The following is a 57,671-nucleotide window of genomic DNA, read 5'->3' as shown; positions in this document are numbered from 1 at the left end:
AAGAACCGCCGCCCGCCCCGCGGTCCATGCGGGTCGGGCGGACACCGAGATCGCTCAGTTGGGTGCGGACTCGACGTGGTCGCGAACGAAGCGGTCGAGCAGACGCACACCGTAGGCGGATGCCCCCAGCGGCACGGTCGGCAGCGCAGGGTCATCGCGCCAGGCCATGCTGGCGATGTCGAGATGCGCCCAGGGCAGTTCCGGCGCCACCCAGGCGCCGATGAAGAAGGCGCCCACGCCGGCACCGGCGCGGCTGCTGCTGCCGCCGTTGCGCAGGTCGGCGATCGGCGATTCGAGATCCTTGGCGTAGCTCGGATGCAGGGGCAGGCGCCAGACCTCTTCGCCGCTGGCTGCACCCGCGGCCTGCAGCTGGGCGGCGAGTTCGTCATGGCGACTGAACAGTCCGGCGTACTCGTCGCCCAGCGCCGTCACCTGCGAACCGGTGAGCGTGGCGATGTCGATCAGCAGGCGGGGTTTCAGCTCGCGCTGCGCCCAGGTGATCGCATCGACCAGCACCATGCGGCCTTCGGCATCCGTGCTCATGATCTCGAAGGTCTGCCCGCTCATCGTGCGGATCACATCCCCCGGACGCGTCGCCGTGCCCGAGGGCATGTTTTCGGCGAGCGCCGCGATCGCCACCGCATTGACCGCGGCACCACGCTTGGCCAGGGCCAGCACGGCGCCGCTGACGCTTGCCGCACCGGTCATGTCGTACTTCATGCGCCACATGTCCTGGGCCGGCTTGATCGAGATGCCGCCGGTGTCGAAGGTGATGCCCTTGCCGACGAAAGCCAGCGGTGCTTCGCCGCGAGGACCGCCGTCATAGCGGATCACCAGGAGCCGCGGCGGCCGCGCGCTGCCCTGCCCCACCGCCAGCATCGCGCCCATGCCGAGCTCGGCCATGGCCTGCTCGTCCAGCACCTCGATGCGCACCTTGTCGATGCCGGCGAAGGCAGTGCGAGCACGCTCGACGAAGCTCTCGGGATAGATCACGTTGGCCGGCTCGCTGACCAGCTGGCGCGCGAAGCGCACGCCCTCGGCGACCGGCTGCCACTGGTCCTCCCAGCCGCGCCGCGCGGCTTCGGCATCGACCGTGCGCAAGACCGCACTGCCCTGCCCCAGCACGGGCTGACCGGGCTTGGGGCTGCGGTACTGGCGGAAGGTGAACTGGCCAAGCTCCAGGCCCAGCGCGAGGTGCGCGCCTGCCATCGGCAGCGAGGCCTCCGGCCACAGCACATCGATGCGCGGCGCCGCGCTCAGCACGCCGGCCTGGCCGACCAGGCCGCCGATGTCTTCGAGCAGACGCGGGCTGGGCGCATCGGTGCCGGTGCCGATCACGATGACCTGGGTGTAAGGCCCGACGCCGTGGAGATTCAGCATGCTGCCTCGATCCCCCAGAAAACCAGCGTTGGCGACGGCGCGGGACAGCGCGCCACCGGCGACGCCATCCACCTCGGCGAAGGCCGCCGGAGGCGCCGAATCGCGCGGCAGGGTCACCGCCACCGCACCTTCGCGGGGCACGGCATACGGCTCGAACGCAAGCGTGCGCTGGGCCTGGGCCGCGACGGCGGCAAGGCTGGCGAAGCCGAAGAAAACGAGGCGGGAGAGGAAAAGTCGATGAGACTGCATCGGGAGATCCGTGATCGGTGGGGTGGAGGCGCAGACGCGCGGCGCCACCCTGCGCAAGGCCAAGCGATGCGACATGTCCCAGAAGGCCCGCACTTCACGCACGCTCGACAACTCGGCTCCACCACGGCGTTCCGGGGCTCTTCGCCTGCGCTGAACTTCCGTGACGGCATTCTGCAGGTCTTCGAAACCGCGCTTTCCGGACGCTGACCATGCCCCTACCCAAGGCCCAGGTTCCTGCCCAACACGCTGCAACGCCGGCGACTCGCCCGCTCGCGCCGAAGCGGCCGCGCCGGCTGGGCGCCCTGTTCGCGCTGCTGTGCGCGGCCGGCGCTGGCGCGCAGTCGCCGGCCGTGGTCGAACTCGCCCGGGTCGAACGCGGGGCCTTGAGCGAAACCCTCAGCCTCAGTGGCAGCCTGCGGGCGGTGAACGATGCCCAGCTGTCGCCGCGCATCGAGGGCCTGATCGCCACGCTCGAAGTCGATGCCGGTGCGCGAGTCGAGGCCGGTGCGCCCCTGCTGCGCCTCGATGACCGCCTCGCGCGGCTCGAGGTCGAAGCGCTGGAGGCCGAGTCCGCGGCGACGGCGGCCGCCCGCGATGAGGCCCGCCGCCGTGTCGACGAAGCGGTTCCCCTGGTCGCCCAGCGCAGCCTGCCGCAAACCGAGCTGGCCGCGCGCCGCGCCGCGCTGGCCGAAGCCGAGGCGACGATGAACGCGGTGCGCGCACGGCTGGCCGCGCAGCGCGAGCGGCTCGACCGGCATCTGCTGCGCGCGCCGTTCACCGGCGTCGTGGCCGCACGGCTGATCGACGTCGGCGAATGGGTCACGCCATCCAGCCCGGTACTGCAGCTGGTCGATACCGGGGCGCTGCGCCTCGAAGTCCAGGTGCCGCAGGAGCGTTTCGCCGACATCGACGCCGATACCCGCGTCGAGATCGAACCCGACACCCAGGCCGGCACGCGCTTCGCCGCCCGCATCGACGCCCGCGTGCCGGTGTCCGGCGGCAGCGGCGCACGCACCTTCCTGCTGCAGATCGTGCCCACCGCTGTCGATCCCGCCCTGCTGCCCGGCACCTCGGCGCGCGCGCACTTCCGGCTGAGCCGGGGGGCTGCGCTGAGCATTCCGCGGGATGCCCTGCTGCGGCATCCCGACGGCGGCTACAGCGTGTTTGTCGCGAAGGAAGTTGAGGTTGGGCTGCGCGCGCAGCGCCGACCGCTGCGACTGGGCCGCGAGTCCGGCCTGCGCGTCGAAATCGCAGAGGGCCTCGACGAAGGCGAACGGGTCGTGGTGCGCGGCAACGAGAACCTGCAGGACGGCCAAGCGATCCAAGTGCGCGCGGCCGGGGGCTGAAGGCCATGCTTGAAGCTCTGGTCAAACGCGGCACCCTGGTCACCGTGGCGGTGCTGATCCTCTGCGTGCTCGGCATCGCCGCCGCCCTGCGCATTCCGGTGCAGATGATTCCTGACCTCGAGGTGCGTACGGTCAGCGTGGTCACGCGCTGGCCCGGCGCCACGCCGCAGGACGTGGAGAAGGAAATCCTGATCGAGCAGGAGCGCTTCCTGCGCGGCGTCCCGAACCTGCGGCGGATGGTGTCCTACGCACGCACCGGAGAGGCCAGCATCGAGCTGGAATTCCCTTTCGGCGTCGACATCAACGAAGCCCTGATCCGCACCAGCAATGCGCTGTCGCAGGTTTCGGGCTATCCCGAGAACGTCGATCCGCCGCAGCTGTTGAGCAGCAGCTTCAGCAACAACGCCTTCATGTACTACGCGCTGGCGCCGCTGCCGGGCAATCCGCTGGGCCTCGACGTCAACATGCTGCGCGACTTCGTCGAGGACGAGGTGCGGCCGCGCATGGAGCGGGTACCCGGCGTCTCCCAGATCAATGTCGGCGGCGGCGCCGAGCGCCAGGTGCAGATCCGCGTCGACCCGGCGCGCCTGGCCCAGCGGGGGCTGAGCCTGGACGATGTGCGTGGGGCCGTGCGCGGACGCAATCGCGACAGCTCCGGCGGTGACATCGACAGCGGCAAGCGCCGTTACCTGATCCGCACGGTCGGCCGGGTCGCCGATGCGGAAGGCCTGCAGGAGGTGATCCTGCGCCGCGAGGGCGATGCCATCGTCCGCCTGCGCGACGTCGCCGAAATCGAACTCAGTCATTTCGAACTGCGCGGCCTGGCCTTCGCCGACGGCCAGCCGCGGCTCAATCTCTCCGTCCAGCGCGAGCCCGGCTCCAACGTCATCGACATCAAGGACGCGATGCTGCTGGAAGTCGAGCGCATCAACCGCGACCTGCTGGCACCGAATGGCCTCAGCCTGCGCCTGTTCAGCGACGACGTCCGCTACGTGCAGGACTCGATCCGCAACGTGTGGAGCAATCTGGCGCTCGGTGCCCTGCTCGCCTCGGCGGTGATGCTCTACTTCCTGCGCAGCTGGCGCACCACCCTGGTGGCGATGATCGGTCTGCCGATCTGCACGCTGGCCGCCTTCCTCGGCCTGTTGGCCGCCGGCCGCACCATCAACGTGATCTCGCTGGCGGGTGTGGCCTTTGCGATCGGCATGACCGTGGACAACAGTATCGTCGTGCTGGAGGCCATCGAGAGCGCGCGACGGCGCGGGCTGGCGCGGCTGCAGGCGGCAGTGGAAGGCGCGCGCGAGGTCTGGCCGGCGGTGCTGGCCTCGACGCTGACCACCGCGCTGGTGTTCGCGCCGGTGCTGTTCGTCGAGCAGGAAGCCGGCCAGCTCTACTCCGATATCGGCATCGCGATCTCGACTGCGATCCTCGCCTCGATGCTGGTGGCGATCGGCATCATTCCGGCCGCCAGCGCGCGCTTCTCGCGGGCGGCGCACATCCAGGGACCGCTGCCGGGCGATGCCCCGATCCTGTCCGCGCCCAGCGCCTGGCTGATCGCCAAGCCTCGGCGGGCCCTGGCCTGCGTGCTGGCGACGCTGGCGATCACGCTCGGCGTGGTGTTCGGGCTGGCGCCGCCGGCCGAGTACCTGCCCGAGGGCGAGGAGCCCAAGGCATTCACCCGCATGATCGCGCCGCCGGGGCAGAACCTCGCCGAGATGGAACGTATCGCCGCCGAAATCCGCGCCAGCATCGACCCGGCGGTGAATGGCGATGCCGCCGCCTTCGAGCGCGGCGAGCTGCCGATCCCGCCAATCAAGTACTACTCGATGAGCGTCAGCGCCGGCAGCCTGATGGTGCTGAGCGAGCCGGTCGATGGCGATCAGCTGGCGGCCATGATGGACAGCTTGAGCGCGCTGTTCCGCGGCTATCCGGGCATGCGTGCGTTCTCGGCGCGCGGTTCGATCATCTCCAGCAACGACGGCGGCACCCGCGCGGTGGCGATCGAGCTCTCGGGCACCGACATGGCCGGGCTGTACAGCACCGGCGAAGCCCTGCTGCGGCGCGCCGGCGAGCTCTTTGACAACCCGCAGCTCAGCAGCGAGCCCTCGGCGCTGTCGCTGGACCAGCCGCTGGTCGAGGTGCGTCCGCGCTGGGCACGCCTCGCTGAAGTGGGTTTCGACGCCGACAGCTTCGGCTTCGCGGTGGCCGCGCTGTCGGACGGCGCCTTCGTCGACCAGATGCTGATCGAAGATCGTCCGGTCGATGTGTTCCTGTTCAGCGGCGCCGGCAACCGCCAGACCCTGCAGGGGCTTCCACAACAGACGGTGCTGACGCCGGGCGGCGAGGTGCTGCCGCTGTCGGCGCTGGCCGACCTGGTCGAGACCGTGGACAGCGATTCGCTGCGCCGTGTCGACGGCCGCAGAACGGTCACCCTGTTCGTGATCCCGCCGCGTTCGGTGGCCCTGGAAACCGCAGTCGCGCGCGTGCAGGACGAACTGCTGCCCGCCGCGCGCAGCGCCGGCGAGATCGCGCCCGGCGTCAGCGTGGACCTCAGCGGCGCGGCCGATCAGCTCGATGCCACCCGCGAAGCCCTGGTCGGCAACTTCGCGGTCGCCATCCTGCTGTCCTACCTGCTGCTGGTGGCGATCTTCACCCACTGGGGCTACCCGCTGCTGATCCTCGTCACCGTGCCCACCGGCGTCGCCGGCGGCATCCTCGGCCTGCTGGCCCTGAACCTCGCCGGCAGCGCGTCGGCGGCGTTGGGCCTCGGCGGCTTCAGCCAGCCCTTCGACATGATCACCATGCTCGGCTTCCTGATCCTGCTCGGCACGGTGGTGAACAATCCGATCCTGGTGGTGGACCGCACCCGCGCCAACCTCGGCCGCGGCATGGCGCTGGACGAGGCCATCCTCGACGCGGTGCGCGCGCGCCTGCGGCCGATCCTGATGTCGACGCTCACCACCCTGTTCGGCCTCGCCCCGCTGGTGCTGGTGCCCGGCGCGGGCACCGAGCTCTATCGCGGCGTGGGCGTGGTAGTGCTGGCGGGCCTGCTGTGTTCGACCGTGGTGACGCTGAGCTTCCTGCCCTGCCTGCTGCGGCTGGTGCTGGGGCGCTCGGCGCCGGTTCCAGGCAGCGAACTCGCGGCGGGACGGGGAGACAAGGCAACAGCCGCCTGAAGAGAGGCGATCCAACCCCCACTTCGCGCCCTGGTGAACCGATGCGGTGCCGCGTGGAACTGCATGAGGCGGGACTTGAAGCGGAGGGGCGATACGACAGCGGCGACGCCAAAGCGCCGCCGCTGTGCTTTCCGCCGGTTGCCGGGGATTGATTGGGGCGGGCTCAGCCGCGACCCAGCTCCATCACCTTGGTCCAGGCCTTGACGAAGTCCTGCACGAACTTCTCGCTGCCGTCGTTGGCGGCGTAGACCTCGGCCACCGCACGCAGCTCGGAGTGCGAGCCGAAGATCAGGTCGACCGGCGTCGCCGTCCACTTCAGCTCACCGCTGGCGCGGTCACGGCCCTCGTACAGGCCAGGCTGGTCAGCCGACTTCGACCACTGCGTCGACAGGTCGGTCAGGTTGACGAAGAAGTCGTTGCTGAGCGCACCGGGACGGGCGGTGAACACACCATGCTTGGCACCGTCGGTGTTGGCGTCCAGCGCACGCAGGCCGCCGACCAGCACGGCCATTTCCGGCACCGTCAGGGTCAACAGATTGGCGCGATCCACCAGGGCCTCGGCCGGCGACAGCGCGCTGCCTTCGCTGAAGTAGTTGCGGAAGCCGTCCGCCGCCGGCTCCATCGCCGCGAACGAAGCCACATCGGTCTGCGCCTGGCTGGCATCGGCGCGACCCGGCGTGAACGGTACCTGCACCGAATGACCGGCGGCACGGGCCGCCTGCTCGATCGCCGCTGCGCCGCCGAGCACGACCAGGTCGGCGATCGACACCTGCTTGCCGCCCGTGGCCTTGCGATTGAACTCGGCCTGGATGCCGGCGAGGGCCTGCATCACTTTGGCCAGTTCGGCCGGCGAGTTCGCCGCCCAGTCCTTCTGCGGCGCCAGCCGCACGCGGCCACCGTTGGCACCACCGCGCAGATCGCTGCCGCGGTAGCTGGCCGCCGCCGACCAGGCCGCGCGCACCAGCGCCTGCACGCTCAGCCCGGAGTCGAGGATCTCAGCCTTCAGCGCAGCAATGTCCTGCGCGTCGATCAGCGCATGCTCCACCGCGGGGATGGGGTCCTGCCAGAGCAGCTCTTCCTGCGGCACCAGCGAGCCCAGGTAGCGCGAGCGCGGGCCGAGATCGCGATGGGTCAGCTTGAACCAGGCGCGGGCGAACGCATCGGCGAACTGCTCGGGATTGTTCTTGAAGCGCAGCGAGATCTCGCGATAGGCCGGGTCCTCGCGCAGGGCGAGGTCGGTGGTGAACATGATCGGCGCGTGGCGCTTGCTCTTGTCGTGAGCGTCCGGCACCAGGTTGGCGCCCTGACCATCGGCGGGAATCCACTGGATCGCGCCGGCCGGGCTGCGGGTCTGCACCCACTCGAAGGCGAACAGGTTGTCGAGGTAGTTGGTGGTCCAGGCGATCGGATTGACCGTCCACGCACCCTCGAGGCCGCTGGTGATGGTGTCCGCGCCCTTGCCGCTGCCGCACTTGTTGTTCCAGCCGAGGCCCTGGTTCTCGATCGGCGCGCCGGCCGGCTCGACCTCAAGACAGCCCTCGGGCTTGCGCGCGCCGTGGGCCTTGCCGAAGGTGTGGCCGCCGGCGATCAGGGCCACGGTCTCCTCGTCGTTCATCGCCATCCGGCCAAAGGTCTCGCGGATGTCGCGCGCCGCTGCCAGCGGGTCGGGCTTGCCGTTCGGGCCTTCCGGGTTGACGTAGATCAGGCCCATCTGGGTAGCCGCCAGCGGGCGCTGCAGCTTGCGGTCGCCGGCGTGGCGGGCGTCCTCCAGGAACTTGTTCTCCGGTCCCCAATAGGTGACGTCACCTTCCCAATCATCGACGCGGCCGCCGGCGAAGCCGAAGGTCTTGAAGCCCATCGATTCCAGCGCGACGTTGCCCGCCAGCACCATCAGGTCGGCCCAGGAGATCGCGCTGCCGTACTTCTGCTTGACCGGCCACAGCAGGCGGCGGGCACGGTCCAGATTGACGTTGTCCGGCCAACTGTTCAGCGGCTCGAAGCGCATCTGCCCGCCGTCGGCGCCGCCGCGGCCGTCGAAGGTGCGGTAGGTGCCGGCGCTGTGCCAGGCCATGCGGATGAAGAAAGGCCCATAGTGGCCGTAGTCGGCCGGCCACCAGTCCTGCGAGGTGGTCATCAGGGTTTTCAGGTCGGCCTTGACCGCTTCCAGATCGAGGCGGTTGAAGGCGGCCGCGTAATCGAAGTCGGCGCCCATCGGGTTGGATGCCTGCGCATGCTGGCGCAGCGGCCGGAGGTCGAGGCGCTGCGGCCACCAGTCCTGGGCTCCCATGGGTGCCTGGGCAACAGCGGCACCGGACCATCCGGCAGTGGTGAGTGCCGCGGCCAGCGCGAGCGTCAGAAGTTTCTTGGTGTGCATGTGAATCTCCATATTTCCGTGGGGATGCAGCCAACAGCACCGCCGAGCTTAGGAACACGCCACTCGGTTGTTAAATAGATTCTCCGAACCTGAACGATATGCAGCGCCTATCGGACCTCTCTGACTCCTGACGCACTCCGCCAGCCTCAGCAGAAGTCGCTTCTGAAACTGACAGGCATGCGGCGTAGCATGCGCCTAATGGGCGTGCTCGACATCAACTCCGCTTTCAGCGCCGGCCTGCTGCAGATGCAGCGGATGCAGGCGGCATGCAGCGTGCTGCTCGCTCCCCTGCTTGAGCCGGCTGCGCTCGCCGAGCTCCAGACACAACGACTGCGACGCCTGTTGCGACAGGCGCGCGCCAACTCGCCCCTGCACGCCCAACGCCTGCGCGACATCACGCCCGAGGATCGCTTCGAACTGGCGGATCTTGCCGGGCTGCCGGTGCTCGACCGCCGCAGCCTGATGCGTGACTTCGAGGCGGGCCTGTGTGCGCCCGCGCCGGACGCAGGGCGCGTCCGCGATTGGCTGCGCTCGCCCGAACAGGTCGGCGAACTGCTGCAGGGGCGCTGGCAGGTATGGGAAAGCTCGGGCACCCACGGCGAGCCCGGCTGGTTTGTGCAGGATGCCGGTGCGCTCGCCGTCTACGACGCGCTCGAAAGCCTGCGCGGCGCCGGGTCCAGCGCCTGGAGCACGCTGGCGGCCGGCGGTCGCATGGCGCTGCTGGTCGCCACCGGCGGACACTTCGCCAGCATCGCGGCCTTCGAGCGGCTGCGCCGAGAGCAGCCCTGGCTGGGAACCCAACTTCGCGCCTTTTCCATCCTCGACCCGCTGGACGCCCTGGTCGAGGCGCTGAACGACTGGCGGCCGAGGGTACTGGCCACCTATCCCACTGCCGCCGCCCTGCTGGCCGAGGAAGCGCGCGCGGGCCGTCTGCAGATCCAGCCCATCGAAATCTGGTGCGGTGGCGAAACCCTGCGCGACGGCGTGCGCAGCCGGATCGAGTCGAGCTTCGGCTGCAGGGTGCGCAACAGCTATGGCGCTTCGGAGTTCTTCTGCCTGGCCAGCGAATGCCTGCACGGCGGCCTGCACCTCAATGCGGACTGGGCCCTGCTGGAGCCGGTCGATGACCGCTTCCAGCCGGTCGCGGTCGGCAAGTGGCCGCATACGACCCTGCTGACCCATTTGGGCAATCTCGTGCAGCCGCTGATTCGCTACGACCTCGGCGACCGCGTGCGCTTCACCGGCGAGCGCTGTCGCTGCGGCAGCCGGCTGCCGCTGATCGAGGTTCGCGGTCGTGAGGATGATCTGCTTCGGCTGCGCGACGCGTCGGGCGCTTTCAGGGGCGTGCTGCCGCTCGCCCTGTCGACGGTGATCGAGGATGAAGCAGGCCTGTTCGACTACCAGCTGCTGAAGCTGTCGCCGGATCGTCTGCGACTGCAGTCCAGCCACGCGGATCTGCCGACGCTGACACGCGCAGCGGAAATACTCGGCCACTGGCTGCGCGAGCGCGGCCTCGGCGGCGTGGCGATCGAACTCAAGCCTTGCTGCCCGCTTGAACGCGGCCACAGCGGCAAGCTGAAGCGCATTCTCTCCACGCCAGCCCGCTGAGAACCTTCCAGCGGGCGCGGTCGGTGCGGGGAGGCGGCTCGCGCTCGAACGCCACCGCCGATGCAGAGGGCATCGCATCCGCCGATGCGATGCCCCGAGGCACAGGGTCCGCTTTGCGCTTACTCGAACTGGATCACCAGCTCGTCTTCGCAGAAGTTGAACTCGACCACATCGGAGTCGCTGCCGTCCTCGAAAGCAGCCATGAAGTACCAGACGCAGCCGCTTTCATCGGTGCTGGAATCCCAGACCATGTCGGCAGTCACGCCGGCCGGGATGCCCGACCCGATATCGAAGGCGCCCCAATCCTCACCGTCCTCGGAGACGACCACGGCAACGATGTCCTGATCGGTGTTGTTCTCGATCTGGAACTGGTACTCGGCAAAGGCCACCGGCGAAGCCAGCAGGAGGGCGAAGGCATACAGCCATGCACGCATGGGAATCCTCATTGGAAAGCGGCCACGCGGAGCCCCATGCCCCGGCGTGCGCAGCTCGCTACGGGCAAGAAGCATGCCGCCTGCCGCCAGCACAATTCCGCCGCGTCCCACAGATTCGCGCCTGGCGCGACCAAAGCCATGTGACGCCGGCGCGCAGGGCTGGCTATGCTCGCGCCCTGCTCTCCGACCGGATCCACCATGCGCGCCTGCACACCAGCCCTCCTGCTCTGCCTGTTCAGCGCCAGCGCCCTCCACGCGCAGCCTTTGCCGGGCATCGGCATAAAACCGGATGCGCTGGCCGAGCACATCCGCGTGCTGGCATCCGATGCGTTCGAGGGCCGCGCGCCAGCCACGCCTGGCGAAGACAGAACGGTGGCCTACCTGGCCGAGCAGTTCGAGCGTGCGGGCCTGGAGCCGGGCGGAGAGGACGGCGGCTGGACCCAGCGCGTCACCTTGGTGCGCAGCGAGATCAAAGGCCCCGTACACGCGCAGTTCGAGCTTGGCGAGACCACCCAGCCACTGGTGAACAGCGAGGACATCGCGGTCGAGAGCCTGCACCCGGCCGAGCGCGTCGACCTGCAGCGCGTACCGCTGGTCTTCGCGGGCTACGGCGTGCATGCCCCCGAACTCGACTGGGACGATTTCGGCGATCTGGATGTGCGCGGCAAGCTGCTGGTGGTGCTGGTCAACGACCCGGATTTCGAGAGCGGCGAAGGCCGCTTCGGCGGACGCGCGATGACCTACTACGGCCGCTGGACCTACAAGTACGAAGAAGCCGCGCGGCGCGGCGCCGCCGGCGTGCTGATCGTCCACGAGGACGCCCCCGCGGCCTATCCCTGGGCCACCGTGCGCAACGGCCGCAACGGGCCGCAGCTCGACATCGTCCGCGACGACGCCGACACCCATCACCTGAAGATGCGCGGCTGGATGCAGCGCGCCGCGGCCGAGCGTCTGTTTACCGCCGCGGGCCTTGATTTCGAGGCCGCAAAGCGCGCTGCCCAGCAGCCGGGCTTCAAGGCCCACGCGCTGGAAGGCGCCTCGCTCAGCATCGCCTTCGATGTGCAGCACAGCCGCATCGTCAGCCGCAACGTGCTCGGCCTGCTGCCGGGCGAGGGGCGCGCCGATGAGACCGTGGTCGTCTCCGGCCACTGGGACCACTTCGGGATCACGCCGAATGCCGACGCCAGCGGCGACAACATCATCAACGGCGCCGTCGACAACGCCACCGCGCTGGCCTCGATGATCGAACTCGCACGCGTGTTCGCCGCCGGCGAGCGGCCGCAGCGCAGCCTGCTGTTCTTCGCGCCCACGGCCGAGGAGAACGGCCTGCTTGGCGCCAAGTACTACGTTGCCAACCCGCTGCGACCGCTGGCCACCACGGCCGCGGTCATCAACATCGAGATGTGGAGCCCGGACGGGCCGACCCGCGACATCTCCTCCTGGGGGCTGGGCAAGGTCTCGCTGGAGCGGAGTCTTGAGGCCGCCGCCGCCATCGACGGGCGCACCCGCTCGCTGGACGAGAACTTGGAGGCCGGACTGTTCTACCGCGCCGACCACTTCGCCTTCGCCCAGGCCGGCGTGCCCGCGCTCACCCTGGGCCCCGGCACGGATCTGCTGGACGGCGGCATCGAAGCGGGCAAGGCCGCGCGCGCCAAGTACTTCGCCGAGCGCTACCACCAGCCCGCCGACGAGTATGACGACAGCTGGGACATGCGCGGCCCGACGCGCGACACCCAGACGGTGTACCGGCTGGTCGAATCGATCGCCCGCAGCGCCGACTGGCCGCAGTGGGATGCCGACAGCGAGTTCGCCGCCGAGCGCACCAAGACCGACGCGCTGCGCGCCTCGCGCTGAGGCGGCCCGTCATTCCGGAAACCGCCGCATGCGTACCTTTGTGTTGAGAGCCCGCGCCGCACCCACCGACAGCCAGGCCCTGCTGGCCAACGTCGGCCGTGAGGCGCACACCGAGATCCTTGCGCATGCACTGATGAACGCGATCTTCGTCGCGCAGTCGCACCGCGAGGATGTCGTGGTCTACCTTGTGCTGGAAAGCACGCGCGACTACTCGCGCACGCTGCGCTTCGAATCAAACGCACTGCAGGACCTCGGCGGCTTCGACGAGCGCCGCCTGCTGGCGCGGATTGCCAAGGCCCTCGATGCGTCCATCGGCATGGGCAAGGACGAGACCCGCAGCGTCGAGCCCGGCCTCGAAGTGGCCACCACCAGCTTCGAGCGACTGGTGCAGCGACTGGCCGAAGACCACACCCTGTACATGATGGATCGCAAGGGCAGGCCAATCCGCGAGCAGGCCTTCAGCGGCAAGCCCTGCTTCCTGCTGACCGACCACATCCCGATGCCCAAGAACGCGATCCGCGGTCTGGAGCGCCTGGGCGCAGAGAAGCTCTCACTGGGCCCGAGGATGCTGTTCGCCTCACAGTGCGTGGTGCTGATCCACTACGAGCTCGACCGCGCTGCTTGATGCTCCGGACGTACGGCGCAAGGAACGCATCCGAGGCGATGCTACCGGGCCGACAGCAGAAGGCCACTGGGCGTTCCATCCGGACCGGACCCGCTATCGGAATCGCGGGCACCCGCCAGGTCGAAGGGACCGCACCCTGCCCTCCATGTCTCTGTTCGGGTGGAGACAGGTGAGCGCGGTCCGCGGCAATTTCGCGCTGCGTCCAAGCCCTTGCGCGCGCGACTGCGCACACCGGCCATTGAAGCTCGATGCGGCGGAGGTGGCAGCAGGGCTGCAGCGCTACCGCGCGAGGCGCCGCAGCCAACGCTGGGCGAAGTTCTCCGGCGCGACGGGCTGACCGATCAGGTAACCCTGCAGCACATGGCACCCGAGTTCCGGCAGCAGGTTCCGCTGGACTTCAGTCTCGACGCCCTCGGCCACCACCTCCAACTGCATCACTCGGGCGATATCGAGGATGGAGCGCACGATCTCGCGCTGGCGCAGATCTGCGCACAGGGCGAGCGTGAAAACGCGATCCAGCTTCAGGACATCGGCCGGCACCTCGGTCAGGTGCACCAGCGAGGAGAAGCCGGTGCCGAAATCATCGAGCGCAATGCGCACCCCCAAGGCTCTGAGTCCACTGAGGTTGTCACGCACCTCGCGCGACTGGTTGACCGCCATGGATTCGAGAATCTCGATCTCGATCCGCTCTGGCGACAAGCCGTGGCGCTCAAGGGCCTCACGCACGCGAACCACCACCGGCGTACGTTCGAACTGGATCGGCGAGAAGTTGATCGAAACGCGGAAGGGCGGAAAGCCCTGCGCATCCCACTGCTTCATCTGGGCACAGGCCTGCCCCAGCACCCATTCTCCGAGCCAGGTGGCAAGGCCCATCTCGTCGAGCAGATGCACGAATCTCCCCGGCAGCACCATCCCGCGCTGCGGTGACTGCCAGCGCAACAGGGCCTCGGCGCCAACCAGAGCGCCTGTTCGTGCATCCACCTTGGGCTGGAAATGGAGCAGGAACTCGTTGCGCTGAATGGCCTCGCGCAGTTCCTGGGTCAGTTCGAAGCGGTCGCGCGTGGCCGCCGTGATGTTGCTCGTATAGAAGCCGTAGCCGCCGCGAACGCGGCGCTTCGAGTCGTACATCGCTTCATCGGCCATCCTCAGCAGATCCGCAGGCGTGGCCGCATTGTCCGGATAGAGGGCGATGCCAAGGCTGGCCGAGACAACCACGGACTGCAGCCCCAGCTGGAACGGCGAGTCCAGCTCAGATTGCAGATCGCGCGCGATCCGATCGACCGCCGCGAAGGCGGTATCGGCGGCGAGGTCGGCGATGACGATCACGAACTCGTCTCCGCCGAGTCGGGCGACCGTTGCCTCAGCGCGGACCTGACGGCTCAACCGCGCCCCGAACTCCATCAGCAGCAGGTCACCCTCCGCGTGCCCCAGGGTGTCGTTGATCTGCTTGAAGCGGTCGATGTCCAGGAACAGCACGGCGAGCGCGCGGCCGTTGCGGGCTGCATGGCCGATGGCCTGCTGCAGACGCTCCAGCAGCAGCATGCGATTCGGCAAACCCGTCAGAGCGTCGTGGTGGGCCTGCTGGTAGAGACGACGCTCGCGCTCGATGTTCGCCGCCGAGAGCGCCATGCGGTCGGCGAGCGAACGCCCGAGCTGCATGATCTCGTCGAAATTCCCGGGCCGAGAGGCGAACCCCATCAGAAGCGCGCTGTCCAGCTTGCGGTTCAGAAGCACCGGAAACAGGAGCAGACAGGCAGGCGAACTCCCGCACAGGGCTTGCAGCGCCTCCGCGGGCAGCGCCGAGGCAGGAATCTCGTGGCAAGCACTGCCGCTCGGAAGATCCGAAATGCAATGACGATCCACGCGGATGCGCGACCCGGAGGCCTCACGCGATTCGCCCCTCTGCTGGCACAACAGCTCCGCGGATCCATCCGGTTGCAGCATGAGCCCCCCTGCGTGGGCGTCCGGCAACACCTGCGACAGACCGGACAGCACCGTGTGGGCGACCGTCTCCCTGCTCGCCGAATCGAGTACGGCGCGATCCAGCGCCGACAACAGCCCGAGCACCTCGAACTTCTGCTCAAGCCGCATCGCCATCAGGTCGAAGGCCCGCCCCAGTTCGCCGAACTCATCGTCGCCGCGCACCTCCGAGCGTGCGCCAAGCTGCCCGGCGGACAAGCGCTTGGTGCTCGCCTGCAGCTTGAGGAGCGGAGCGATCTGCTGGCGGATCTGGCTGTTGGAAAGGCCGACCGCCAGCGCGATCGCCAGCAGCACCACGGCTGCAAAAACCAGCCTGTAGGTGGCCAGCGAGGCGAGTTCTGTCGACTTGGGCGTGGCCACCATCACCACGAAGCCCGGGCTGTCGAGTGCCGGCAGAAAACGCGCTCGCCAGAATCCCAGCAGGAAGGCTTCGCCGCCGATCTGGATCTCGCCAACGCTGGCGTTGTGGTCGCTGGCGGCAACCGGAATCGCGGGCACCCCGGCCTCGGCGAGCCGGCGCGTGCAGTAGAGCGCTTCACCCTGAAGTGAGAACACGCAGGCGTGCTCGGGCCGCGAGTCCTTGGACCAGAACCCATCAGCGTCGAGTCGGCCGATCCAGAGCGTCGACTGCACGCCTGACCAGAATCTCAGTTCGGGGGCCGTGCCTGGGCGCAGCGCGAGGGAAACGCCCGTCTGCCCGAGCTCAGGTCCAGCGGACTTCTCGGCCCATTCGATCGACGCGAAGCCCGCGAGCTCCGGGACAGGGTCGAGCCCGCCCTCCTGCACGGCCTGCTGGAACTCCGAGGCATGCCGGTTCAGGCTCTCCACGAGGCTCATGCCATAGGCCTTGCTGTCCAGCATCAGACGATGGTGCGCCGCCGCCGTGAGGGTATTGCCGACCTGGATGTAGGCATACAGGGCGACGCCCGCGAGTGGCAGTAGCGCCGCCAGCAGGAAGCGGATGAACAGCCGTCGGCCAACCGGACTTCTGAGATGGGGTTCGAGCAAGGGTCAGTGATCCTCGGCCTTGCCGATAAAGCTGCCATTGCCAGCCCGGACGATGTCATCGCGCGCGCGCGCGCCGGTCAGCTGGGTCTGGGTTCGGCCATCCTTGCCAACGCTGTAGAGGTCGAAATCGCGGTTCAAGGGGTTGAGGTTCTTGTCGCGACGTACCGCACCTGTGGGCGGGCGCGGCACCACGTCGATGGGAAGGTAGCGGTACGGACGCTTCCAGGGATCAAGCTGCGGGAGCGAGTCGCTCAGCTCGCCAAGGCTGGCGGGATAGGAGCCCGAGGTGGTACGCCGGCGCTCCAGCGCCATCGCGATCTCGCCGATGTCGCGAACCGCCTGCGCCACATAGGCGCGCTCGACCGCCCGCTGGTAAGCGGGCACCGCGAGCATGGCCAGCGCCGCCACGACCACGATCGTGATCAACAACTCCACCAGAGTGAAGGCCCGCTGCCTGCGCGCGCGCCGTTGCATGCGATCTCCCATTGAGTCCACCCGAGCGCGCGGTGTGGCGCATTCATCCGCTTTCAGGCGTTGGCGGAGTATGCGTGCACAAGGCGTCTCGCGCGAACGCGACAAGCCACCAACCACCCCAGAACTGCAAACGAATGCAAAAGGCGCCTCACGCAAGGCTCAAGGCGGCGGCGGAAGCGAGGCCGGCCCAGCGTCCAAAGCGCAGCCCCGGCGGAGTTGGCCAGCCGATTTCCGCAGCTGCGCGACGCCCTGATCAAGCGGGGAAGACCGAAGCGGAAGCCTGCGCCCGCCAGCGACCCGCCGCGCAGGCGATGCGACAGCGGCGGCCCCACTGGTCGAAGGGCGGCGCGCCGAGCCTGCAGCAAATGAAGCGCTGACCCGCCGTTCACGGCTGCCAACATGATCGGCCAGCTCCACCACCTTCGGCTCGGTCTGGCGGTACGGGCGGTCGACCCTGAGCGCGTGCACCCGCGCGACGCGGCATAGACCGGCTCTACCACATAGGCGATCTGTACCGGCACGGCCGACACGTCGCACACGGGCGCGGCGCTGGCGCGACCCGCGCGGACACCAGAACCGGGCGGTCCCACGCTGGCAGACGAGTGCAGTCGGCAGACACCGCGAAGCGGCTCAGCCCTCCTCGTCGCGCGAATTGATGCCGCGCCGGGCACCTTCACCGCGCGCCGGGGGCAGATCGTCGTTGATCTTCTGCAGCTTGCCGAGGCTGTCCGGTTCGCCCTTGCCCGTGGGTGCCGAACGTGACACCTCGTCCGCAAAGTCCTTGCCGCCGGTGCTCGCTGTCCCGCTGGAGTCGCCCGGCTCGATCGCGGATGCGGACGCCTCGACATCACCACCCTCGCCGAACAGGATGCCCACGGCACCGGGCCGCGCCAGCGCCAGCTGGGACATCGGCTGCCGCAGATGCGGCCCCAGCAGCCGACTCCAGGCGCGATCCATCTGCGCGTACTCATCCGCACACAGTTCGGCGCGTTCGGAGGGCAGCTCCCAGGACGCCGTGAGCTCTTCCGCGGCCTCGGGATCGCTGCCGTAGGCCCAGCACAGCAAATTGAAGTAACGCTGTTCGTTCAGGGCATGCACCCCGGCAAAGTCGGCCGCACCCACCTCGCCGCTCTCGGTGTAGTAGGTGGCCGCATAGCCCAGCACCGCATCGGCGTCGCCTGCGCTGATCAGCATCCAGGCGGACAACTGGTCGACCACGTCCTCCTCGCGACCGGTGATGGGCAGATCCAGCACATGCACCAGAGCGTGGCCCACCTCGTGCAGCAAGGTGCCCATCCACGCGCCGGTCAGCGCATCGGACTCGACCGACTCGTCCTCGAACTGGCCATCGAGCACGCCGGCCATGTCCTCCATCAGCTCCAGACACATCTGGATCTCGTAGGCCTCGGGGTCGTAGTAGGCGTTCGACTCACCACACTCGACAAGGCGAACCGAGACGTTGCGCGGCAACCGTAGTTGGGCATTCAGGGCGGCGACCGCATTCTCCAGCAGCGCCATGCGGCCCAGGCGTTCGGCCTCCGCCCGCAGCACACGCGATTCGACCTGCGGCGGCTGCACCTGGAAGCCCTCGGCGCGGGCGTCCAAGGTGGCCAGAAGCCCCGGCGCGAGTAGCACCGCGGCCGCGGCGGAAGCCCATCGAGACATGCTCAGCTCCTCAAGCGCAATCGGTGAAGGTGCCCAACAAGACGACCGCCGCAGGGTTCACGGCGCGTCCGCCACCCGCGCGGCGTTCCAGTTGAACAGGAAATCGCGATGCTCCGCCCAGGTCTGCCCCACGGCCTGATCGTCCACCAGGCAGACCGCACTGTGATAGGGGCCCGTTCCATCGCTGGTGCGAAAGCTTGCACACAGGCGACCGCGATCGAATTTCCAGCGCCCGGCCTCGATGGCGCTGTTGTAGAAGCTGCCCGCGACCGTGCCATCGTCCTTCAACTCCAGCTGCATGGGCTGGGTGTAGACCTTTCCCGGCTCGCTGGCCAGATCGACGCTCCAGTCACCGCTCAAACCGTCTTCCGCCCGCGCCGGTGAGGCCGCGACGAGAAGACTCACCAGCACAAGGAGAGAACGCAGCATGGGGACGAACTCCTGGATTGAGGGATGCCGCTGGCACTGTGCCCCAGCGCGTGTGAGTGCGGATGCAAGCAGCAGACACCGGGAGTGCGCAAGCCCCAGGTCGCTGGCAGAGCCCAGGCTCTGAAGAGAGCGCAGGGCAGCGCCCCCAACGACGCATCGGCCAGCATTCCGCCGCCCTTGAATGCGGACACACAGCAGGATCGATTCGGCTTCGCGCCGAGGACTGTCGTCGGCGATCAGCGCCCTGCTTCAACATCCATCAAGGACAAGGCCAAGTTCGCGTCGCGGCCATCCTCAGCCCACCAACACTCCGACCGGGAGACGACTCAACGCGGCTGCAACAGGTTTCCGTCGCTGCGTCGGCGACGCGGCCCGCGAGACATCCACAGCCTTGTTGAGGATTGGACGCCAGCCAGGCGACCAACGCCGACCCAGGCAAGCGGTGGCTCTCCGTCGGGCACGAAGACACCGCGCAGCCAGAGAGACTTGAAGCAGATGCACGACCTCAGAGAAGAAGTCAGCGCGGGGACTTGGCCTTGAGCAGATCCGCCAGCCCTGCAAAGGGGTTGGAGGTGGCCGGCTCGATCCGCTCCTCAAGCCCCATGCTGTTGCCCAGCTCGATCTGCCGCTGGTGCTCGTTGTCGTGGCAGTACAGGCAGAGCAGCTCCCAGTTCGAGCCGTCTGGCGGGTTGTCCTGGTGGTTGTGGTTGCGGTGGTGCACGGTCAGCTCGCGCAGATTGCTGTGGCTGAACTCGCGCGCACAGCGGCCGCAGACCCACGGGTACATCTTCAGCGCCTGCTCGCGATAACCCAGGTTGCGCTCGCGCGCGCTGCGATGCGCGGCGGCAACAATGGCATCGAGCTTGGCGGAATCGATCGCTTTCATGGCTACCTCCTGGAGCTTCAGCCTACAGCCTTCGCGAAGGACAGCCAGACGCAGTCCATCGCGCACGCGGACCTCGGCACCCCTCGGGTTGACGCATCGACCCGCTCGATCGTCGCAGGCCCGCCCCCCCGGACGACGGACACCGACGGCGCGTCATCGCGCTGGATGCCACGCCCCCCATCGAATGAACGCGGCCTTCAAGCCCACGCGGCTAGGCTTCACGGCCCTTTGCCACCCCACAGGACACCCGCATGGCCACGACCACCCTCGACTCCATCAAGCACCGCGTTTCCGCCAACGCCTTCGATCCCACCCACGTGCTCTCGCGCGAAGAGATCGAATCGCTCGTGGCCTACGCGCTGGAGGCCCCCTCCTCGTTCAACCTGCAGCACACCCGCTTCATCGCCGTGATCGACCCGGCGCAGAAGGCCAAGCTCAAGGCGCTCAGCTGGAACCAGGCCAAGGTGAGCGACGCCGCCGTCACCTTCATCATCCTCGGCGACACCCAGGCCCAGGAGAAGCTGCCCGACCTGATGGCGCGCGCGGTGCAGGCAGGCCACATCGACCAGGGCGTGGCCGACTGGTTCATCAACGGCGCCGCCGGATTCTACGGCGACTACCAGAACGAGCGCCTGGTGCGCGACGAAGTGATCCGCAGCGCCAGCTTCGCCGCCATGAACCTGATGCTCGCGGCCGATGCCATGGGCTTCGCCAGCGGCCCGATGATCGGCTTCGACAGCGCCGGTGTGCAGGCCGCCTTCAACATCCCCGAGCGCTACGTGCCCGTGCTGACCCTGGCGGTGGGCCGCGCCGCCGAGGGCAACTGGCCGCGCAAGCCGCGTCTCGCGGTGTCGGAAGTGCTGGCCTGGGATGAAGGCAAGACCTTCTGATTCGAGGTGACGCACGAGGCCGCGTCGGCAGACGCGGCCTCGCACTTTGTAAAGTCGCTGGGCGTGAGCCGATGGTTCAAGACAGGCCGGCAGACCGGCGCGGAACCCGCTGGATGGTCGGTTGGCCCGGCACAGGGCCCGCCGCAGCGCGGGCGGCCTGTAGACGTCGGCGCAGCGTGAGGCACCTCAGGGCAGCGGCAGTACGCAGACGAAACGGGCCCCGCCCCCTGCCCGATTGAAAGCAGTCAGACTGCCGCCGTGCATGTCGACGATGCTGCGCGCGATCGACAGGCCAAGCCCGGTACCGCCAGCTCCACTCTTGGTTTTCGAGCTTTGCGAAAAGCGGTCGAAGATGGCTTCCAGCTCGCCGCTCGGAATGCCGGGCCCTCGATCCGCCACCTCCACCTCGACCCGGTGCATGGTCGCGTCAACGCGCACGTCCACCTCGACCGTGGCGTCCTTCGGCGACAGCCGAACGGCATTGGCCAGCAGGTTGCGAAGCACCTGGGCCAAGCGCCGCGGGTCTGCACGGATGGGGATCTGCTCGGGCTGTCGCAGCGCGATGTGCACGTCGCTGCGGGACCTGAGTTCGAACTCATCCACCACAGCGGCGACCAGGTCGGTGAGCTCGCAGGGCTCAAGGGCAACGCTGAAATTGCCGTAATCTATCTTCGCGGAATCCAGCAGATCATTGACCAGATTCAGAAGCTGGGTGCCCTGCTTGACGATGCGCGTCGCATAGCGGTGCGCCTCCGAAGCTTCGTCGTCCTGCGACCGTTCAACCAGAAGATCGGCGAAGCCCAGAATCCCGTGCAGCGGCGTGCGAAGCTCGTGCGACATGTTGGCGAGGAACTCGCTCTTCGCCCGGTTGGCCGCCTCGGCCGCATCCTTGGCCAGTTCCAATTCCTGCGTGCGCTGCGCGACACGCTCCTCGAGCCGCGCATTCGCGGCCTTGAGCTCGGCCTCCATGCGGCGTTGCGAGGTGACCTCCCAGTTCAGACCCGTCATGGAGACCGGCCGCCCATCGGCGCCGCGCGTGACCCGGGCCATGGCGTGGATGACGTGGATGGAGCCGTCGGGCCAGATCACGCGGAACTCGGTGTCGTAATCCGCACCGCCCTGCAGCGCCGTCTGCAGCGCCCCGGCCGCTCGTTCCAGATCCTGCGGATGCACCCGGCTCGCCCAGGTGTCGTAGACGCTGCGCTCCTCGCGATCGCGCACGCCATACAGCGTGTACATCTGCTCATCCCAGAGCAGTGCGTCGGTCGCGAGTTCCCACTCCCACACGCCGATTCCGCCGCTCTCCGTCGCCAGGGCGAGTCGCCGGTGTGCGCGCTGAAGACTTTCTCTGGCGGTCCGCTCGGCGGTGACGTCGCGGAGGATGCCCACCATGCGCGAGGGCTCGCCTTCCGCCACCTCGAACACCCGCCCAACGAGCTCGATCTCATGGTTCGACGCGTCCGGCCAGCGCGTGCGATAGCCCACCCGATAGGCCGATCGCTTGCGCAGGGCGTCGCCAATGACCTGCTCGACGTGCTCGCGATCCTCGGCGTGCACGCAGGACAGCCAGAAGGCATACGAAGGCTCGGCGGAAAACGGTGCCACGCCGTGCAGTTCGAAGGCGAGGCTGTTCCAGTAGGTCCGCCCGCTGTCAGGCTCGAACGACCAGATGCCGAGCTGGGCGGCCTCGGTCGCGGTCTCCAGGCGTTTCTGAGCCTCCAGGAACGCGCGTTCCGAGCGCCGGATCCCGGAAACATCCACCCCCGTGCTGATGAAGACCTCATCGACGGGAATGCTGGTCATCTGCAGGGTCTGGTCCGTGCCCTCGAAGTGGACCTCCCAGGAGTAGGGCTGGCGCTCGCGAAAGATCTTTTCGACGATCGGTAGAAAGGTGGCCGTAGCCTCTACCCCCGGAAAGATCTCGTCCGTGGTCAGCCCCTTGATGTCGGCGAGCGACTTTCCCCACGCCTTCAGCGCTGCGGGATTGGCGTTGAGCAGGCGCCAGGTCTGGATGTTGCCGTCGGCGTCCCGCACCAGACGCCAGATGTGGACCTCATGCAGGATCTGGTTGAACACCGTCTCGTAGAGCGACATCGGGTCGGGCGTGTTCGCCTCGTCCGGAGCTCCACCGTTTGCGTTCATCCGGCCCCTCGTGGTCGACCCGACGCGAGCATCCGCCGGTGGCCAGAGCATGCAACGCGCGTGCCGAGCGTAGTTGGTCTTTGCAGTACACCCGCGTGATCCGTCGCCCCCGCCTCAAGGGTCGAACCGCTCGGGCGGGCACCGACGACGCGTCGATCCAGGTGCGTGATCGGGCCGTCGATCCGCTGGGCGCCCGCCGGACGCGCGCAGGCGAACCGCCCAGCCGCGCGACAGGCGACTGCCCTCACCCGCTCTTGCCCGTGGCGATCGCCGACGTAGAGTGCGCGATCGCCCTGCAGCGTCCGCCGCGCCGGGGCATCGATTCAGGAGGGATCGGGCTCGAGGAAAGGTCTGACATCGACCGCACGCCGACGGTCATCCACGGCCAGCAGATCCTTGAGGATGGCGGTGTGGCCCTGCCCCGCGATCACGATGACACGCCGCCCCGGCGCCGCGGCCTTCTGGATGTTGGCGTACATGCGGAAGTTGCGATGCCACCAGCTGGCGGACGCATCGGCACCGGCGAAGCCGTCGGCCGCGCCGACCGCATTGGTGAGCAGATACAGGCCCTTGTTCTCGGCATCGCGCGAGGGATCGCTGGCCAGCTTCAGCAGCTCGGGCAGGGAAAGCGTCGCCTGCTCGCGCCCCTGCTCGGCGGACAGCGACTCGAAACGTGACTGCACGGCCTGCCGCGTCTCCGGGTCGTGGGCGTCCATGTAGTCGAACATCGGCTTCGCATTCCAGCCCACCGTGGTTTCGTCGAAGCAGGTCACGCCGGAAAGGCCCGCCAGCTGGGCCACGCGGAAACCGACCTGATAAGTCTCGTTGCTGGGCAGGTTGAAACTGCCCTCCACGAAACCGCGGAACTGCTGGTCGTATTCGGCTTGTTCGGACGGGCTGCACTCGGTCAGCACGTCGGTGGGCGCGAAGCCAGCCAGGCGCTGCGCCAGCCCCTGCAGATACGTCTGGTTGGGCGCAGTGGTCACGTCGATCACGCCGGACTTGACCATATCGAGGCCCGGGTTGGCGAAGTGGAACATGCCGAACAGCATGACCTGTGCGGGTTCGGCCGCTTCGGGCGGCTGGGGCGCATCGGCTAAGGCAGCGAGAGGCGGCGCAGCGGCAAACAACACACAAAGCAGAACAGGCAGGCGCATCGAGGATCTCACTTGAGGGGCTCATGGGCCTCTGATGCGCGGACAACTCGAAGGGTTTAGAGAGCGCGCGGCCACGTGCCGGCAAGAACACCCCTGGGCCCGCGGCCGCCGTTGGGCACCCCACGCGGCCCCCTTGCGCGACGTGCTTGCGCAGACAGCACATCCGGCATGTGCTTCCGTGACGAAGCAAGCTACCGATTCGAGGGCTTGTGCGTGTCATCCCGCTCACGCGCAGCCACAGCGCCCTGATCTGGCGCGGGCATCCATGCGGGTCGATGGCGCGGTGGTCCGGTCTCACTCGTGTCGATTCCCATCAGGCGACCGATCTGGGCCAAGGGCCAGAGCCAGATGGCAAGCGGCGCCCACGCAAGATGCCAAAGAAACTCGCCCGTCAGCCCAAGAAGGCTGGTGGAGGAACGCGAGGACCAGCGATCGTGCTGGAGGATGCGGCGCTCAAGCGCCACAGCGCGCTTCGCCGCACGACAGTCGGCCTTGGCCTGCTCCCTTTCGATTCGACGACGCTGCGCGCGACTCATGGTGATCCACCTCCGAACCCCGCGACGGAGAGCATCCACCCGTGTGACAGCACAGGCGCTACGCGGTCCTGCCCATGCCAACCCGCGTCGGCGACGGCACAGACAGCGCGGAGACTCAGTACCAGATGGCCATCGGCAGCCCAGCGCGGTCGACGGCCGGCAGCGAGGACAACGAGCCCGCGCAGCCCGCGGCAATGCGCTCGGCGCTCCACAGCGCGGCCCGCGCATCCACGACATCGTCGGCCGCAGCCAAGCGTCGCGGCACTGACGCCACCAGCGACTCCACGGCGCCCTGCCCAAAGTGCTCGCCCAGCAGCCGCATCCGCAGTGCCCGCCCTTCATCGCTGCGCTTGTTCGGCACCAGGGTCACGCCGGCAATCATCGCCGCGAACGACACCTCGCGATGGACCTCACGCACACGGCGGCGGGCCTCGGCATCGCCGCGCAGCAGCGTGTCCCACTCACGGATCTTGGGAAGCATGCCGAAAGCCTGAATGCTTAACCTCCTTCCATTCTCGTCGAACAAGCGGATCGGCGCCGAGGCCTCGGCGTGGCTCTGCGTATCCAGCGCACCGCGCACCGGCGCTGAGAACAGGCTGCTGGCGCTTGCCCCCCACGACCGATTGCGCCAAGGCATCAGGCGGGCGGGCCTCACGATCCGACAGCCCCATCGGAACATCCACGGCGATGACATCGGCCTACGCGTGCGCGGAAACCAGGTGTTCGGCTCGGGCGTACAGATCGAACCCGAAGGCCTCGCCCAGGCGCCAGACCGCAAACCAGCCGGACTTGGCGCCGTCGACGCCGAAGTGGGCGTATGGGTGGGGTGACATCGAGGTCCTCATCCGTGTTCCAGCGATGGGCGGCAACGCTTCGCGTCGGCGTAGGGGCGCGGCGGAACACACCGAAGCGGCAGTTCCCTCAATCCGTTCACGACAGCTGACCTAGACCCGCAGCCGGGAACAAATAGGGAAGCTTTCCGCTGGTCACGATTGCGTGACGCGCGTCACGCATTCTACCGTCGACGCGCCGCTAAGACATTCGGCCTCGTCGCTGCCCTGTTGACCATCGGCCACCAACACGCAAGCAACAAACTGCTCTGAACAGCTCGCGCTGTCGATGCAGCTCCTCGCTCCGAATACGCCCCAACAGACGCGCTGAAAGACGCCCGAAGGACGATGCATGACCATCAAGACCGAGAGGCCAAACAACACCAAGGGTCTACTCTTCTATCCCTTCGCTCAGATCGTGAAGCAGGAGGGCCCCAGCGAAGGAACGTACGCAAATGGCTATCCGAAAGGATGCGCAATTCACTTCACGGCTGGACGAGATGCAACCGAAGCCGATGCAAGAAACAGCCTCGATTGGGGACACCGCCAGGGGTGGAACTTCTTCGTCATAACACCTGAAGGTAGAACGCTGCAGTCATTGCCACTCAACAAATGGGCACATCACGCAGGTGTCAGTAAGTGACCAGGCCTCGGACGAGGCGTTAGCCGGCATCTCGTTGGAATTGAAGTCGCGTGCGCAGGCGCCGTTGAAAAGAAAGCAAACGGCACGTGGAAGCCGTGGTTCAATGCAGAATACGCCGCGGAAGAGGTACGAACCGTGAGTGGAACGAACCACGGCTGCCAATCAGGAACGTTTAGAAAGTTCCGCCCCGCCCAGGAAGAGGAGCTTGTGGATCTCATCTGCTGGCTGAAATTCAACAATCCAGAGCTATTCGACTTTGATCTCGTCCTGGGACACCACGAGGTCTCCGGAATGCAAGGACTTGGCTACTGGCGAAAACCGGACCCCGGCGGCTCGCTATCCATGTCTATGTCGAACTTTCGATCGCACCTGAGGCGGGAGTATGAGCAGAGATACGGGGAGATCGCTCTTTCCTGAACTGCGAAGAGCGATGCCTGAGTCGTAAAATCCGGTGCGAGCCGCTCCATTGATCATCCTTCGAGTTTTCAAGGTGGCGGGCTTCGAACCTGAAACTCGATGTCCAGGTGGCTACTTTTCTGCGGCAGCAATTGATGAAAACGGCATCTGGATCGAAGTCGCTCTTCTCACCGCAGCCACCCAATCCGGGGCCGACCCTCGTCATGAGTGAGACGTCTATCTCCATAATGCTTGCGGCAAGGGCGCACGGGTTTCACGTGCCAAACGTTCGCGCAGAGCATCTAGGTGTTTTCGAGTTTTTTTAGGGGGACTCATGGACAGTGAAGTTTTCGCGAAAGCGAAGGAAATCACCAAAAAACTTGGCGAGCCGATCGACAGTGCAGCACTTTCATTGGATGTAGCGCGCGCCGGCGCCGATGAGGGCAAAAACTTCGCCCCGATCGCAGATGTTCGCTTCCAAATCGAAGCCGGTTCAGAAGTGGCAGTCTCAGTTTTCAATGCATCGAACGACGCAGACGATCTTGCCATGTACGGAGCACCACCAACTGCAGACGCACCCTCCGGCATCGCATGGCGGCCCTTGCTGCAGTCGACTCCGGACGTTGTTTGGCTGCGCTATCGGGCCAACTGCCACGTGAAGATTGGGGCCTCCGCCAGCGCCGGCCTGACAAAGTTCAAGGTCGACAGCGGCGCCGCGCTGACGGTGGCTACCTACATGCCGCATCGAAAGTCCCGAGGGCGCTTTCCGACGGTGGCCAGCGCGGTCGCATCCGACTTGACGAACCTACCGCATGTATTCGCCCCCCTGCACCTAAGGACACTTACCGAGGATCAGGTTGTAGCGGTCGAGCTCGGCGGGACCCTCAACCTGAGCATTGATCTGGACTGGGCTGATGTGCTGACCGGGCTGAACGATCCGATCGCTGGTTTGGCGCTTGGCCAGGCGGCGCTGGCGCCGAAAATCGATGCCAGTGCCAAGGTCCGTTTCGCGCTGGGCCTGTCCGGCCTTTACCGAGTAGCCTTCCACGGCCTGCCCGACGGTTGGATCGAATTGCAGCTTCTGACAAATCGACGTCGCCAGATGGATTTGGGCGTGGAGCTTGGATTGGACGTCGCCTTTGACAACCCGGACGCCGCTGAAGCCGTTCTACCCGAACTGGCCGGCGAACTACTCGGTGGGGACCCACAGGCGCTCGCTAACTGGAAAGCATCAGTCACAGAGCTGCAAGCTGACCTCAAGGTCGCCTACGATTCGCTACTGGCCGAGTTGATCAAGCCGGGGCATGCACTCGAACGCTACCTTTCGAGGCTTCAGCTGGAAAGTCGCCTGCAGCGCCTGCAACACATCCAGCAGAAGGTGAATGAGGCGCTGGCCCAGACACCGGTTGTCGCCGAGGCCGCCGCGCCCCTTGCAGAAATGCTCGGCTTGACGATCGTCGAAGCAACCAAGCTGATCGATGGAATCCAGGCGCTTCCAGGGAAACTGAAAGCACTCGGCACAGAACAAGCAGAGAAACTATGGCGAGCAACTGGCCTGACCCGGGTTGAAGAGCGGCTCGGCTACGCGCTGAACCAGCTGGAACGGCTGGAATCGATCATCAAACGCGTCGCCAGAGCGCAGCTGAAGCTGCGCTTCAGCTACGAGTACAGCCGTACAGAGGACAATGCCGCGCTGCTATCGATCAAGCTTGCCTCGGGACAGTTGCCAGATCTACTGCTGGAGCAGATCCATCACGCCGCCCTGAACTTGGATGCAGCGTCGATTCTGACATTGGCGAGCGAGCATCCCAAGCTGATGACGGACGGCCTATTGCTCGGCCATTCAATATCCGAGCACCGTCGGTCCTTCGGCTTCACCCTCGGCGTCGATCGCTGGAGCGTCGCACTGAACTGGCTGAAGACGCGAAAGCGGGTCACTCTGTTCCGCCAAGTCCAAGGTGAGCAACGCCAAGTCTGCCACAGTCTGCTCGGCCAGCGAAGCTATGACGGCAAGGGCTTCTCCACGTTCAAGCAATATGCCGGCGAGGTGCTCTTCGGCATGCCTGAGTACCGCGCCGAAAACGGCGCGGATGGAGACTGGACCGTTGCGCTTGGTCTCCGCTGGTCACACACCTACCCGAAGTTGGAGCGGCGCGATCTGGCCGAGGCGCTGGACCACGCCGAACTGTGGGCCGCAATCAGCGATCTGCAATTGTCCGACCTGCAGCAACGCTTGTGGCAGGAACTGAGCGGCAAGCGCATCCGCGCGCGTATAGAGCTGAGCCTGGACTCGGCCAGCATCGTTGATGAACGGTTCAAGGCGCTGCTGCGCGGTGACCTCAACCCACATTGGGCGCGAGCACTGGCTGGTGCGTTGCTGCAAGCCGGCCGGCCGGAACGCGCGCTGCTGCGCGAACGCGAGCGCTTGTATGCCGGCGTCACGGATGTGCTTATGCAGCCGCGCTACATCGGACTGAGCGCACTGCCCGAGAAGGTGGTCTCGCGCATCCGGTGGGGACTACGAAATACCGGCGCAAGTCGGGAGCTGATCGATTGGGAAATGGCAGAGCAGGCCGAAACCACCCTGGGCGCATTGCACTACCAGCTCCGTTTCGACAAGGGCTTCCTGCGCAGTTGGTCCCGCATGGCAAGCTCCCTCTACCAGCTAGCATCGGCAGATGATTGGTCAGTCAGCACAGGACTCGAAAAGGGCCAAGAAGTCATCGATATGCTCGATCGTTCCTGGGACGACCACTATTCCCAGCGCGCCTTTGGGCGACTGATGGTGCTGCTGCATCGGGAAGCGGGGCTTGCGAGTGGGTTGAGAGCGAAGCTGCGTTTGGAGCAGGTGTCGGAGGACGAAACTGTCGTTGCCAGCAGGTTGGTGCTGGGATAAGCACTCGCGGACCTCAAGAAATATCCAATGCAACTAGCGCGACCATTGACCTATGGCAACTCCTAGCTTTATGACCACCGATCCTGAGCATTTCAAACAATGAACAAGACACCCCGAAATACTTCACATCGACTTTCCCGCCCCTAAGCGGGAACGACCGCCAAATCGACTATTCTTCGAAATTCGTTTCGCAACTCACCTGGCTCTAGACTAGAAAAACCCCAAGCATATGCCCCTTTTTTAGGGACAACCATCTTGATGTGATTTGACCCTCTGCATGTCTACGGGCAAGGATTAATGCCTCATTTCTGCAGAGGTGTTGTCGAGAAATGAAGGCTGTGTTCTGACCACATCAAACCCACCCAAGAACTTCGCTCCAATTTTGTGGAAGGACCATCAGTATGGCTAGAATCATTTACGTCCACGGAATCTTCCAAAAAAAGGGTCCCGAAGACCTGAAGCAGCTTTGGGATCTCGCCCTTGCCGGAAAAGACCTGGGTCCGAGGACCTCGATGGCTTACTGGGCCGACCTCGTGCCCGCGGACTCACCAAAGGACGCAGCGGGAACCGGGAAAAGAGGTGCGTCGAAGTCCAGCGATCGGGGTATCGCGTTGGAAGCCCTTCAGGGCACGTCCGTGGCGTCAAACGAGGACGCGCTCGCCTTCGCCCAAAACCTGCTGGACGAGATAGGCGCATCGTCCCCGCCACCGACACGCCGGAGCGGAAGCTACGGGACGCGCGTCCTTCCGTTCCCGCGCTGGGCACGGGTGAGACTCAGCCGCAGCCTTATCGAGAAGTACCTGCGGGACACCGCGATCTACCTTTTCGACGAAGCCAAGCGGAAGGACATCCGGCAACGATTCAAGACCGAACTGCTCAAGGCAGCCCCCGGTGCTGTGGTCGTCGCGCACAGCCAGGGAAGCATGATCGCCTGGGATGTATTGAATGCACTCACCGACGCCGAGGCAAAGAAACTCGGCAGCATCACCCTCGTAACCCTGGGTTCCCCGCTTGGCCTGCAGGAGGTGCAAGACCATCTGGCCACGCTGGGCCACGATGAGCTGCGCAGGCCACCCGCCGTAGGCCGCTGGTTCAACTTCGCCGGCGTCCTCGATCTCGTCGCATTCGACCGCCGGCTCGCAACGGATTTCTCGCCGCGGGGTCAGATCGATCCGAAGATCGAGGACAAGACCCTCTTCGCCCTGAACCCAGACAGGGCCAACGGCAGCCTGACGCACGGAATTTCGCTCTACCTCACCCACAGCGATGTCCGTCGGGTAATCGGTCGCGCCTCGGGCATGGACACGCACGCCTCGTTCGTCATGGCCAAGGATGTAGCGCAGCAGATCGAAGTTGAGGGCCGCCACCCGGTCCTCATCGAAGTTCTGGAAGCCCCTCCTGAGGGCTGGGAGGAGGGCCAAGGCACGCCAAGCGAACAGGTGGCCGCGAAGCTCGCCGCAATGCTCAAGAAGCACAAGGACGAGGCCTGCATCGAGCCCCTCACGAGGTTTGTCGCCGCACGGCTCACCGCCGATGAACTGATGAACGTGGCGAGGGAGCGGAACCAGTACCGGGTGTACGCGATCTGGAGGAACAGCCGAAAGCGCGCACTTGCCGCCAAGCACCCCACCCGTTTAACGAGCCCAGTTCAGGCCTTGCCCTCGCCCTCCGTCCGCGCGCTGCAAATCGACGCAGCTCGATCCGCCTACGCTGCCAAGGGCGCCGGCGTCACTTGGGCAGTTCTCGACACGGGCGTGCAAGGCGACCACCCCCATTTCGCCGCCCACGACACCCTCAAGGAAATCTGGGACTGCACGAAGCTCGGTCCCCCACGACGCGTTCTCGCTGCAAAGGCCAAGGACGTAGACGGGCACGGCACGCATGTGGCGGGGCTGATCGCCGGTTGGCCGGATGATCCTTCCGTGCCTGCATCGTCCGCGGCGCCCGAAGCGAAACTCGTGATCTACAAGGTGCTAGACGACGATGGGTCGGGAGAGGATGCCTGGATCATCAAGGCCCTCGACCACATAGAACAAGCCAACGCCGGGCACAGCCGCCTCAGCATCCACGGCATCAACCTCAGTCTGGGCGGGCCGTTCGACGCCGACACTTACGGCTGCGGCCACTCCCCTATCTGCGCCGAGCTGCGCCGCCAATGGCGCGGCGGCGTGATCGTGGTCGTCGCCGCCGGAAACGAGGGCACGATCGAGGTTGAATCTCAGGGCGAGGACCTCCGGATCAATCACAGTCACTCTATCGGTGACCCCGCAAACCTCGAAGACGCCATCGCCGTTGGATCAGTCAATGGCGACAAGCCGTACCTGTACGGCGTGTCCTCATTCTCTTCGCGTGGCCCGACGGCAGATGGCCGGTCTAAGCCCGACGTTGTTGCGCCCGGCGAGCGAGTTCTTTCCTGCGCCGCCCCAACATCAAACACGCAGGAATTCCCGGGCTACCGCGAGGAAAGCGGGACCAGCATGGCCGCGCCCAGTGTTTCCGGACTGCTGGCGGCCTTCCTCTCGGTTCGACGCGAATATGTGAGCCGACCTGATGAGGTCAAGCAGATCTTGCTGAAGCACTGCAATGACCTGCGACGCGACCGCTACTCGCAGGGGCACGGCTTGCCGAACCTGATGAAGATGCTATTGGAGAGCTGAGTAATGCCAACCGCTGTGTTCTCGGGTGCGGGCCTCTCGAAAGCTCTGGGCTACCCTATCACCAGCGAACTTCTAGACAGGGCGATGCTCGCCGCGGAGAAAAAGAGACTCGGAGGAGCGAGATCAAATAACGCCGACTGCGATCTGTTTCTGAGCATGGTGAAGCGGGCAGCGCCGGGCCTCAGCGAAAGGCCCGATCTCAGACAGCGGGTTCTCATTACCGATCTGTTCTCCATGGTCGAATACTGCATTGCCACGGACGAACCCCTCGGGAGCCTTACTGCGACTGAACTCATCGAGTTCCGTCGACTATTGAAATTCGCGATCTCCGAAGTCTTGGTCGCAGCCGGCCCATCCGATGAAGCCGACAAATTGCTGACAGCACAGCAGACAGATCTCAAGAAATCAATAGCCAATTGGCTTCTCAGCCTGGGCAATTCGGCCACACTGATTACCACCAACTATGACGTCGAAATCGATCACGCCGTCTATGGCGCGATCGAAAGTGGCACCCCCAATCCGGACCGAATCGCCACGAAAGTCGATCTTGGATTCGAATGGCGTGACGTCCGCAGCCATGGCCAGATTCACCCAAGACCGAAATCACCAAAGTTCAGCATCTTCAAGCTGCATGGCTCGCTCGACACCCTGCGATGCCCAACCTGCGGGCACGTCTATTTCAACTGTCTCGGCACGATAGCTTGGCAGGCGTTTAGAAGACAAGTGGATTACAACAACACCTGCCACTGCAGCGAATCTCGCCTCGATGTTCACATTGTTCCGCCGACATTTGTCCGGAGAGTGCCCGATGCAAACCTTTCCGGCATATGGAGAAACGCGATCGAGCGCCTCCGCCTTGCGGACCGGTGGGTCTTTATCGGCTACTCACTACCCCCAGAAGACATGGCAATTAGATCACTTATACTTCGCGCCCTTTTTGCGAGAAAAAGCCCACCGGAAATCCATGTAATCAGCAAAGGACCAGAAGCGAATCATCGGTACGGCACGCTGTTTCCCAAATATCGATGCTACGCGGAGGGGGTGGAAGCGATGAGATTCAGTGAACTCTAGTGCTCACCCATCCGCGCGATGGTATCCACCAACACCGGTTGAGATACCTCAAAAGAGTGCAACGACCTCCGCAGAATGGGCCGGCAATTGATCTGCCACTCGGTTCTCGGGACCGTCCGTCTCCGCGCTGATCCGGCCACGCGATTACGCGATCCAAAGCGCATCCCGCACCACCACCTGCCAGGCGCCTTCCGGCGTGCGCATGAGCAGGTAGATCAACCCTCGCCCGCAGGTTCCGCCGCAAGTGTGCTCTACGAGGACGACCGCCCAGGTGCCATCCTCGGAGAGGACGGGAAGCGACGTCCGCACATAGCCAGCCGTGCCTGGGAAGGCGCGATAGAACTCCGGCCACCACCCACGCCCCTCCCCGAACACGGCATCGATTGCCGCTTGAGGCGTGAAGCGCACGTACGGGCCCGTAACCTCGGGCAGGGTGCTTGGCTGACGGTTGGCCTGCGAAAGCGCCAAACGCAAGGCGCGCGGAATCCGGAAGTCGGCGCCCGGCAAAGTCAACGCTTCGTCCGAGAGCGTGGTCGGGCAGCCTGCTGCATCCGCCTCCCAGATGGTGCCTGCGCACATCTCCACCGTGCGATCAGACAGCAGCACAGGCCAGCGACGCCGCATGCCGCCTTGAGCAATGTCGTCCTCTGGAGAGAGCGGCGCAGGCTCGAACTGCTCGTGCTCCAACACGGCCTGCACGATGGCGACGGTGTCTGCCGCGCGCGCAAGCCTTGGGCTCGGAGGCTCGATCAGGTGAGTACGCAGTTGATCTGCCGCCCACGCCTTCAGCAGATCACCGAAAACCCACACGCCAAAGAACGCGCTCAGACTGACGAAGATCAGAATGACTCGGTGGGCACGCACGGCATTTAGAAGAGTCGTCATGGTCAAGCTCAGTCCTGCAGCACCGGGTGCATGCTCGACCGTAGGATGCAGGCCGACGATGGCCCGCTTCAACCGACACCTGGGAAGCGAAGCACATCGCTCTCGTGCTGTTCGCGCTGCTACCTGTTGAGCCGCGGCTCAACAAACGCATGCTCGCGGTGGCAGTCGAACTCGCGGCGCTGGTCGGTGCTGAACGCGCGCGCACTTCAGCGTCGTTGGGTTGAGGCCCATGCGGAGGAGTGACCAGCAGGCTCCGCCGCGCCAGAGCATCGGCTACCCTGGCAGCGTTCACGAAGGGAGCCCGGGCGTGCCCGAAGGTCAAGACTGGTCGCGGGAAGAAGTCGAAGCGTGCGTCGCCGACTATCTCCGCATACTCACGTTGCAGCTCAATGGGCAGCGCTACAGCAAGGCCGAGCACGCGCGGCGGCTGCTCGCGCAGCTTGACGGGCGCAGCCGCGCTTCCGTCGAGTTCAAGCACTGCAATATCAGCGCGGTGATGGTGGCGCTGGACTACCCGTACATCGAGGGCTACAAGCCGCGCGGCAACTTCCAGGCCCTGCTGATCGACGTCGTGGAGGCGCAGCTGCAGAGTGCCCCCGCGCTTCAGGAGGCCGCGCAGGCGGCGGTGCTGCGTCCTGCCGCGCCGGCCATGCTGGAGTCGCTCGAATCCGTCTGGGTTCCACCGCCGCGCGCGCAGCGCGTCGCCGAAGTGCCGCCTGCCTATGCGCCACGCTTCCTTGCGGCGCGGCGCGACTACATCGCCCAGGAATCGCGCAACCGGTCCCTGGGGCGCGCAGGCGAGCTGTTTGTCGCCGAACTCGAGGCCCGTCGCCTGCATGCGGCGGGCCAGCCTCGGCTTGCCGATCGCGTCGAGCACGTGGCCGCGACGCGCGGCGATGGCCTAGGCTACGACGTGCTCTCCTTCGATGAAGGTGGACTCGAGCGACTGATCGAGGTCAAGACCACGGCCTTTGGCGAACTCACCCCGTTCTACGTGAGCCGGAACGAGGTCGCGCGCTCGGAGGCCGACGCTCCCAGCTACCACCTGTACCGTCTGTTCGACTTCCGCGACCGCCCGCGGCTCTTTGATCTGCCCGGAAGCATCCGCTCACGCTGCGATCTTGAGGCGGTGACCTTTCTCGCGCGGATCGCCTGACTAACGGGCGGGCCCGTTGGTTGTCCTCGGGCCATGCGCCGCTTTGCGCTTGGTAACACCCCTGGCGGCTACCCGTACGGTGCCCGGCTATTGGCTTGGCTTGACCACACGCCAGCCCGACGCTGTTGGATCGAGACGGTAATCGGCAGGCAAAGCACAACTGGCGAGGCCCCGTTACGGCGTGCCCCAGCCGACCGCGTCGCGCATGCGCGCCCAGTCCGCGGCCACGCGCGTCGGATCACCACGGGACCGCATGTTGTAGCCCATGCCCCCGGTATGGGCCTGGCACCACACATGCGTTTCCTTCCAACGGAATGGATGGTCGATGGCCGCGCCAAGCGGGCGCACTGCACGCAGTCCACAGGCACTCCGGAGCGCGTTGAACGTGGCAAGGCCGATGCACACCACCAACTCGGGGCTGACGATCTCGATCTGCGGAAGCGCATACTCCCGAGCAGCGCGGCGTAGGTCCCGCGTCGGGATGTAGGCGCTCATGCCACCGGGCTTGATGAAGGGAAACAGGTCGGTAGCAAACGTCTCCCCAAGTGAAAGACCGAACGTCTGCAGCAGCAGGCGCTTGAGGTTGCGATTCGTTGGGAGGTTCGGCAGCTGGCCGTGGCGGACCATGTCCTCGTCCACCGGAGCAGATATGGCATCGTGGGAGATCCAGTCCTGCAGCATCACCATGATGCGCGCGTCGAGGTTGCACGCGGACTTGGAATACGGGCAGACGTGTTCCGCCTCGTAGACGCCGTCATGGTAGTCGGCGATGCGCGTGTAGCCCGGCCACACTTCCCGGCGCCGCTTGTCCACCAGTGACCGCATTCGCTCAGCTTTTACGCTCATGGGAACTCGAGGGCAAAGTGCACTTACTTGGAAGCGGTCGAGGTGCCGCCCTTCGTTGGCCGTTAAAGCCCAGAGGCCTCATGTGAAAGCGCATTCTGACCCGCGTTTTCTGCGGCCGGCCAGATCAAAAACGCAACCAGGTAAGTGAACCTGACCCCGTTCTCCTAGCAAGCAGTTCATCCAGAAGCGCCTCGCGTTCGAACAGCCGGAAATAGCGCCGCACCTCGGCCAGGTCAAGTTGCCCACGGTTGGCGCGCAGCAGCTGACGGATGTCATCGAGGTCCCGGTGGCGGCTGGGGTCGTTGTGGAGTGCCTGCAGCTTGAAGCCGATCAGGCCTTCCGCACTGATCACACGCATGCGCCCCAGAGGCGTATCGCGCGGGTGCGCACGACGCAGCAGGTCGGCAGCGACCAGGCGGCGCGCGTACAGCAGGGCGAAGCCTTCATCACCGCGCAGATAGTTCGCCGCATCCGCGCTGCGATACACGCAGCGGTAGCCGAGCGTCAGCAGCAGCCCATGCACGCGATCCGCATCCACCGCTGCGACGAGGAAGTCGACATCACGCGTAGCGCGGATGACCTTGTGCGCCGCCAGCGCGAGGCCGCCAATCAAAGCCGGCGGCGTCTCCAGTTGGGAGAACACCGGCAGCACCTGCTGGATTTGGTCGGCGAGTCGAGACATGGGGAACCGAGCAGTCGACGGCGAAGGCGCCCTGCCCTAGGCTTCGATGCCCATCCAGCTCGAATGGCGCTAGCAGATGCGCAGGAGAGAGCTACGAGGGCGAGCATTCGGGAGACTAGCGGCTGTCGCCTGCGCCTTCCATGCAGCGCATCGGCTGGCCAGATCAAGGGACGCGACTGGGTAAGTGAACCTGACCCCGTTCTTGGCAACGTACCGGGCAACCTGCCCAGAGAACCTGGAAAGCGCACTCTGGCCCCGGTTTCGGCGCAACCTTAACCCGGCTCTTCGGACCGCACCTTGCGTATGCACCTGTGGTCGGATAGCGTCGCATTCAAATCTGCCCAGTCTGAGCAACAAGGAGCGACATGTGAGCTTTGAAGTAGAGGGCTTTCAACTCCAGATGGAGCCGCCAATCTATGTCGCGAAGATCCCAGGCACTTGGCTCCTAGACCACGTCACACCATCTTGGAGAATTAAGGACCCCATTCAAGGGTTCCAGCGGATAGTCAACGAAAAAAGAGCGATACAGATTGCGAAAACTGTGCTCGATCAGGAACGATGTTTTCCCAACGCGATCGTCTTGGCCTCTGATGTAAATAAACTGACGGTCAACGGAGGCAATATTGTACTGCCCAGGAAGTCCCTGTTTCTGGTGGTTGACGGCCAGCACCGCCTCTGGGCGCAGAGATACTCAGATTTTGATGCACCCTACATTTGCGTGCTCCACCTCGGTCTCGACGAACAAGAAATGGCCAAACTGTTTGTCGAAATCAACGATAATCAAAAGCGAGTTCCGTCATCGCTGCGCTGGGATCTTGTAAGGCTCGTACGCGAGCAAGATCAAGCCCAGGTGCGCGCGGCGGACATCGTTTATGAGCTTCACACTTCCGAGCAAAGCGCGCTGTACCAGCGAATTGACCTCACTGGAGAAATCAAGGAACTAAAGATAAAGCAAGGCTCTCTTGCCCCTGAAATCGAAAGCGCCGTCAAGAAGGCTCCATTCAAGAATGTCGGCTACGACGTGCAAGTCAGCACGTTCATCAGTTTCTTTACTGCGCTCCGCGATTGCGACCCAGAAGGATGGGATAACGGCAACTCTAATCTCTACAGCAATCGCATCATTCGGGCACTAATGCGCACCATAAGCCGCATTCTTGAGAAGGAAGCACTGGACCCTCTACAGGCCACTCCCGCAACTTTCTATGCGTATTTGAGCCACATTAATCTCGACTCGCTAAACCCGGAGGAAATCCGAGGCCAACAAGGGTCCGCAGGGATGACCGCCATATTCGAAACTGTCGCCAGCCAAATGTTTACCTGATCATGCGAATTCTTACGCCGTCAGGGGCTCGGCACTTCTGCCAGAATTTCACTTCCGCTTCAGCAACTTCACACAAGGAAGTCAAAAAGTATCTTGCCGGATCTCGCTCAGGCCGAACGTTCTCGGAAGGCTCGCCACAATTCAACGAGTTACGAGACTGCATGCTGCGCGATTCAGAGCGGCTCGCGTACCACGCGGCAGCCACATTCGCTTCGACATTGCGCTCTCTCCAAGCGTCATCAGCCCCCTGGTCTTGCGTCGGGCTTTATTACACGAGTTTCTTTGCAGCGCGCTCGATCCTAGGCATGCACGGTGGATGGGTGGATGGCGACAAGCAGTGGCTCGAAGCCACGAATATCAACCCTGGCTCCATCGAGATCACGCTGCGAACCGCTCGCCATCCGGCAATTCAAGCAAAACAGGGCTCGCACAAGGCGTTTTGGTCGGTTTTCTACTTCGCGTGCCGCCCCCTTCACCCACACGCAGCCGCTCAACACAGCTTCGCTTTGTCGCCCGTACAGTCATCATCGACGTGGTTGATAGATAATCGCAATCGAATAAACTATGGCTCAGCTGACGCCTCAAAACTCGTCGATGAATTCCAACGACGATACGACCCAACGAATGTCGCCCAGTCGCTTCCGGGAGACGTAAAGGTCTTTAGGAACGTCGCCATCTCACTGTTGGCACTAGCCAATCAGTTTCGTCGAGCACACGGACTCGCAACCGACGCCCCACCAGTGGGCGCGCTCAATTTGGACGAGGCAATTAACAACCAGATTCGTGCGAATCGCGACGTTGCACTTGACGCATTTAGTTCGGCGGAATTGATGAACTTTGTCGCTTAGTCAGTAGCACTTGATCACGATCTCTTCGAACCTCTTACGCGCGGCAGCGTCCCCGGCGATGACTCCAGCCCGCGAAACCACTACCGTTTCAAAATCCCGGTAGAGGTCGACTACCGATGAATGGTGAGCATTTGTGATCAGCAGCTTTACACCTCGCCTCGCGGCCCGCAGAACGGCATCGCGGAGCCTGATCTGATCAGCCCAAGAAAAAATGGTCTCGTTGTATTTTACAAACCCGTTGTTGTTGTGCGCCACCGTGTATGGAGGATCGATGAATACAAAGTCTCCGGACTCGGCCTGTTCAATCGCGACCTCGAAATCCTGCACCCTGATGGTAGCCGCAGAAAGGAGAGAGCGAAGCCGGTCGAAATCGTCGGACTCCAGTATAACTGCGCTCTTCGATCCAACTGGCACGTTGAATTCGCCGCAGCGATTAACGCGATACAACCCGTTCCAGCAAGTTCGATTTAGATACAAAAAACGCGCCGCACGTGCTTCTGGGGATCGAACAACTTTCGAGCGCACACAGTAGTAGTACTCGAGCGAGTGATTCCGTGCATGCTCCAGCAAGTACCTGCGAAACAGCGAACTGCCTCGCTGGAGAACCTGATAGAAGTTCACAAGCTCTTCGTTGATATCGGAAAGAACAGCACTTCTGGGCTGGAGCGAAAAGTAGACGGCTCCAGATCCAAAAAATGGCTCATAGTATGTGTTGAACGTATCCGGCAGAAGCGACTGGAAGCGCTGCACAAACCACCGTTTTCCGCCCGCCCACTTCAGTGGTGGCAGGGGCCCAAAGCTGGCGCGCCGCTTTTCGGAATCAGTTTTCTCGACAGCCACGGTGGTCACATGTTCCTTCGATACTCCCCACCCACCTCATACAGCGAATGGCTGATCTGCCCGAGGCTGTGAGTCTTCACCGCTTCGATCAGCGCGGCGAACAGGTTTTCGCGCTTGCGGGCGGTGGATTGGAGGTAGGCGAGGCCGGGCGAGGTTGGCCCCTCACCCCCGGCCCCTCTCCCGTGGGGAGAGGGGAGCGAAGCATCGTTGCGGTTTTGCTGGTAGCTGCGCACGTTGGCGATCTGCTGACCTTTTTCTTCCTCGGTGCTGCGGATCAGTTCGATGGTGGTGGTGATCTCGCCGCCGTGGTCCTTGCCGAGGTAGGTGTTCACGCCCACCAGGGGCAGGCTGCCGTCGTGCTTCTTGTGTTCGTAGTACAGGCTCTCTTCCTGGATCTTGCCGCGCTGGTACATGGTGTCCATGGCGCCCAGCACGCCGCCGCGCTCGCTGATGGCTTCGAACTCCTTGTACACGGCCTCTTCCACCAGGTCGGTGAGCTGGTCGACCACGAAGCTTCCCTGCCAGGGGTTCTCGTTGAAGTTCAAGCCCAGCTCTCTGTTGATGATCCTCTGGAGGGCCAAGGCACGTCTCACGCTGCCGCGTCGTCACGCTTCAGGGCACCCAGCGACTCCAGGCGCTGGTGCAGGGACGCCGCGCTGAAGTCGAGTCCGTTGGGCCACGCGAGCGCGCCGAGCTCGATGAAGCAACGCCGGAAGTAGGCTGGGTCCAGCAGAGGAGAGGTCATCTCCGTATGGGTCGCCAGGATGGCACTGAAGTCGAACACCCCGGCGCTGCCGTCCGAAAAGTGGAGCAACAGGCTGGTGTCGGTCTGGGGCTCGATGGCGGTGAGCTTAATCATTGTCGGCTCCAGCGATTCGGTTGAGCGGCTTGAGCGCCTGCGCGTTCGCCCAATTCTGCTCCAGCTCGGCGCGATGATCGAGACACCACTGCTGGACCAGACTGGCAGCGCGCCGAGGCAGGCGACCTTCGATCACGGCGCCGTCTGCGATCGAAACCAGGGCCTCGTGGCCCTGGTACTCGATGTGGACATGCGGCGGACCGTGATCGGCGAAGTACATGCGCACATAGATGCCGAAGAAGCTGGAGATGATCGGCACGACTACATATTCCGCCGATACTCCCCACCCACCTCATACAGCGAATGGCTGATCTGCCCAAGGCTGTGGGTCTTCACCGCTTCGATCAGCGCGGCGAACAGGTTCTCGCGCTTGCGGGCGGTGGATTGGAGGTAGGCCAGGCCTGAGGCGTGCTGCCCCCTCTCCCCCTGCCCCTCTCCCGCGAGGGGAGAGGGGAGCACGGCGGCGTTGCGGTTCTGCTGGTAGCTGCGCACGTTGGCGATCTGCTGGCCCTTTTCTTCTTCGGTGCTGCGGATCAGCTCGATGGTGGTGGTGATCTCGCCGCCGTGGTCCTTGCCGAGGTAGGTGTTCACGCCCACCAGGGGCAGGCTGCCGTCGTGCTTCTTGTGCTCGTAGTAGAGCGATTCTTCCTGGATCTTGCCGCGCTGGTACATGGTGTCCATGGCGCCGAGCACGCCGCCGCGCTCGCTGATGGCCTCGAACTCCTTGTACACGGCCTCTTCCACCAGGTCGGTGAGCTGGTCGACCACGAAGCTGCCCTGCCAGGGGTTCTCGTTGAAGTTCAGGCCCAGTTCTTTGTTGATGATCATCTGGATGGCGACGGCGCGGCGCACGCTTTCTTCGGTCGGCGTGGTGATGGCCTCGTCGTAGGCGTTGGTGTGCAGGCTGTTGCAGTTGTCGAACAGGGCGTACAGGGCCTGCAGGGTGGTGCGGATGTCGTTGAACTGGATCTCCTGCGCGTGCAGGGAGCGGCCTGAAGTCTGGATGTGGTACTTCAGCATCTGGCTGCGCTCGTTGGCGCCGTAGCGCTCGCGCATGGCGCGGGCCCAGATACGGCGTGCCACGCGGCCGATGACGGTGTACTCCGGGTCCATGCCGTTGCTGAAGAAGAAGCTCAGGTTGGGCGCGAAGTCGTCGATCTTCATGCCGCGTGCGAGGTAGTACTCGACGATGGTGAAGCCGTTGCTGAGCGTGAAGGCGAGCTGCGAGATCGGGTTCGCCCCGGCTTCGGCGATGTGGTAGCCGGAGATGCTCACCGAATAGAAGTTGCGCACCTTCTGGTCGACGAAGTACTGCTGGATGTCGCCCATCATCCGCAGCGCGAACTCGGTGCTGAAGATGCAGGTGTTCTGCGCCTGGTCCTCTTTCAGGATGTCGGCCTGCACGGTGCCGCGCACGGTGCTGAGCGTCTCGGCCTTGATGCGGGCGTAGGTCTCGGCGTCCAGCACCTGGTCGCCGGTGACGCCGAGCAGGCCCAGGCCGAGGCCGTTGTTGCCCTCGGGCAGCTCGCCCGAATACACGGGACGGGTGCGGCCTTCGTAGAGCTTGGCGATGGTGGCTTCGGCCTGCGCCCAGCGCGCCGAGTCGGCCTTCAGGTACTTCTCCACCTGCTGGTCGATGGCGGTGTTCATGAACATCGCCAGGATGATCGGCGCGGGGCCGTTGATGGTCATGCTCACGCTGGTGGTGGGCGCGCACAGGTCGAAGCCGGAGTACAGCTTCTTCATGTCGTCCAGCGTGGCGATGCTGACGCCGCTGTTGCCGATCTTGCCGTAGATGTCCGGGCGCTCGGCCGGGTCTTCGCCGTACAGGGTGACGCTGTCGAAGGCGGTGGACAGGCGCGCGGCCGGCTGGCCCACACTGAGGTAATGGAAGCGGCGGTTGGTGCGCTCCGGCGTGCCCTCGCCCGCAAACATGCGGATGGGGTCTTCGCCGCTGCGGCGATAGGGGTAGACGCCGCCGGTGTAGGGGTAATGGCCGGGCAGGTTCTCCTTGCCCAGGAACACCAGCAGCTCGCCCCAGCTCTTCCACTTGGGCGCGGCGATCTTCGGGATCTTCTGGTGGCTCAGCGATTCACGGTAGTTCTCGACGCGGATGACTTTGTCGCGGACGGTGTATTCGTTGAACTCGTCGGTGACGGACTTCAGGCGCTCGGGCCAGGCGCGCAGCAGGGCCAGGCTTTCGTTGCTGAGCGCGTTCAGCGCGTCGTTGTAGCGCTGGCGCAGGGTGGTGAGTGAGCGGTCGCCGGCCTCACTCAGCGCTTCGGACGGATACAGGTCCAGCGCCTTGGGCAGCTTCGGGTCTTCCAGCTCGCTCAAGGCCTGCCAGCAGGCCTGGGCGCGCTCGGCGGCCTCGCTCTGGCGCAGGATGTCCGAATTGATGCGGCGGCCCTGCTCGGCAATCTCCGCCAGATAGCGGATGCGCGCGCCGGGGATCAGCACGGTGGCGCGGGGTTCCTTGAGGCTGACATCCACCTTGGGATGGAAGTCGCAGCGCGAGCTCGCCGCGCCCTGCTCTGCCAATCCCATCTTTGCCGCCAGCAGGCGGCAAAGATTGACAAACATCCAGCTGACGCCGGGGTCGTTGAACTGGCTGGCGATGGTCGGGTAGACGGGCACGTCCTCGTCGGCCATGTCGAAGGCCACGCGGTTGCGCTTCCACTGCTTGCGCACGTCACGCAGGGCGTCTTCGGCGCCACGGCGGTCGAACTTGTTCAAGATCACCAGCTCGGCGAAGTCGAGCATGTCGATCTTCTCGAGCTGGCTGGCCGCGCCGTAGTCGCTGGTCATCACGTAGACCGGGAAGTCGACCAGGTCGACGATCTCGGAATCGCTCTGGCCGATGCCGGCGGTCTCCACCAGCACCAGGTCGTAGCTCAGGCCGCGCAGGAAGCCGATGCAGTCCTTCAGCACGGCATTGGTGGCGACGTGCTGGCGGCGCGTGGCCATCGAGCGCATGAACACGCGCTTGGAGCGCAGCGAGTTCATGCGGATGCGGTCGCCCAGCAGGGCACCGCCGGTGCGGCGGCGGGTGGGGTCGACCGAGATCACCGCGATGCGCATCTCGGGGAAGGCCTGCAGGAAGCGGTTGATGATTTCGTCGGTGACCGAGCTCTTGCCCGCGCCGCCGGTGCCGGTGAGGCCCACCACCGGGGTCTTGCCGCCGGCCAGCTGCCAGCTCTTGCGCAGGGCGGCCAGCTCGGCCTCCGGGATGGCGCCCTCTTCAATCGCCGAGAGCATGCGGCCCACGGCGATCTCGTCGTCGGGCGTCACGGCCGCGGGCTTCTGCGTGCCCAGGCGCGCTTTGTGAGTGCGGGCGACCAGGTCTTCGATCATCCCGACCAGGCCCATCTGCATGCCGTCGTTCGGGTGGTAGATGCGCTCCACGCCATAGGCCTGCAGCTCGGCGATCTCCTCGGGCGTGATGGTGCCGCCGCCGCCGCCGAACACGCGGATGTGGCTGGCGCCGCGTTCTTTCAGCATGTCCACCATGTACTTGAAGTACTCGGTGTGGCCGCCCTGATAGCTGGACAGCGCGATGCCGTCGGCGTCTTCCTGCAGGGCCGCGCGCACCACGTCCTCGACCGAGCGGTTGTGGCCAAGGTGGATCACCTCGGCGCCCTGCGACTGGATCAGCCGACGCATCACGTTGATGGCGGCGTCGTGACCATCGAACAGGCTGGCGGCGGTGACGAAGCGCAGCGGCGATGCGGCGGGCGCGCTGTCGTCGGCGGGCAGTCGGTTGGCGGGGGTGCTCATCGGGGGGCCTCGATGCGGGGTTTGCGTAGCCCGCCATTGTACGCGGCCGGCTGTGAGGCACCCCTGCCGAGGGTTGGGCACGGCGGGGCCTGAAGCCCTGCGCGGGCGTATGGGCTGCCCTGTGTGCGTCTGGCTCCGTTGCCCTGGGCTGAGACGCATGCAGACCGATGGCATCGCGCCCCACGCAGGCCCGAGATCCAGGCCGGCTTACAGCATCCGCGGCAGCACGAACGCCAGCGCCAGCGCTGCCGGCAGCGCCTGGATGACGTAGATCCTGCGGCTGGCGGTCGCGCCGCCATACAGGCCGGCCACCAGCACGCAGGCGAGAAAGAACACCTGCACGTCGAGGCCGGCGTCACCCTGCCAGAGGCCCCAGAACAGGCCGGCGGCGAGAAAGCCGTTGTACAGGCCCTGATTCGCCGCCAGCACCTTGGTCATGGCGGCCTTCTCGGCGCTCATGCCAAAGGCACGGCGGCCGCGCGGGGTGTCCCACAGGAACATCTCCAGCACGAGGATGTAGACATGCAGCAGGGCGATGAGCCCCACCAGTGCCGTTCCGATCCATTGCATCGCAAACTCCCTCAATCGCCCAGACGTGGGCGGATCATCACCGATGGCGGCGTCTCGGTGTCAGGGCATGGCTGCCCTTGCGCTGCAGGTGCAGGTGCAGGTGCAGGTGCAGGTGCAGGACGGATGCGCACGGAGGCCTGCGCTGGGCCACACTCTCTGCCGCCTCGCCCCTTGAATCCGACCCCCCGCGCATGAGCACGCCAGCACCACTCGCCGCCCCCCGTCCACCCGAGGACCGTTCGCACCTGATGGACGCCCTGCGCGGCTTTGCACTGCTCGGGATCCTGCTGATGAACATCGAGTTCTTCAATCGCTCGGTGCACGACTTCATGGGCGGTATCGACACCTCGCCCGGGGCCGCCGGCTTGGCCGCGTGGATCGTCTACGTGTTCGTGCAGGGCAAGTTCTGGGTGCTTTTCTCTCTGCTGTTCGGCATGGGCTTCGCGCTGATGCAGGACCGGCTGGAAAGCACGGGGCGGCCGTTTGGCAGGCTCTACTTCCGTCGCACGCTGGCCCTGATGGCCTTCGGCCTGCTGCACATCGTGCTGCTGTGGCCAGGAGACATCCTGTTCGCCTACGGCATCACCGCGCTGATGCTGATGGCTTTCCTGCAGGTGCGCGGCGTGGCGATGCTGGTCACCGGCATGGGCCTGTATTTCGGAGTCTCTGCGCTGTGGGTGCTGCTGGGCTGGGCGATGGGCCTGATGCCCGAAAGCGCCAGGCTGGAGATGGCAGCCGAGATGGGCGATCCACTGGCCCAGGCCGCGGAGTCCAATCGCATCTACGCCACCGGCGGCTATCTCGAGATCAGTCTGCACCGCGCGCAGGAATACTTCACGGTCATGCTGCAGACCGTGCTGATGTTCCAGGTGCCGATGGCGCTGGGCGTGTTCCTGCTGGGCGCCTGGCTGCTGCGTTCCGGCCGCATCCAGAACGCCGGCGTCCATCTGCGCTTCTGGGCGCTGACCCTGCTGCTGGGCGGCGTGGTCGGCGCTGTTTTCATCCGGCTGAGCCTGGCGGTCGGCACCAGTTTCGATTTGAAGACCGGAATGGGCGACGCCCTGCTCGCCGCTGGCCTGATGAGCCTCGGCAGCCTGCCGCTGTCCATGGCCTATCTCGCCGTTTTCGTGCTGCTGTTCCAGACCGCGCTGGGCGCGCGCGTGCTGGGCCTGCTGGCGCCCGCGGGGCGCATGGCGCTGAGCCACTACCTGCTGCAGTCCCTGGTCTGCAGCCTGCTGTTCTACGCCTATGGGCTCGGCTGGTACGGCGAGGTCGATCGCTGGGGCCAGGTGCAGATCGCGCTTGCGATCTTCGCCGCGCAGGTCGCGCTGTCGCCGCTGTGGCTGCGGCATTTCCGCTATGGCCCCATGGAATGGCTGTGGCGAACGCTGACCTATGGATACCCGCCCAGCATGCGACTGGAACGCGAGCCCCGTACGGAGACTGTCCGATGATCTCGCAAGACCCCCTCGCCCAGCCCTTCACCCTGCCCTGCGGCGTGGTGCTGAAGAACCGCCTGTGCAAGACCGCGATGACCGAGGGCCTCGGCGACGCGCAGCTGCGCGCCACGCCCGAGCATGAACGTCTATATGCCGCCTGGGGCGCGGGCGGTGTGGCGATCAACATCACCGGCAACGTGATGGTCGATCGCTTCGTGATCGAGCGGCCGGGCAATGTGGCGATCGACATCACGCACGCGCCCAGCGTCGATGAGGAGGCCCGCGCGCGGCTGCGCGCCTGGGCCGAGGCCGGCATCCGCGACGGCGCCCAGCTGTGGATGCAGATCAGCCATGCCGGGCGGCAGTCGCCGCGCTATGCCACGCGCCAGCCGGTCGGCCCCTCGGCGGTCACACTGGATCTGCTCGGCAGCTACAAGACGCCGCGCGCTCTGGAAGAGCACGAGATCCTCGACATCATCCAGCGCTTCGGCGCGGTGGCGAAGATCGCCCAGGACTGCGGCTTCACCGGCGTGCAGGTGCATGGCGCGCATGGCTATCTGATCAGCAGCTTCCTGTCGCCGGTGACCAACCGCCGCGAGGACCGCTGGGGCGGCAGCATCGAGAACCGCGCGCGGCTGCTGCTCGAATGCGTGCGCGCGGTGCGGGCGCAGGTCGGCCCGGGCTTTCCGGTGTCGGTGAAGCTGAACTCGGACGACTTCCGCCGCGGCGGCTTCAGCCATGAGGACTGCCTCAAGGTGGTCAAGCTGCTGAACGCCGAAGGCATCGATCTGCTGGAAATCTCCGGCGGCACCTATGAGCAGCCGCGTCTGTTGGGCGTGGAGGGCCGCAGCGAAGATGCGGTGCAGGTGCGCAGCAGCACGCGGGTGCGCGAGGCCTATTTCCTTGAGTACGCCGAGGCCATCCGCCGCGTCGCGACGATGCCGCTGATGGTGACGGGCGGCTTCCGCACACGCGAAGGCATGGAGGCCGCACTCGCCTCGGGCGCGCTGGACGTGCTCGGGATCGCTCGGCCGTTCTGCACGCACCCCAACTGCGCCCACGAGCTGCTGCGCCATCGCATCGACCGCCTGCCGGCCTTCGAGCACAAGCTGCATCTGTCACCGCGCGGCTGGGCCTCGCCCGCCAGCCCGATCCTGCTGATGAAGATGATCAATGTGCTCGGCGCGCAGGGCTGGTACTACCAGCAGATGGACCGCATCGCCCGCGGCCGGCCGGTGGACATCGAGCGCGGCATGCTGCGCAGCTTCCTGCGCTACTGGTGGGACGATCTGGGGCGGGCGATCCGGCTCAGGCGTTGAGCCCCGGATCGGCGCATCAGCGGGGAGCCGTGCGCGCGCTTCGCGCTCAGGCCCGGGTGTCGAGCAGGCTGCCCAGCAGTGCGTCCTGCGTCTTCAGCACCTTGACGTTGGCCGCGAAGGCCTGGCGCGCTTCGATCGAGTAGACGAGGTCGGTGGTGAGGCCGTCGCCGGTCTGCGGCTCCGCATCGCGCACCAGGCGGGCGCTGACGCCGCCGCCGGCCTGTTCGCGACTGTCGACGTCGAAGCGCCGGAAGTCGGCGCTCTCGCGATTGGCGATGTTGCTGGCCGCAGCAGTCAGACGCGTCTGCGCGGCGGCTATGCCGGAGCGGGCGATGCTGGCGATGTCGCTCATGAGGACCTCAGCGCGAATGCGTGCTCGCCAGACTAGCGGCTGATCGCCCCCGAAACTTGAGGGCGATGCTCAGTTCGAGCTCACTGGCTGGTCTCGAAGCCGTCGGCGAAGATGAAGTCGGGGCTGGTGCGGGCGCCGTTCAGGCGCAACAGGCTGCCGCCGGACTTCACCAGATACAGCTCACCGTCCTCGCCTTCACCGAAGCTGGTGATGCCGAACTCGACGTTCTGCAGCGCGCTCGCCGGATGGGCGAAGCCGCCACCGCCCGAACTGGCGGCCGCCCAGACGTCTCCACTGCAGTAGTCGCCATAGAAATACTGGCCCTGCGCTGCGAAGACCGGGCCGCGGTAGCGGAAGCCGCCGGTCACCGAGCAAGCGCCATTGGGGCGACCGTAGTCAAAGGCGGGCTCGGTGAAGGCCACCACGGGAGCGCCGCTGCAGCTCGCGCCCGGGGTCGCGATGGTCCCCTCGCGGCAGCGCCAGCCATAGTTGCGGCCACCCGCGCCCGAGGGTTCGAGGTTGATCTCCTCGCGAGCGCCCTGCCCCACATCGCCCATCCACAGGTCGCCGGTTTCGCGATCGAAGCTGAAACGCCAGGGATTGCGCACGCCGTAGGACCAGACTTCGTCGCAGGCCGCCGCCAAGGTGCCAGTCGCACCGGGGTTGCCAGACGGGATCCCGTACGCGGCCGGATGCGCCGTGCGCGGCCGGCCGCACAGCTCACCGCTGCCGACCGCGGTGGTGGCATCGACATCCAGGCGCAGGAACTTGCCCAGAAGGGCGCGGGAGTCGGGGTTGCCGCCGTTCGCGGTGAAGTTGGCATCGACCGCGCAATCACCGCTGTTACTGAGGCTGTTTGGCGCCAGGGTCTGCCCGCGGTTGCAGGGATCGTTGCCGCTGCCGCCATCACCCAGCCCGAAGTAGAGATAACCGTCCGGCCCGAACGCGATGTGGCCACCGTTGTGGTTGCTGAAATCCTGATCCGCGCGCAGCACCACGGTGCAGGTCGCGAGGTCCTGCGCGCTCAATACGTCGGCCGCCGGATTCGCGGCCGTATAGCGCATCAGCAGGGTGTCGCCGTTGGCATCGGTGAGGCTCACGAATACCCGGCCGTTGCTGACGAACTCCGGGTGGAAGGCGACGCCCAGCAGGCCGCGCTCGCCGCCGCTGGTGAAACCCACGGTGCTCGGGCTGGAATCGCCTGGATAGGTGCACTGCAGACTCGGGTTGGTACCGGACACGCTGACGTAGGGCGTGCTCAACAAGGCTCCGCTGCGCACCACCCGCAACGCGCCGCCCTGCTGGTTGACGAACAGGCGCCCGCTGCCGTCGCCGGCGTGGGTGAGCCCGATCGGGCTGCTGAAACCCGAAAGGTAGGTTTCGAAACGTGGCGGGTTTGGCACCGTCTGCGCGAACGCGAGCACCGGAGCGAACAGGAGGGTTAGCGGAACACAGCGCGTCATGGATGTCGGACCTTGTGGGGCCTTGCGGTCAGTCGGCGCCGCAGGGGAACGGGGAGCCCGGATCGGGCGGGATACAAGCCCGGCGCGCAAGGCGCCGGGCGACGGGATCCGGAGGGGGTTGCGGACGCTCAGACCATGAAACCGAGGTTGGGCCCTTCGATCGCGACCAGGTTGCCGCTCATGTGCTGCAGGTTCGGGAAGATCGTGGACCGATCCGCATCCGACAGCCCGTACCAGCGCGCCAGCGTGGCCGCGTACTGGTCGGCCGACAGGGTCGGGATGACCTGCCCCCAACCGGCATCGTCGGGATTGCTGGCCGAGGCCGCGAGGCTGGGGAAGCGCCCATAGAAGCGTCCGCCCTGCACGGCGCCGCCGAACACCAGATGGTGCCCGCCCCAACCGTGGTCGGTGCCGTCGCCGTTGATCGACAGAGTGCGACCGAATTCCGAGGCGGTGAAGGTGGTGACCGAGCTGCCCAGGCTCATCGCCGGGTTGTCGAGCACCTGATAGAAGGCCATGACCGCCTGCGAGAGCTGGCGCAACAGTCCGGGATGATCCTCGAGCTGGCGGTCGTGGGTGTCGAAGCCACCGAGGCCTGCATAGAACAGCTGGCGGCTCATCTGCAGGGTGTCGCGGGCGCGGATCATGCGCGCCACCATCAGCAGCTGCGCGGCAAGGCGCGGCAGGGCCGGCAGGTTGCTCGGGTTCCAGGCCAGGCCAAAGGCGTCCCAGAACGGTCGGAACAGCACGTCGTCGGCAGGCACGTTCGCCAGCGCGGCCACGACCTGGTCGGTGGTCTGCAGAGTGCGCCGGGTTTTCAGCGCGTAGGCGCGCTCGAAGGCGTGCGTCTGCGATTGATCGAGCAGGGCATTGAAGGCAAGGCAGCGGCGACGGTTCCAACCCTGGCCGCCATCGGCACAGTTGGCGGCGCCGGTCTGGATGAAACTGATCTGCTCCACGCCCTGCGAGGACATGAAGTAGGGCGCCACCTGCACGCCGGTCTGGAACACGTTGTCGCCGTCCAGCGACACGTTCATCGACAGCACCTGGTTGCTGTTGCTGGCGGCGAAGATGTCGGCCAAGCGCCCGCCCCAGCCGGTGCGGTCGGCGGCATCGGCGCGCGGCGTCTGCCACAGCACGGTCTGGTCGGAGTGCGAGAACAACTGCGCCGGGCGCGGCGTGCCGGCCTGCTGGTACAGGGCCTTGCTCATCGGGCGGACCAGCGGGCCGACGTTGGCGATGATCGCAGCACGGCCGGCATTGAACATCTGTTGGGTGCCGGTCATCTGCGGATGCAGTCCGAACTGGCCGCCGCCGAGCGGGGCCACGCTCGGATTCAGCGCCAGCAGCTGGTTCTGCGGCACGGCGAGCTCGCCGCGGCGCGCGGCATAGGCGCTGTAGTTGGAATCGCGTGGCACGACCATGTTGAAGCAGTCGTTGCCGCCGTGCAGGTAGATGCAGACCAGCGCGCGGTAGTCGGTGCCGAGCAGCTTGGGCGCGGCCGCCTGCGCCAGCTCCAGCTTGCCCAGCATCGAGCCGAAGGCCGCGCTGGCGGCGGTGGCGCGCAGCGCGCGGTGGAGGAACTCGCGTCGATCGATCCGGCTCATCTCACTTCTCCACCACGTATTCCGGCGAGGTCAGGATCAGCCACAGGGCGTCCTGCACGCGTGCGCGCCGTTGGTCATTGTTGCTGCTGCCCATGCCGTTCAGATGGTTCACCAGCACGGTGCGCATCTGGCTGCTCATACGCCCGCCCATGAACAGCAGGTTGTAGCGGTCGACCAGGGCACCTGCGTCATGGGCGATCTGCATGTCGCGATTGAGGTCCACCTTCACCGGATCCCAGCTGCCGGTGTTCGCGCCCTGGTAGGCCCAGAACACCTTGCCGCCGATCTCGTTGGTCATGCGGGTGATGTAGGTGTCGGTGGTGATCTGGAACTCCGGCGCGAACAGGCCCAGCGAGGCCAGCTCACCCGGCAGCTGGTAGTTCGGCAGGAAGAAGTTGAACACCGTCGGCGAGCTCAGCACCGCCTGCGCGCCGTACTGGTCCGGCCACTCGCTGATCGCACCGCTGCTGGAGCTGGCGTTCAGGCCGCGCCACAGCTGGGTGATGCGCAGCAGGGGCTCGCGCAGCTTGCCGGCATGTGGCCGCGTCGGCGTGCGCGCCTCGGGATCCAGCAGGATCGCCCGCAGCACCGCCTGCAGGTCGCCGCGCACGCCGCTGCCGTTGTTGTTGAAGACGCCGGCGACGCGCGCGACATAGGCCGGCGAGGGATTGCTGGTGGTGAAACGCTGGATCAGAAGGCGGCTGAAGAAGGGGCCGACGTTCGGATGATTGAACACGTTGTCCAGCGCCGCCGCCAGATTCGCGCGGGCCTGCCCGCCGGCCGGCAGCACGCCCCCCGGCAGGCTCACGCCCGGGTAGTTCAGCAGCTGCTTGGTGCCGCTGGAGGCATGGAAGACCGAACCGAACTGCGTGCCCTCGCCCCAGGGACGCATCGGCTGGCGCCAGCCGGGCTGCAGTCGCCAGTCGGTGTTGCCCGGCCCCGGCCCGCAGTACTCCCAATCCCACCAGTTGAAGTTGCCCGCTGTATCGCTGGCGACCGGCGGGTTGCAGGTCGACCAGTTCCAGCCCGTGAACACATGCGCGAAGCCGCGGATGGTGTCCTGGGTGTAGGTGGGAATCGGCTGCACGCCAGGCGTGCCCGCATCGCCATCCATGACCGTGCCGTCGAGGTTCAGCCGCACCAGCCCGACACTGAACAACTGCATGATTTCTCGGGCGTAGTTCTCATCCGGCCGGATGTTCGCAGCCTCATCGGGCTTGCGGTTCTTGAACATCGACAGGTAGTGGCCCATCACCGGATGCAGGGTCACGTTCTCCAGCAGGGTGCGATAGTTGCCGAAGGCGTTCTGGCTCAGCATGTCGTGGTAATGCGCCAAGGCATTCGGGTTGCCTTCGACCGAGCCGTTCTGATCGGACACCACGAAGATCTGCGACAGCGCGAAGGCCATGCGCTGGCGCAGCTGGTCGTCGCGATACAGCACGTTGCGGAACCAGATGTCGTTGCGCTTGTCCTGCCAGACGACGCTGGGGTCGATCGACATCAGGGTGTCGAGATGCGGCAACTGCAGCGAAGCGGCCCGACTGAACTGCTCGTTGAGCCAGGGCGTGTAGCCCATGCCGCGCAGGCGGGTGATCTCGGTGAGCGTCGGCCCGAAGGTGGCATGGCTCAGGAAGCGCGAGGCCTCGGCCTCGTTGAAGGGGCCCTCGGGCGGCGGGTCGAAGCCGTCGCGGAAAATCGCCTGGGCTTGGGCCTGCAGCGCGAATCCGCAGCAGAACCCCAAGGTGGCGAGAAGGCGCAGCGTAGGGACAAGCGAGGGAGATTTCATGGACGGTTCCAGAACCGCGCGAAAGTTTGCAAACAATCGCAAACTAGGCTGCTAGTCTGCCGTGAGCCGAATCACGGAAGGCCGCACGCGCGCCGCACACCACCCACATGCACAAACGCCCCCTCAATTCGATGCCCTCCCAGCCGACGCCAGCCCCCCAACAGCGCATCCGCGGCAGGGCCACGGCATGCAGTCGGGCGCACGGCCATCTGGCCCTGTTGACCGGGCTGATCGCCCTGCTTGGACTCGGCGCCTGCGAATCGCGCGCCAACTCGCAGGGCTCGCCGATCTGCGAGGTCAACTCGCTGCCGCTGGTCCCGATGAGCCCGACCCTTGCCAGCCCGCCGCCGCAGGGCTGGACACTCGTGGCGCCGGCCCGCTTCTACCCCGGCCTGCCCCTGCAGCTGCGATTGCAGCATCCCGACCCACTGCGCCGCGCGCGCGGCGTGCTGCTCTGGGCCAAGGCCAATGCAAGCCAGGGCGCCGGCAGCTTCACGGTGCCGGGCAATGGGCGATGGGCCTACATCCCTGCCCCCGCCACTTGCGGCACCTGGGCGCTCTCGCACACCGACAACCAGGCGAAAACGCAGGCTGAGCTGGTTTTCGAGTGGACCGGCGAGGCCAGCCCCAGCGCGATCCTCCGCGCCTTTCTGATCGAGGACTGCAACAACCCCGCGGGCTGCCGCGATCAGCAGGCGCTGACCCAGATCGTGTTCCTCGAAGCCGGCGTCTTCGCCAACGGGTTCGAGCCCTGATCCAACTCCGAGGCACGATCGCCCCCGGCGAGGGCGGCGATACCAGGCCTGCGCACATTCGTACGCGACTCAGTAGCGCAGGACGGCCTGCAGGGCGGGCAGCACTTCGAGCCGCGCCCGCCCGCCCAGGCCTTCGAGCTCGATCAGAACGCCGGCGCCGATCAAGCTGGCGCCACTGCGCGCGACCAGCTTGGCAGCCGCCTGCAGGGTGCCGCCTGTGGCGAGTACGTCGTCGACGATCACCACGCGTGTTCCGGGTGTCCAAGCGTCGGCACGCAGTTCAAGCGTGTCCTCGCCGTATTCCAGACTGTAGGCCTCGCGCAGCAGCGGGCCGGGGAGCTTGCCGGGCTTGCGGATCGGCGCGAAGCCACAGCCCAGCGAATGCGCCATGGCCGCGGCGAAAATGAAACCGCGCGACTCGACCCCGCAGAACACCTGCGGCGGCTGCCTGCGCCAGGGCGCCAGCAGCGCCTCGACGGCCGCACGAAAGCCTTTGGGATCCGCCAACAGCGGCGAGATGTCACGAAACAGGATGCCGGGCCTGGGAAAGTCCGGCACCGGGTGGATCAGCGTTTCGATCAGGTCGGTCGTGTTCATGCGGACTCCTGTGTAGGGGCCGCCGCGCGCCCGCGCTGGCTGCCGATGAAGATGCCCAGCGCGGACAGCACCAGGCCGGCCCAGTCGAGACCATCGGTGGCGCGATCGAACAGGGCCACGTCGACGCCGAAGGCCAGCAGCGGCTGCAGCAGCAGGAGCAGGCCGACCATCGAGGCATCGAGGCGCGGCAGCGCATACGAAATCAGCAGCCAGCCAAGCACCTGGCCGAACAGCGCAAGCCCGATCAGGGCGCCCCAGGTCTTGAGGTTGGGAATCGCGAAGCTGTGGCCTTCGACCATGCCCGCGCCACCCAGCATCAGCGCGCAGACGAGTGAGCACCAGCACAGCAGGTACATCGGGCTGGCCGTGGGTTCGCGCTGCTGGATGCGGCGGAAGCTAAGCATGTAGATCGCGTACATGAAGGCGGTGAACACACCCAGCCACACGCCCCACTGGAAGCCTGCGCCGACCTCCGCCCAGCTGCGCCCGACCAGCAGCCAGAGGCCGCCAAAAGCGAGACCAACTCCCAGCAGGAAGCGCGGCCCCAGCCGCTCGCGATAGAACAGCACGCCGGCCAGCGCCATGAAGAACACCTGCAGGTTGCCGATCAGGGTTGCGAGCCCCGGCCCCACCAGATGGATGCTGCGGTGCCAGGCCATCAGGTCGGCAGCGAACGCAGCGGCCGGGATCGACAGCGCCAGCAGGAGCATCGTGCGCGGTCGCCAGGGCGCGTTCACCGCACGCAGCAGGAACAGCAGCATCAAGCCCCCGAAGAACATCCGGTAGAAGGCCGACACCGTGGGCGCGACGTCGGCCACGCGCACGAAGGCGCTGGTGCTGCTGATCAGCACCGCCCCCATCAGCATGGCCAGCACCGGGCTGCGCTCGCGCTGCGGGGTCATCGCCGCGAGCGCCGCGGTGGACTGGCCGGAACTCACTTCAATGCTTCGTACTTGGCGAGCCGATGCGGCTCGGCGATGCCAGCCTCGATCCAGGCTTTGAGCGCCGGCAGCCCGAGCATCGCGTCCATGTAGGCGCGGCTGGTGTCGGTGAGCTCGACGCCATAAGCACGGAAGCGGATCACCACCGGCGCGAACATGGCATCGACGATGCCGAAGCCGCCACACAGGAACGCCCCCTGCCCCGCCGAAGCCTCGCGCAACTGCGCCCACAGCGCCTGCACGCGGTCGATGTCGGCCTGGGCTTCGGCATTCCAGCGGTAGGCATTGGGCTTTCGATCGCAGTTCATCGGCAGCTGGCTGCGCAGCGCTGTGAAGCCCGAGTGCATCTCGCAGGCCGCCGAGCGCGCCAGCGCGCGCAGGCCGGGATCCTGGGGCCAGCCACGGCCACCCAGCCAGGTTTCGTTGGCGTACTCGCAGATCGCCAGCGAATCCCAGATCACCCGGCCCTGGTCGTGCAGCACAGGCACGCGCCGGCTGGGCGAGGCCTTGGCCACTTCCTGCGCGAACTCCGGCGTGTCCAGCCACAGCAGGCGCTCGCCGAAGTCGACACCGAAGTGGCTCAGCAGCAGCCAGGGCCGCAGCGACCAGCTGCTGTAGTTCTTGTTGCCGATGTAGAGGACGGGCTGGCTCATGAGGGACTGGCCTTGTGCAGGGAAGATGGGCACGCGGCCGCGACGGCCGGGCCGCGTATATTCGCGCATCGCCACGCGCCCGGGAGTGCCATTCGATGTTCAAGCCGAAAACGCTGATCCTCGCATTCGTCGCCGGCTTCCTCGCCACCCTGTTCTTCCATCAGGGCGGGCTGTGGCTGCTGAATCTGTCCGGCAAGGCGGCCGTCGCGCCCTGGAACATGAACCCGGTTGCGCCCTTGGGCGTGCCCGCCGTGTTGTCCCTGGCCTTCTGGGGCGGCCTCTGGGGCATCGCCCTGTGGGCCCTGATCCGCCGCAGCACCGGCGCCCGATTCTGGATGCTCGCGATCGTACTCGGCGCCCTGCTGCCCAGCCTGGTCGCCTGGTTCGTGGTGTTTCCGCTCAAGGGCATCGAGCTCAGCAGCCCCCTGATCATCGGCGCATTGATCCTCAACGGCCTGTGGGGACTGGGCGTGGCGGTCTACATGCGATTGTTCAGGGCTTGAGGGCGGGGATTGGGGATTGGGGATTCGTAAAGAGCGCCGACTTGCTTTGCATCGCGTGTGTGAAGCCCGCGAGCTTCGCATCCGGCTTTTGCGAATCCCCAATCCCCAATCCCCAATCCCCGCTCCCTGAATACGTATGCATGGGATTGTTATGCTGCACAGCACAGGCCTAGGCTGCTGGCCGCGGTGGTTCGACGCGGCGGCATGAAGCCTCGACGCCCATGAGGGCGATCAGGCCGGCAGCGGCTCGACAGCGCAGCGAGCGGACATTCATGAGCGCGCAGTAGACGCGCCGTCCGCTTCGTCACACGGCCGGCGTCCGCGGGGTGCGGCGCTCGGCGGCCCATGCAGCAGGCCCACACTTCCTGGGGAGGGAGTCCGCAATGAACCGTCACTCGACGGGTGCTTCGGCGCACCCGCAGCAGCCTCGCTTTGCCCGCCGTCTGGCGGAGCGTTTCCATGCACGCATCGGCGCGGCGATCCGCGCAGCCACGAGCGCCCTGCCCGGCATCGCCGCGCTTGCCGCCTTCGCCGGCAGCACGACGCCCGCCAAGGCCGACGTCATCCTGCATGCCTTCAACTGGCGCTACGACACGGTCGAGGCGCGCGCCGCCGAAATCCAGTCGCTGGGATACAAGGCGGTACTGGTGGCACCACCGCTGAAGTCGGAAGGCTCGGCCTGGTGGGCGCGCTACCAGCCGCAGGACTACCGCACCATCGATCATCCGCTCGGCAACACGCAGAGCTTCCAGAGCATGTCGAACGCGCTGCGCGCGCGCGGCATCCGCGTCTACGCCGACATCATCCTCAACCACATGGCCAACGAGGCCGCCCAGCGCAGCGACCTCGACTATCCAGGCCAGCGCATCCTCAACACATACGCCTCGAACCCGGGCTACTGGAGCCAGCAGCGTCTGTTCGGCGACCTGCGCTACAACTTCCTCTCGCAGTGGGACTTCGGCTCGGCCAACTGCATCAGCAACTACAGCGATGTCTGGCAAGTGCAGAACTGGCGCCTGTGCGGCGGTGGCGGCGACCCGGGTCTGCCAGACCTGCTGGGCAGTAGCTATGTCATCGGCCAGCAGCGCAGCTACCTGTCGGCGCTGAAGGGCCTCGGCGTCACCGGCTTCCGCATCGATGCCGCCAAGCACATGCCGCTCTCACACCTCAACGCCGTGCTGACGCCGGAGATCAAGCAGGGCGTGCATGTGTTCGGCGAGGTCATCACCAACGGCGGCGCTGGTGACGGCGAGTACGGCAGTTTCCTCGTGCCCTATCTGAACGGGACCGATCACGGCGCCTACGACTTCCCGCTGTTCGGCAGTATCCGCAACGCGTTCCGTTTCGGCGGCAGCATGAACGCGCTGGTCAACCCGCTGGCCGTCGGCCAGGCCCTGCCCAACAGCCGCGCGGTCACTTTCACTGTGACCCACGACATCCCGAATAACGGCGGTTTCCGCTACCTGATCCTGGACCCCACCGACGAGACGCTGGCCTACGCCTACGTGCTGGGCCGGGACGGCGGCAGCCCGCTGCTGTACTCCGACAACAACGAAAGCGGCGACAACCGCTGGGTCAACGCGTACCGGCGCAGTGATCTGGCGGCAATGATCCGCTTCCACAACGCCACCCACGGCAGCGACATGCAGGTGCTGTCCTACAGCGACTGCCACCTGCTGTTCCGTCGCGGCAGCCTCGGCATCGTCGGCATCAACAAGTGCGGCAGCACGGTCAACACCACCATCAACATGAACAACAGCGTGCTC

General features: G+C 65.9%; 44 protein-coding genes and 2 pseudogenes (1 of these 46 running past the window's edge). 18 read left to right on the top strand and 28 right to left on the bottom strand.

Annotated elements, in window-relative coordinates; translation table 11 throughout:
• Window positions 1–54: 54 nt before the first annotated feature.
• Complete coding sequence (locus BLP83_RS07010) at window positions 55–1,629, bottom strand: leucyl aminopeptidase (RefSeq protein ID WP_091240928.1); 1,575 nt, start codon at window positions 1,627–1,629, stop codon at window positions 55–57.
• A 209-nt stretch (window positions 1,630–1,838) separates the two neighbouring features.
• On the opposite strand from BLP83_RS07010, the gene BLP83_RS07005 reads away from it, so the two are divergent.
• Window positions 1,839–2,975 carry an efflux RND transporter periplasmic adaptor subunit gene (locus tag BLP83_RS07005; RefSeq protein WP_091240547.1) on the top strand — a complete coding sequence of 379 codons (1,137 nt, stop codon included), beginning with the start codon at window positions 1,839–1,841 and terminating at the stop codon, window positions 2,973–2,975.
• A gap of 5 nt (window positions 2,976–2,980) precedes the next feature.
• Window positions 2,981–6,151, top strand: coding sequence for an efflux RND transporter permease subunit (locus tag BLP83_RS07000; protein WP_091240545.1), 3,171 nt, complete (start codon window positions 2,981–2,983; stop codon window positions 6,149–6,151).
• A 163-nt stretch (window positions 6,152–6,314) separates the two neighbouring features.
• Here BLP83_RS07000 and katG read toward each other — a convergent pair whose 3' ends face one another.
• Window positions 6,315–8,525 carry a catalase/peroxidase HPI gene (katG, locus tag BLP83_RS06995; protein WP_091240926.1) on the bottom strand — a complete coding sequence of 737 codons (2,211 nt, stop codon included), beginning with the start codon at window positions 8,523–8,525 and terminating at the stop codon, window positions 6,315–6,317.
• Window positions 8,526–8,714: 189 nt separating this feature from the next.
• Here katG and BLP83_RS06990 point away from each other — a divergent pair, with 189 nt between their 5' ends.
• Window positions 8,715–10,133: a phenylacetate--CoA ligase family protein gene (locus BLP83_RS06990; protein ID WP_176764048.1), complete on the top strand. Its 1,419-nt coding sequence runs from the start codon at window positions 8,715–8,717 to the stop codon at window positions 10,131–10,133.
• Window positions 10,134–10,252: 119 nt separating this feature from the next.
• On the opposite strand, the gene BLP83_RS06985 is transcribed toward BLP83_RS06990, so the two are convergent.
• A complete protein-coding gene (locus BLP83_RS06985; protein ID WP_091240539.1) occupies window positions 10,253–10,567 on the bottom strand; it encodes a hypothetical protein in 315 nt (104 codons plus the stop codon).
• A 198-nt stretch (window positions 10,568–10,765) separates the two neighbouring features.
• Between BLP83_RS06985 and BLP83_RS06980 the strand changes: the two genes are divergently transcribed.
• Together BLP83_RS06980 and trmY are read left to right on the top strand one after the other, a co-directional pair.
• The gene (locus BLP83_RS06980; RefSeq protein ID WP_091240537.1) at window positions 10,766–12,421 is read left to right on the top strand and encodes a M28 family peptidase; all 1,656 of its coding nucleotides are present in this window, start codon (window positions 10,766–10,768) and stop codon (window positions 12,419–12,421) included.
• A gap of 28 nt (window positions 12,422–12,449) precedes the next feature.
• Complete coding sequence (gene trmY, locus BLP83_RS06975; protein ID WP_091240535.1) at window positions 12,450–13,046, top strand: tRNA (pseudouridine(54)-N(1))-methyltransferase TrmY; 597 nt, start codon at window positions 12,450–12,452, stop codon at window positions 13,044–13,046.
• A 279-nt stretch (window positions 13,047–13,325) separates the two neighbouring features.
• Here the strand turns inward: trmY and BLP83_RS06970 are convergent, their stop codons facing one another.
• The 5 genes from BLP83_RS06970 to BLP83_RS06950 form a co-directional block, all read right to left on the bottom strand.
• The gene (locus BLP83_RS06970) at window positions 13,326–16,034 is read right to left on the bottom strand and encodes a putative bifunctional diguanylate cyclase/phosphodiesterase (RefSeq protein WP_091240532.1); all 2,709 of its coding nucleotides are present in this window, start codon (window positions 16,032–16,034) and stop codon (window positions 13,326–13,328) included.
• Window positions 16,035–16,037: 3 nt separating this feature from the next.
• Complete coding sequence (locus tag BLP83_RS06965) at window positions 16,038–16,508, bottom strand: prepilin-type N-terminal cleavage/methylation domain-containing protein (protein WP_176764046.1); 471 nt, start codon at window positions 16,506–16,508, stop codon at window positions 16,038–16,040.
• 630 nt (window positions 16,509–17,138) lie between these two features.
• Window positions 17,139–18,173, bottom strand: coding sequence for a DUF4344 domain-containing metallopeptidase (locus BLP83_RS06960; RefSeq protein WP_091240527.1), 1,035 nt, complete (start codon window positions 18,171–18,173; stop codon window positions 17,139–17,141).
• 57 nt (window positions 18,174–18,230) lie between these two features.
• Window positions 18,231–18,602, bottom strand: coding sequence for a hypothetical protein (locus tag BLP83_RS06955; RefSeq protein WP_091240524.1), 372 nt, complete (start codon window positions 18,600–18,602; stop codon window positions 18,231–18,233).
• Between the two features lie 517 nt (window positions 18,603–19,119).
• Entirely contained in the window at window positions 19,120–19,488 is a 369-nt protein-coding gene (locus BLP83_RS06950) for a YajD family HNH nuclease (protein ID WP_091240522.1), read from the bottom strand.
• Window positions 19,489–19,739: 251 nt separating this feature from the next.
• On the opposite strand from BLP83_RS06950, the gene BLP83_RS06945 reads away from it, so the two are divergent.
• Window positions 19,740–20,378: a nitroreductase family protein gene (locus BLP83_RS06945; protein ID WP_091240519.1), complete on the top strand. Its 639-nt coding sequence runs from the start codon at window positions 19,740–19,742 to the stop codon at window positions 20,376–20,378.
• A 186-nt stretch (window positions 20,379–20,564) separates the two neighbouring features.
• On the opposite strand, the gene BLP83_RS06940 is transcribed toward BLP83_RS06945, so the two are convergent.
• From BLP83_RS06940 to BLP83_RS19225, 4 genes and pseudogenes are all read right to left on the bottom strand, one after another.
• Window positions 20,565–22,520, bottom strand: coding sequence for a sensor histidine kinase (locus tag BLP83_RS06940; protein WP_218121214.1), 1,956 nt, complete (start codon window positions 22,518–22,520; stop codon window positions 20,565–20,567).
• A gap of 323 nt (window positions 22,521–22,843) precedes the next feature.
• Complete coding sequence (locus BLP83_RS06935; RefSeq protein ID WP_143006577.1) at window positions 22,844–23,677, bottom strand: DUF5694 domain-containing protein; 834 nt, start codon at window positions 23,675–23,677, stop codon at window positions 22,844–22,846.
• Between the two features lie 651 nt (window positions 23,678–24,328).
• Window positions 24,329–24,884 (bottom strand): annotated as a pseudogene (locus tag BLP83_RS06930) (DUF429 domain-containing protein).
• 27 nt (window positions 24,885–24,911) lie between these two features.
• Window positions 24,912–25,046 (bottom strand): hypothetical protein, encoded by a 135-nt coding sequence (locus BLP83_RS19225; protein WP_281187107.1) that lies wholly within the window; start codon window positions 25,044–25,046, stop codon window positions 24,912–24,914.
• 349 nt (window positions 25,047–25,395) lie between these two features.
• Between BLP83_RS19225 and BLP83_RS18210 the strand changes: the two genes are divergently transcribed.
• The 4 genes from BLP83_RS18210 (at window position 25,396) to BLP83_RS18205 (ending at window position 32,706) form a co-directional block, all read left to right on the top strand.
• Window positions 25,396–25,686 carry a peptidoglycan recognition protein family protein gene (locus BLP83_RS18210; protein WP_143006576.1) on the top strand — a complete coding sequence of 97 codons (291 nt, stop codon included), beginning with the start codon at window positions 25,396–25,398 and terminating at the stop codon, window positions 25,684–25,686.
• Window positions 25,687–26,416: 730 nt separating this feature from the next.
• Window positions 26,417–28,978, top strand: a complete 2,562-nt coding sequence (locus BLP83_RS06925; RefSeq protein WP_143006575.1) for a hypothetical protein — start codon at window positions 26,417–26,419, stop codon at window positions 28,976–28,978.
• Window positions 28,979–29,379: 401 nt separating this feature from the next.
• Window positions 29,380–31,635 carry a S8 family peptidase gene (locus tag BLP83_RS06920; protein WP_091240510.1) on the top strand — a complete coding sequence of 752 codons (2,256 nt, stop codon included), beginning with the start codon at window positions 29,380–29,382 and terminating at the stop codon, window positions 31,633–31,635.
• Between the two features lie 3 nt (window positions 31,636–31,638).
• The gene (locus BLP83_RS18205; protein ID WP_143006574.1) at window positions 31,639–32,706 is read left to right on the top strand and encodes an SIR2 family protein; all 1,068 of its coding nucleotides are present in this window, start codon (window positions 31,639–31,641) and stop codon (window positions 32,704–32,706) included.
• A 144-nt stretch (window positions 32,707–32,850) separates the two neighbouring features.
• On the opposite strand, the gene BLP83_RS06915 is transcribed toward BLP83_RS18205, so the two are convergent.
• The gene (locus BLP83_RS06915) at window positions 32,851–33,597 is read right to left on the bottom strand and encodes a hypothetical protein (protein WP_143006573.1); all 747 of its coding nucleotides are present in this window, start codon (window positions 33,595–33,597) and stop codon (window positions 32,851–32,853) included.
• 301 nt (window positions 33,598–33,898) lie between these two features.
• Here BLP83_RS06915 and BLP83_RS06910 point away from each other — a divergent pair, with 301 nt between their 5' ends.
• Window positions 33,899–34,747, top strand: a complete 849-nt coding sequence (locus BLP83_RS06910; RefSeq protein WP_218121213.1) for a protein NO VEIN domain-containing protein — start codon at window positions 33,899–33,901, stop codon at window positions 34,745–34,747.
• A 174-nt stretch (window positions 34,748–34,921) separates the two neighbouring features.
• On the opposite strand, the gene BLP83_RS06905 is transcribed toward BLP83_RS06910, so the two are convergent.
• Window positions 34,922–35,593, bottom strand: coding sequence for a hypothetical protein (locus BLP83_RS06905; protein WP_091240504.1), 672 nt, complete (start codon window positions 35,591–35,593; stop codon window positions 34,922–34,924).
• Window positions 35,594–35,717: 124 nt separating this feature from the next.
• On the bottom strand, window positions 35,718–36,275 hold the full coding sequence (locus tag BLP83_RS06900; RefSeq protein WP_091240502.1) for a nucleotidyltransferase family protein: 558 nt from the start codon (window positions 36,273–36,275) through the stop codon (window positions 35,718–35,720).
• Window positions 36,276–36,642: 367 nt separating this feature from the next.
• On the opposite strand from BLP83_RS06900, the gene BLP83_RS06895 reads away from it, so the two are divergent.
• Together BLP83_RS06895 and BLP83_RS18200 are read left to right on the top strand one after the other, a co-directional pair.
• Window positions 36,643–37,596, top strand: a complete 954-nt coding sequence (locus BLP83_RS06895; RefSeq protein WP_091240499.1) for a DGQHR domain-containing protein — start codon at window positions 36,643–36,645, stop codon at window positions 37,594–37,596.
• A gap of 161 nt (window positions 37,597–37,757) precedes the next feature.
• Window positions 37,758–38,444, top strand: coding sequence for a hypothetical protein (locus BLP83_RS18200; RefSeq protein WP_143006572.1), 687 nt, complete (start codon window positions 37,758–37,760; stop codon window positions 38,442–38,444).
• On the opposite strand, the gene BLP83_RS06890 is transcribed toward BLP83_RS18200, so the two are convergent.
• From BLP83_RS06890 to BLP83_RS06865, 6 genes and pseudogenes are all read right to left on the bottom strand, one after another.
• Window positions 38,445–39,293, bottom strand: coding sequence for a DNA adenine methylase (locus tag BLP83_RS06890; protein ID WP_218121212.1), 849 nt, complete (start codon window positions 39,291–39,293; stop codon window positions 38,445–38,447).
• A pseudogene (locus tag BLP83_RS06885) lies at window positions 39,290–39,880 on the bottom strand (methylmalonyl-CoA mutase family protein); the annotation flags it as partial. The gene BLP83_RS06890 and the pseudogene BLP83_RS06885, both read right to left, overlap by 4 nt.
• Window positions 39,874–40,143, bottom strand: a complete 270-nt coding sequence (locus BLP83_RS06880; RefSeq protein WP_091240494.1) for a DUF2442 domain-containing protein — start codon at window positions 40,141–40,143, stop codon at window positions 39,874–39,876. The pseudogene BLP83_RS06885 and the gene BLP83_RS06880, both read right to left, overlap by 7 nt.
• Complete coding sequence (locus BLP83_RS06875) at window positions 40,136–40,402, bottom strand: DUF4160 domain-containing protein (protein ID WP_176764043.1); 267 nt, start codon at window positions 40,400–40,402, stop codon at window positions 40,136–40,138. Before BLP83_RS06875 ends, BLP83_RS06880 begins: the two co-directional genes overlap by 8 nt.
• Window positions 40,403–40,404: 2 nt before the next feature.
• On the bottom strand, window positions 40,405–43,920 hold the full coding sequence (locus BLP83_RS06870; protein ID WP_091240491.1) for a methylmalonyl-CoA mutase family protein: 3,516 nt from the start codon (window positions 43,918–43,920) through the stop codon (window positions 40,405–40,407).
• Window positions 43,921–44,127: 207 nt separating this feature from the next.
• Window positions 44,128–44,490 carry a DUF1304 domain-containing protein gene (locus BLP83_RS06865; RefSeq protein WP_091240488.1) on the bottom strand — a complete coding sequence of 121 codons (363 nt, stop codon included), beginning with the start codon at window positions 44,488–44,490 and terminating at the stop codon, window positions 44,128–44,130.
• A gap of 191 nt (window positions 44,491–44,681) precedes the next feature.
• On the opposite strand from BLP83_RS06865, the gene BLP83_RS06860 reads away from it, so the two are divergent.
• Complete coding sequence (locus BLP83_RS06860; protein WP_091240485.1) at window positions 44,682–45,944, top strand: DUF418 domain-containing protein; 1,263 nt, start codon at window positions 44,682–44,684, stop codon at window positions 45,942–45,944.
• Window positions 45,941–47,248 carry an NADH:flavin oxidoreductase/NADH oxidase family protein gene (locus BLP83_RS06855; protein WP_218121211.1) on the top strand — a complete coding sequence of 436 codons (1,308 nt, stop codon included), beginning with the start codon at window positions 45,941–45,943 and terminating at the stop codon, window positions 47,246–47,248. The genes BLP83_RS06860 and BLP83_RS06855 overlap by 4 nt, the downstream gene beginning before the upstream one ends.
• Before the next feature lie 46 nt (window positions 47,249–47,294).
• Here the strand turns inward: BLP83_RS06855 and BLP83_RS06850 are convergent, their stop codons facing one another.
• The 4 genes from BLP83_RS06850 to BLP83_RS06835 all read right to left on the bottom strand — a co-directional run bounded on the left by BLP83_RS06850 (window position 47,295) and on the right by BLP83_RS06835 (window position 52,456).
• Window positions 47,295–47,600: a flagellar basal body rod protein FlgC gene (locus tag BLP83_RS06850; RefSeq protein ID WP_091240482.1), complete on the bottom strand. Its 306-nt coding sequence runs from the start codon at window positions 47,598–47,600 to the stop codon at window positions 47,295–47,297.
• Window positions 47,601–47,680: 80 nt separating this feature from the next.
• Entirely contained in the window at window positions 47,681–49,063 is a 1,383-nt protein-coding gene (locus tag BLP83_RS06845; RefSeq protein WP_091240480.1) for a PQQ-dependent sugar dehydrogenase, read from the bottom strand.
• A gap of 128 nt (window positions 49,064–49,191) precedes the next feature.
• Window positions 49,192–50,670, bottom strand: a complete 1,479-nt coding sequence (locus BLP83_RS06840) for a DUF1501 domain-containing protein (protein WP_091240477.1) — start codon at window positions 50,668–50,670, stop codon at window positions 49,192–49,194.
• Between the two features lies 1 nt (window position 50,671).
• A complete protein-coding gene (locus BLP83_RS06835) occupies window positions 50,672–52,456 on the bottom strand; it encodes a DUF1800 domain-containing protein (protein WP_091240475.1) in 1,785 nt (594 codons plus the stop codon).
• Between the two features lie 107 nt (window positions 52,457–52,563).
• Here BLP83_RS06835 and BLP83_RS06830 point away from each other — a divergent pair, with 107 nt between their 5' ends.
• On the top strand, window positions 52,564–53,211 hold the full coding sequence (locus BLP83_RS06830) for a hypothetical protein (protein WP_143006571.1): 648 nt from the start codon (window positions 52,564–52,566) through the stop codon (window positions 53,209–53,211).
• Window positions 53,212–53,280: 69 nt separating this feature from the next.
• Here BLP83_RS06830 and BLP83_RS06825 read toward each other — a convergent pair whose 3' ends face one another.
• The 3 genes from BLP83_RS06825 to BLP83_RS06815 are packed head-to-tail and all read right to left on the bottom strand — an operon-like array spanning window position 53,281 to window position 55,402.
• Entirely contained in the window at window positions 53,281–53,808 is a 528-nt protein-coding gene (locus tag BLP83_RS06825; RefSeq protein WP_091240471.1) for an adenine phosphoribosyltransferase, read from the bottom strand.
• Entirely contained in the window at window positions 53,805–54,746 is a 942-nt protein-coding gene (locus BLP83_RS06820) for a DMT family transporter (RefSeq protein ID WP_245679972.1), read from the bottom strand. The genes BLP83_RS06825 and BLP83_RS06820 overlap by 4 nt, the downstream gene beginning before the upstream one ends.
• A complete protein-coding gene (locus BLP83_RS06815) occupies window positions 54,743–55,402 on the bottom strand; it encodes a glutathione S-transferase family protein (protein ID WP_091240468.1) in 660 nt (219 codons plus the stop codon). Before BLP83_RS06815 ends, BLP83_RS06820 begins: the two co-directional genes overlap by 4 nt.
• Window positions 55,403–55,497: 95 nt before the next feature.
• Between BLP83_RS06815 and BLP83_RS06810 the strand changes: the two genes are divergently transcribed.
• Together BLP83_RS06810 and BLP83_RS06805 are read left to right on the top strand one after the other, a co-directional pair.
• Window positions 55,498–55,905: a hypothetical protein gene (locus BLP83_RS06810; protein WP_091240467.1), complete on the top strand. Its 408-nt coding sequence runs from the start codon at window positions 55,498–55,500 to the stop codon at window positions 55,903–55,905.
• A 383-nt stretch (window positions 55,906–56,288) separates the two neighbouring features.
• A protein-coding gene (locus tag BLP83_RS06805; protein ID WP_091240464.1) for an alpha-amylase family protein crosses the window boundary here: on the top strand, window positions 56,289–57,671 show its 5' portion. It continues 114 nt past the right edge of the window; only the first 1,383 of its 1,497 coding nucleotides appear in the window; the start codon lies at window positions 56,289–56,291; its stop codon lies beyond the right edge, outside the window.

Source organism: Aquimonas voraii, from assembly GCF_900101825.1.
Taxonomy (GTDB): domain Bacteria; phylum Pseudomonadota; class Gammaproteobacteria; order Xanthomonadales; family Xanthomonadaceae; genus Aquimonas; species Aquimonas voraii.
The sequence above is the reverse complement of the archived record's forward strand: the minus strand, read 5'-3'. Positions and strand labels throughout refer to the sequence as shown.

Coding starts and splice junctions, on each gene's coding strand:
- BLP83_RS06810 (WP_091240467.1), top strand. CDS start 55,498: ATGTTCAAGCCGAAAACGCTGATCCTCGCATTCGTCGCCGGCTTCCTC.
- BLP83_RS06825 (WP_091240471.1), bottom strand. CDS start 53,808: ATGAACACGACCGACCTGATCGAAACGCTGATCCACCCGGTGCCGGAC.
- BLP83_RS06860 (WP_091240485.1), top strand. CDS start 44,682: ATGAGCACGCCAGCACCACTCGCCGCCCCCCGTCCACCCGAGGACCGT.
- BLP83_RS06925 (WP_143006575.1), top strand. CDS start 26,417: ATGGACAGTGAAGTTTTCGCGAAAGCGAAGGAAATCACCAAAAAACTT.
- BLP83_RS07010 (WP_091240928.1), bottom strand. CDS start 1,629: ATGCAGTCTCATCGACTTTTCCTCTCCCGCCTCGTTTTCTTCGGCTTC.
- BLP83_RS06920 (WP_091240510.1), top strand. CDS start 29,380: ATGGCTAGAATCATTTACGTCCACGGAATCTTCCAAAAAAAGGGTCCC.
- BLP83_RS06950 (WP_091240522.1), bottom strand. CDS start 19,488: ATGAAAGCGATCGATTCCGCCAAGCTCGATGCCATTGTTGCCGCCGCG.
- BLP83_RS06940 (WP_218121214.1), bottom strand. CDS start 22,520: ATGAACGCAAACGGTGGAGCTCCGGACGAGGCGAACACGCCCGACCCG.
- BLP83_RS06900 (WP_091240502.1), bottom strand. CDS start 36,275: ATGTCTCGACTCGCCGACCAAATCCAGCAGGTGCTGCCGGTGTTCTCC.
- BLP83_RS06965 (WP_176764046.1), bottom strand. CDS start 16,508: ATGCAACGGCGCGCGCGCAGGCAGCGGGCCTTCACTCTGGTGGAGTTG.
- BLP83_RS06935 (WP_143006577.1), bottom strand. CDS start 23,677: ATGCGCCTGCCTGTTCTGCTTTGTGTGTTGTTTGCCGCTGCGCCGCCT.
- BLP83_RS06855 (WP_218121211.1), top strand. CDS start 45,941: ATGATCTCGCAAGACCCCCTCGCCCAGCCCTTCACCCTGCCCTGCGGC.
- BLP83_RS06980 (WP_091240537.1), top strand. CDS start 10,766: ATGCGCGCCTGCACACCAGCCCTCCTGCTCTGCCTGTTCAGCGCCAGC.
- BLP83_RS06870 (WP_091240491.1), bottom strand. CDS start 43,920: ATGAGCACCCCCGCCAACCGACTGCCCGCCGACGACAGCGCGCCCGCC.
- BLP83_RS06985 (WP_091240539.1), bottom strand. CDS start 10,567: ATGCGTGCATGGCTGTATGCCTTCGCCCTCCTGCTGGCTTCGCCGGTG.
- BLP83_RS06865 (WP_091240488.1), bottom strand. CDS start 44,490: ATGCAATGGATCGGAACGGCACTGGTGGGGCTCATCGCCCTGCTGCAT.
- BLP83_RS18210 (WP_143006576.1), top strand. CDS start 25,396: ATGACCATCAAGACCGAGAGGCCAAACAACACCAAGGGTCTACTCTTC.
- BLP83_RS06835 (WP_091240475.1), bottom strand. CDS start 52,456: ATGAAATCTCCCTCGCTTGTCCCTACGCTGCGCCTTCTCGCCACCTTG.
- BLP83_RS19225 (WP_281187107.1), bottom strand. CDS start 25,046: ATGTCACCCCACCCATACGCCCACTTCGGCGTCGACGGCGCCAAGTCC.
- BLP83_RS06945 (WP_091240519.1), top strand. CDS start 19,740: ATGGCCACGACCACCCTCGACTCCATCAAGCACCGCGTTTCCGCCAAC.
- BLP83_RS06990 (WP_176764048.1), top strand. CDS start 8,715: ATGCGCCTAATGGGCGTGCTCGACATCAACTCCGCTTTCAGCGCCGGC.
- BLP83_RS06845 (WP_091240480.1), bottom strand. CDS start 49,063: ATGACGCGCTGTGTTCCGCTAACCCTCCTGTTCGCTCCGGTGCTCGCG.
- BLP83_RS06840 (WP_091240477.1), bottom strand. CDS start 50,670: ATGAGCCGGATCGATCGACGCGAGTTCCTCCACCGCGCGCTGCGCGCC.
- BLP83_RS06960 (WP_091240527.1), bottom strand. CDS start 18,173: ATGTCTCGATGGGCTTCCGCCGCGGCCGCGGTGCTACTCGCGCCGGGG.
- trmY (WP_091240535.1), top strand. CDS start 12,450: ATGCGTACCTTTGTGTTGAGAGCCCGCGCCGCACCCACCGACAGCCAG.
- BLP83_RS07000 (WP_091240545.1), top strand. CDS start 2,981: ATGCTTGAAGCTCTGGTCAAACGCGGCACCCTGGTCACCGTGGCGGTG.
- BLP83_RS18200 (WP_143006572.1), top strand. CDS start 37,758: ATGCTGCGCGATTCAGAGCGGCTCGCGTACCACGCGGCAGCCACATTC.
- BLP83_RS06850 (WP_091240482.1), bottom strand. CDS start 47,600: ATGAGCGACATCGCCAGCATCGCCCGCTCCGGCATAGCCGCCGCGCAG.
- BLP83_RS06880 (WP_091240494.1), bottom strand. CDS start 40,143: ATGATTAAGCTCACCGCCATCGAGCCCCAGACCGACACCAGCCTGTTG.
- BLP83_RS06955 (WP_091240524.1), bottom strand. CDS start 18,602: ATGCTGCGTTCTCTCCTTGTGCTGGTGAGTCTTCTCGTCGCGGCCTCA.
- BLP83_RS06830 (WP_143006571.1), top strand. CDS start 52,564: ATGCACAAACGCCCCCTCAATTCGATGCCCTCCCAGCCGACGCCAGCC.
- BLP83_RS07005 (WP_091240547.1), top strand. CDS start 1,839: ATGCCCCTACCCAAGGCCCAGGTTCCTGCCCAACACGCTGCAACGCCG.
- BLP83_RS18205 (WP_143006574.1), top strand. CDS start 31,639: ATGCCAACCGCTGTGTTCTCGGGTGCGGGCCTCTCGAAAGCTCTGGGC.
- BLP83_RS06815 (WP_091240468.1), bottom strand. CDS start 55,402: ATGAGCCAGCCCGTCCTCTACATCGGCAACAAGAACTACAGCAGCTGG.
- katG (WP_091240926.1), bottom strand. CDS start 8,525: ATGCACACCAAGAAACTTCTGACGCTCGCGCTGGCCGCGGCACTCACC.
- BLP83_RS06905 (WP_091240504.1), bottom strand. CDS start 35,593: ATGAGCGTAAAAGCTGAGCGAATGCGGTCACTGGTGGACAAGCGGCGC.